Here is a 57,671-nt window from a genome sequence, read left to right as displayed (position 1 = left end):
ACCACCCAACGACCTTTTGGATTTCGGGTGCCTATCGCCCGTCAATATGCCGCAGCCATTGAATTGAGCCGACAAATAGCTAACCGCTATCCCAAAGCCACTCTCACCGGCTACTCTTTAGGTGGCGGCTTGGCATCGGCTGGGTCTGTAGTAGCTAACCTGAAGGCTTATACCTTTAACGCCGCAGGGCTGCATCCCGATACGGTAGCGCCTTACGGCATCACCAAAGCCGACCTTGCTAGAAAAGCTGGCCGAATTGACACGATTCACTCCAGTGGCGACCAACTCCAGCCTTTTCAGGATTTAAAACACGCGCCTGATAATCCATTTCGCCACGTGTACGGCGGCGACGATTTGCCGTCGATTATTGGAAAACGGCATATAGCGGGCACGGGGCCACACAATCCAGCGGGCATCGAGGAAGGCTTGGAACAGCAAAAAGCGGCCGACACTGCCACCATTCACTCGTTCCTGGCTGGCAAAAAGCGCTGACGTAGGCTGACTGGTTCCCGCAGACTTAGGCCTGATCTGGTCAGTAGTACTGTTTGTGCTACCAATTGAATATTCAACCCCTACGGGTAGCCTAATGAAACAATTATCTCCCGAGCTATATTTTCGTGGCAATGAGTTAACGGCTGCCCATGCGATTGCTACCGGCAACTCTCTGGAGTTGGCAAAGGTCCTGAACGTTGCGCAAGTCAACGTGAATGCAGCAGGGCAGGATGGCATGACACTATTGCTCTTTGCTCTGTTCAGCCAGCAACACGCGTGCCTGCATCTGCTGCTCGTGCGGAAAGCGGATCCAAATCAGACAACAGCCATAGGCGAGGACGAGTACATGCAACCCGTCGCTTTGGCTGCTGCCCACGATGACCTAACGGCCTTGCGCCTGCTGCTGGCCCACGGCGGCGACCCCAATAGCCGACACCGGGGTGAGCCAGCCTTATTCAGCGCCATCTACGCGGGCAACTGGACTGCTCTACATCTGTTAGTTGAGCACCAACGCATTAACTTAAACCTGGCCAAGCCAGACGGGGGCACGGCTATATTGCTGCTGGCTTACCTAAATCAGTTTGAGCAGGTAGCTTACTTGTTGGGTAAAGGCGCTAACTTCGACAAAGCTGATGAGTCAGGCGGCACGGTAGCCTTTACAGTCCAGAACACGAATCTCGACCCAGAGAGCGAAGCACATCAGTGGCAGCAGCGTGTAAAGCAGTTACTGGAGCTGCGCGGGGTGAAGTTTCCAGTGCCTAATCCCAGCGTGGAGTGGGAAAAGAAGCAAGAAGCCGAAGAGAAATTGCGGCGGCGATGGCTTCGCACCAGCGAAGGTCTCAGCTGGGATGACCGAATAAACCACGCCGTTGCCGACGAAGAAGAAAATAGCGACGGCGTGGAACTGATGCAATTGCGGCAGGCAGCGGAAGCAGCGTATGAAGAATGGGTCTTAAAAGTGTCATAACCATGGCGGCAGACCTGCCCAGCTCAACAAGCGTTTACCCGCCATGCCGGCCGTTACGGCACCCGCCGCCTACGGGCCGAATTGCGGGCGGAGGGCTACGCGGTGGGCCGCTATGCGCTACGCGGCTGGTTACGTGCCAGTGGGCAACGGGCGCTCAGTACCGGCCCGCAACGCCCGCGTACCACGCACCCCGACCCGGCGGCTGTCGTGGCCGCGAACCTGTTGCTCGGTCAGCCGGCTCCCACGCGCCCCAACCAAGTGTGGGTCGGCGCCATCACCTATTTGCCCCTGGTGGGCGGGCACCTAGCCGCGCAAATGCCGACCGAACTCGTGCTCCACGCGCTGGAACAAGCCCTGGCGCTGCGCCAGCCCGCGCCGGGGCTGATTGTCCACGCCGACTTAAGTGCCGCCGGGGCGGCACCACCGGCAGCCAGTACACCAGCCAGGCCTGCCGCCAACGCATCAGCCAAGCCGGGGCACTGGCCAGCTACGCCCGGCCGGGCAATCCCTATGACAATGCGCAAGCCGAGGCCGGCTGGAGCACCCTGAAAACGGAGTTGCTACCCTACGGGGGCACATTTGCTAGTTTAGAAGAAGCTCGCCTGGTGGTGGCCCACTACCTCGACACCTACTTCAATCTGGACCGTCGCCACTCCGCGCTGGTTTACCGCTCACCCCACCAATTCGAAGCAGACCTGCTGAATCACCTATCTTAGCTTAGTGTCCGTTCTCGCTAGACCACCCCAGTAATGAAAATGCTCGACCTGCGCCTGGCCTTGCGTCAGCAGGCGGTACCAAGCGTGGGGGTGTGGATGCAGCTGTATCATCACCTGGACCAATCACTGACCCGGCTTGATACGTTGACTGAGCTAGCCCGATGGGAGGAGTCGGCCACTACGACAGGGGCACTGGGTTATGAGCAGTCCTTGAACGAAGAGGCGGACTTTATTATGCAAAATATTGAAATTCAGATTGATGCTGTCCTAGCCGATCTGAGCAAGTAATTGTCTGCTTGCCTGCGTGGAGAGTAACGGATTGGCGCCGAGCACCTCAACTCAGCCAGCCCTGGCTGACGGCAATTTTCACCAGCGCGGCCGTGTTTTTGGCTCCGGTCTTCTCCATGATATTCTGGCGGTGGGTTTCCACGGTGCGCGGGCTGGTGAAGAGCTTCTCGGCAATCTGGGCGGTGGTGAGCCCCTCAGCCACCAGCCGCAGCACCTCCTGCTCCCGCGTCGAGAGGCTCCCCGCAGGGGGCGCGGCCGGCGGCGGGCCTCCGGCCAGCACTTTTTCCAGCATACTCAGGCCCAGCTCCGAGCACAGGAAGCGCCGGCCGGCGGCCACGGCCCGCACCGCCACCAGGATTTCGTCGTGGCCGGCGTTTTTCAGCACGTAGCCAGAGGCCCCAGCTTCCAGTACCTGCCCGATGGACCGCTCGTGGTCCACCATGGAGAGCACCAGCACCCGCACCTGCGGGAACTCGGCGCGCAGGCGCTGGGTGGTGGCCAGCCCGCCGAGGCCGGGCATGTGCAGGTCGAGCAGCACTACGTCGCAAGGCGTGGTGGGCAGCTGAGCGAGCAATTGCTCGCCGTCTTCGGTTTCGCCCACCACCTGCAGACAGGGTTGTTGTTGGAAGAGGGCGCGCAAGCCGTGGCGCAACACGGCGTGGTCATCGACGAGAAACAGGCGTATCATGCAGTAGGTGAAACGGGCAAAGGAATGCGGATGCGGACGTAGGCGCCGGTGGGGGCGTTGCCCGTTTCCAGCTGGCCCCCGAGCAGGGCCACCCGGTCGCGGATGCTGCGCAGGCCAAGGCCTGGGCGTTCGGCTGCGGCGGGTACAAACCCCGGGCCGTTGTCCTCGGCCCGCAGCAGCACCCAGCCAGGCATGGTTTCCAGCTCCAGGCTGGCGTGGGTCGCCCCATGGGCGTGCTTGACGATGTTTTGGGCCAACTCCTGGGTCATGCGGTAGAGGGCCAGCGCCAGGGCAGGCGAGAGCGGGGCCGCGTCTTCGTCGAGTTGCACCTCGCAGTGAAAGCGCAGCTGGGGCGTGCTCATCTTGCTGCCAATGTCCTTGAAGGCGGCCGGCAGGCCGAACTCTTCCAGCACCATGGGCACCAACTCGTGCGAGAGGGCGCGAGTCTGGTGGATGGCCTCGCCCAGCAGGTGGTCGGCTTCGTGGCGGGCGTCCACCAGGGCCGGGTCGGTGCCCAGCAGCGGGGCATGTAGGCGGTCGAGGCGCAGCTTGGTGGCGTAGAGAATCTGGCCAATGCCGTTGTGCAGGCCCTCGGCGATGCGCTTGCGCTCGACTTCCTGGGCGGCCTGCACGGCCTCGAACAGGGCCTGCTGCTGGCGCAGGCGCAGGCGCAGATTTTCCTGCTCCAGGCGCTGCAGCTCGCTGATGTCCAGGTCCACGCCCAGCACCCGCACGGGCTGACCCACCTCGTCGTGCAGCACCACGGCCTTGATGCGGATAGTTTTCACCTCCTCGCCGATGCGCAGGCGCAGGGTTTCCTCGACATCGGCAGTGCCGGCCGTGAGCTGGCGCACCAGCTGCTCGGCCCGGGGCCGATCCTCGTCCACCACGTAGTCGAGGTAGATGCCGAGCGTAACCGGCTGGTCCAAGGGCAGGGCGAACAGGTGGTACATGCCATCCGACCAGCGCATGTGGCCCGTGGCCAGGTCGTAGTCCCAGGAGCCCAGGCCGGCCACGGCTTCGGCCTGCTCCAGCAGGCGCAGGTTTTTCAGGCGCTCGGCCTCAGCCTGCTGGCGGGCGGCTTCGGCCTGCTTCCGCGCGGTGATGACCTCGGACGTGAGCACGAGCAGCTCGTCCTGACGTACGGCGATGAGGCGAAACCATTCCTCCATGCCCTCGCCCACGTAGTGCTGCTCGAAGTCGGCCGGGCGGCCGGTGGTGGCGACGTCGCGCAGGCGGGCCAGGATGCCGGTGGGCACCGACTGCGGGAAGCGGGCCGAGTAGCGCTGCCCGGCGAAGTCGTCGCGGCCCATAACGCGCTTAGTGAAGTCGTTGAAAATAAGCAGCTCGAAGTCCTCCACCGCGCCCGCCGCATCGCGCAGATTCCGCATGACGACGAGGGAGTTGGGCGAGGCGTCGAAGACGGTTTGCAATAGCTCGCGGCTCTCGCGCAGCTCCTGGGTGCGGGCGGCCACGCGGGCTTCCAGCTTGGCGTTGAACCGGGCCAGTTGGGCCTGGCTGGCCCGCAGGCTTTCCTCGGCCTGCTTACGGGCGGTGATATCGACGGTGCTGCCCACCACCCGCACGAGCTGGCCGGCTTCGTCGCGCATGGCCAGGGCCCGGTCCAGAACGTAGGCGTAGGTACCGTCGTGGCGCCGCACCCGGTATTCCACCCCCGCCGACGCCCCGCCCGCCGCGAAGGCCTCGCTCATGGTTTGGCTGGCGTCGGCGCGGTCGGCCGGGTGGAGCAGGTTCAGCCAGGCAGTGCTGGTTTCGGGCACGTCGCCGGGGGCGTAGCCCAGCACTTTCTCGAAGCCCGTGCTGCGCCAGACGGTGCCGGAGGCTACGTGCCAGTCGTACACAAACCCGTTGCTGGCGGCTTCGGCCAGCTCAAACCGCTCGTTGGCCTGGCGCAGGGCCTGGGCGGCCTGCCGGCTGGCTGTCACGTTGCGGGCCACGCCCACGGCCCGTACCGGCCGCTGCTCCGGTCCGCCGCGCAGCAGCACCCCCGACACCCGGAACCAGCGCAGCTCGGCCGGGCCGCCGCCGTCGGCTGGCACCAGCGTGCGCATCTCGTAGTCGAACCGGTCGGTGCCGTCGGCTTCGGCCTGGGCAAAGGCAGCCTGCACCTGGGCCCGGTCGTCGGGGTGAATGTAGCGCAGGTTTTCCTCGAACGTGGCGGCCAGCTCCTGCCCGCTGATGGCGGCGGCGTTAGCCGAGAAGTGGGGCACGCCGGTTTGCAGGTCGATTTCCCAGGCGTACATGTCGGCCGCCTCGGTGGCCAGGCGCAGGCGCTCCTCGTTTTCGCGCAGGGCCTGCTCGGCCCGCTGGCGCTCGGTGATGTCGTAGCTCACGGCCAGTACCGCCTGTATCTCGCCGGCCGGGCCGGGCAGCGGCACCCCGCGCGTGAAGAAGGCGCGCCCGTTCTGCTCGTGCTCGTGCTCGAAGACGCGGCCGGCCAGGGCTTGCCTGAACAGCTTCCGTTGGGTGGGCCACAGCTCCTGGGGGGCAATTTCCCGGACGGTGCGGCCCAGAAAATCGGCCGGTGCGTAGCCGGTTTGGCGCAGGGCCTCGCCCTCGGCCAGCTCATAGCGCAACTCGCGGTTCACGATGAACACGGCCGCGCCGGGCAGGTTCTCAATCAGGGTCCGCTGGCGCTGCTCGCTCGCGCGTAGGGTGTCTTCGACGCGGGCGCGCTCGATGCGCGGGAAAACGCGGCTCGAAACTTCTTGCAACAGCTGGATTTCCTGCGGCTGCCACCCGTGTGCCCGCTCGGTGGTCACGGCGATGTGGCCGACGTAGCGCCCCCGGCGGAAAAACGGCACCGTGACGAAACTGCCGATTTTCAACCGGGCATAACTTTTCGCCTCGGCCCGGCTGTCTTGCGCCGTATCGGGCAGCACGAACACTTCGCCGGCGCGCATCGTGCGCAGGAAGTCTTCGCTCAAGTACTCTTCGAGCTTGAACGTTTGCATCAGGCTCGGCACATTGCCACTGGCCCAGCCGTGGTGCACGGTGACTTCGTTGTTGGCTTCGTCAACGTCCACAAAATAGCAGCCGGAAAGGTCTAGAAAGTCGCCCAGGCGCTTGCCGACCGTTTGCATCAGCTCGTCCGGCGCGGACAGGATGGCTAAATCCTTACCGATTTCGTCCAGCAACGCGGTGTTCAATTCGCGCTGTTTGCGCTCGGTGATGTCGGCGTACACGGAGGCCACCAGCGGGCTGCCCGCGCCGCCCACCGGCAACAAGTACGCGTTGAACCACTTTCCCAGCTGCTGCACCGGGTATTCGATGCGCAGCGGCTCGCCGGTGCGGTAGAGGTCTTCCAGCATTTGGTGCCACGCCGGCTCCAGGTCGGGCACCAGCTCGCTCATGCGCCGGCCCACGGCGTGTTCAATGCCCGTCAGCTGCGTGAAAGCCGGGTTATGTTCCCGATGCCAGTAATCCACCACCTTGCCGTGCTCGTCGAAGATGAGTTCAATCAGGCTGAACCCTTCGTCAATGGAGGTAAAGAGCGCACGGTATTTTTCTTCCGACGCGTGCAGGGCGGCTTCGGCGCGGGCCCGCTCCACGGCGGCCCAGGTGCGCTCGGTCGCTTCTTCGAGCAGGGTCACTTCGCCCGGGGTCCAGTGCCGCGCCGCCGCCGAAACGGCCACGATGGCCCATTGCGGCCCGGCGTGGGCGCGGCGGAGCGTGGCCACCACCAGGGCCCGGAAGCCCAGGGCGTCCAGGTTTTGGCGGTCGGTGCCGGTGAGGCCGTCGGTGTGGGCCAGGTCGTGAACGACCAGCGTGCCGCCGTGGACGGTGCGCAGGGCGTCCGGAAAATCGGACAGGCGCACGGCGGCGGGCAGGGGCGCCACCCGGTCGTTGCCCACCTGGTAGGGGAAGGTGGCGCGGTCGTCGGCCAAGTGATAGAGGCCGACGTAGCAGCGGTCGAGGCCCAACTGCTCGCTCAGCAGCTGGAGCGCGCGCACGGCCACTGCGTCGGCGTCGGGTTCCGCCCGCAGCGCGTCGGAGAGGTGCAGCAGAAACGCCTGCTGCTGCTGGCGCTCCTGCTCAGCCAGCTCGGCGTAGTACAGCTCGGTCACGTTGGTGGCCTGGTGGATGATGGCGCTGACCTGGCCGGCGGCGTCGAACAGCGGCGCGTTGACGGCTAGCCACCAGCGCGGCTCCAGCTCCCCGTCGGGCCGCACCAGGTCGTAGCGGAGGCGGGGCATGACCTCCGTTTGCTTCGTGGCCAGCACCCGGGCCACGGAGTGGGCCACCGCCCCCGACCCAACCCGCCCGGGGTGGGTTGGGTCGACGGTAAACACGTCCAGCATCCGCTGGCCGATGAGGTCGGCGGGCGTGCTATAGGTGGTGGCGAAGTAGGCCTCGTTGGCGGCGAGGATGGTGAAATCCGGCGCATCGGGCGCCACTACCATAAACGGCACCGGCGAGGCGGCGAACAGGGCGGCGTAGCGGGCTTCGCTGGCGCGCAGCGCTTCTTCGGCCCGTACCCTTTCCAGCTGAATCCAGATGCGCGTGGTCAGTTCCTGCGCCAATTTAATTTCATCGGCGCGCCATTCGCGTGGCTCCGAGTCGGTGATGGCAAGCATGAATTTGAACGCCCCGTCGCGGGCCAGCGGCATGGAGATGTACGACCGGACCTTGAGGGCTGCCAGGCCGGCCGCCTTCACGCGCGGGTCGGCCTGCGTATCAGTTACCACGGTTACTTCGCCCCGGCTGTGTTGCGCTCTGCGCTCTTCCGTCCAAATGTCTTCGAGTTTGTGTACGCCGGTCGCCGACGCCACCCCTTCGGCATTCCAGGCTGTTACCACGACGGTTTCGGCGTCTTCCGACATCTCGGCGAAATTGCACGCGACCACCCCGAACTTTTTTCCAATCTTCCCGCCCAGCAGCGCAATTGTTTCATCAATGCGCCGCATTTGAAGCAAGTCATCGCTCACTTCTGCCAGGAATGTAAGGTTCTCCTCGTGGCGCTTGCGCTCGGTGATGTCGTTGAAAACTACCGCCACGTACTTGTTGCTGCCGCCCAGCAGCGTGATATAGGTATCAAACCAGCGGTCCACGTCCTGGGCGTGGTTGACGAGGCGCACGGACTCCCCGGTACGGGCCAGCTGCGTAAACACGTCCTTCCAATGCTGCTCCAGGTGGGGCAGCACTTCCTTGATGGACTTGCCCACCACGCCCGTCAGGCCGCTCTGCCGCTCGTAGGCCTGGTTGACCTCGCGGAAAATGATGTCTTCAATTTCGCCGTGGGCGTCGTACACCAGCTCTTCCAGGGCAAAGCCCTCGTCGATGGAGTCAAACAGGGTGCGGTATTTATTTTCCGACTCGCTCAGAGCGGCTTCGGTGCGGGCGCGCTCCATGGCCGCCCAGGTGCGCTCGGCCACGTTTTCCAGAAACTTCAGGTCGTCCTCGGTCCAGTTGCGCGGCTGGGTGGTGGCGGCGTACAGGCCCCAGAAGTAGTTGTGCTCGCCCCGGCGCAGGATGGTGGCCAGCATTCCCTGCACGCCCATCAGCTGGCCTATCGAATGCTTGTCGGTGTCCGACAGGCTAGGGTCCTGCAGCAGGTCGCGGATGATGAGCTGGCCGGTTTCGAGACGCTTCATGCCTTCGGGGAAGTCGGCAAACCGGTACTCCCCGCTGAGCGGCGGCAGCCCGGCGGCCCGGTATTCGGGGCCAATGCGGCCCAGCTCCTGCGCCCGCGACAGCTGCGCGATGTAGCAGCGGTCTACGTGCAGGTGCTCGGCCACCAGGCGCGTGGCGAGGGTGCCGATGGCTTCGGCGTCCGGTTCGGCCCGCAGCGCGTCGCTCAGCTTCAGCAAAAACGCCTGCTCCTCCTCGCGGCGCTTGCGCTCGGTGATGTCGTCGAAGACGATGGCAACTTGCTTGGTATTTTCCACCCGAGTGTGGAAGGCAGTGTACCACCCGTTCAGCGTTTCTATGTAATATTCTTCCCGTACGGGGACGCCTGTGCGTACCACATTACTGTATTTTTCAATCAGTTCCTTCCCGGTTTCACCTAATACTTCCCGTACCGTCCTCCCGATAATGGTTTGCAGGCGGGTATGCACATGGTAGGCGGGATTGGCTTCCAGATGCCTGAAATCCACCATAGCGCCTTGTTCATCCAGTACTGCCTCAACAATGCAGAACCCTTCGTCAATCGTGTCGAACAGGGTGCGGTATTTCGCTTCCGACTGGCGCAGGGCCTCCTCGGCCTGCTTGCGGGCGGTCAGGTCGACCACCAGCGAGTAGTAGCCGGCCACCGAGCCGTCGGGCCGCACGTCGGGCACAAACTCGGTTTGCACGTGCCGATGGCCAATTTTCTGAAACACTATTTCCGTCTCGAACGACTGCCGCTGGCCCGCCAGCGCCGCCTCGGCGCGGGGCCGCAGCTCGGCAAAGGCCACCTCGCCCACCACCTCGCGCAGCGGCCGGCCGCTCAGCTCCTCCGGCCTCTGGCCAAACCAGTCGTGATACCGCGCATTGTTAAAGCGATACCGCAGCCCGGCATCGACGTAGGCGATGAGGGCCGGCGTGGCGTCGGTAATGAGCCGCAGCCGCTGCTCGCTGGCGGCCAGGGCGGCTTCGGCGCGGGCGCGCTCGATGCGCGGGAAGACGCGGGCGGCCACGTCCTGGACCAGCGCTGTCTCGGCGGCCGTCCACGGCCGGGGCCGGCTGTCGGCCAGGGCGAAGTAGGCTTTCCACTGCCCGCCCACGCTGTAGGGCACGGCGATGTAGGCCGCAATGTGCTGGGCCGCGGCGCCGGCTTTCAGCGCCGCGCCCGTTTCGCTGTCCGAAGGAATGTCGGCCTGCACGTCGGCTACCACGGAGGGCGCCCCACCCCGCAGGCGGGCCACCGCATCCGGCGACAAGAAGCCCGCAATCGGATAGGTGCCCAGAATGGAGGGCACGTCGTGCGCATGCCAGAAGTGACGCAGGGTGACTTCGGCGCGCGCTTCGTCCACGTCCATGTAGTGCCAACAATTGAGGTCTAGGTGCTTCGTCAGATGCGCGCCGACGGCGGCCAGCATTTCTTCCTCGACGGCAAGCCGGTTCAGGTCTTCGGTGATGGTTACGAGCAGGGCCGCATCCGCCTCGCGGTGCTTGCGCGCGGTGATGTCGCTGAAGAGCACGCCCACCTGCCGGGCTTCGGCCGGCCCGACGCGGAAGGCGTGGGCGTCGTACCAGCGCCCGAGTTGGTCGACGTGATACTCCAGGCGCTCGGCCTGCCCGGTGAGGGCCACGCGGCCGTACACCTCAAACCAGCGCGGCTCCAGGTCGGGCACCAGCTCGCGCGCGGTTTTGCCCCGGGCCTCGGCCGGCAGGCCCGAGTGCTGCACGAATGCCGGGTTGAACTCCAGGTAGCGGAAGTCGACGGCGTGCTGCCCGGTGTCGTCGAAGAGCAGCTGCAGCCGGCAGAAGCCCTGGGTGGTGGCTTCCAGCAGGGCGTGGTAGTTGTCGGTAGCGCGTTGCGCCAACTCCTCCTGCAGCCGGATGATTTCGGCTTCGGCCTGCTTGCGCTCGGTCACGTCCACGGCCGTGGCCACCAAGCCGTCGTCCAGCTTCACGGCCAGCAGGTGAAACCACCGGTCGGCGCCCTGCAGGCGGAGCTGCACTTCGGTGTCGAGCGGCTGCCCGGTTTCTACCACCGCGCAGTAGAGTCGGAATACGTCGGTGTCCAGACTGCCCGGATACGCTTCCGAATACCGCTGGCCGCGGCGGTCGGCCGCCGCGTATTGGCGCGCCTGGCGGTTTTCCAGCTGAAACTCGAAGTCGACGATGCGGCCCGCGGCGTCGCGCACGGCCTGGTGGTAGGCAATGGGGTTGAGCGATACGTCGAACACCGTTTGCAGCAGGTGCTGGCTTTCTTGCAGCGCCTGCTCGGCCTGCTTGCGGGCGGTGATGTCGCGGGTGGTGGTGGCCACCCCGTCGTCCTGCTTCACCACCGACTGGTAAAACCAGCCGTCGAACTGCTCGTGCCGGTAGCGGCGCTCGGTTTGCTCGGGCACCCCCGTTTCCAGCACCCGCCGGAACGTGTCGAAGATGCCTTCCTCGACCACGCCGGGGTTGCGCTCACACAGGCGCTGGCCGATCACGTCGCCGTACACCTGCTCGGCGGCGGCGTTGTTGAGCACCCAGGCAAAGTCCACCACTGCGCCCCGCTCGTCGCGCACGGCCTTGAAGGCCTGCACCAGGTCCGGGGTGCTGTCGATGGTGCGGCGCAGCAGCTCGCGGCTCTGGTGCAGGGCCTGCTCGGCTTCTTTCTGGGCCGTCACGTCTTCCCAGAACAGGTAGCGGTGGGCGGCGGGGGCCGGGGCCAGGCGCAAGCTCACCCACTGCTGGGTGTTAGGCAGCCAGATTTCGTGGGCGGAGGCCGCGCCGGACTCCAGCAGCTGCCGCAGCGGGGCGCGCAGGCCGGGCGGCAGTGGGGCTTCGGTCAGCGGGCGGCCCAGCAGCGCCTGGGGCGCGGCGGCGCACCACTGGGCGGCTTGGTGGTTTACCTGCCGGATGACTTCTTGCGCGTCCAGCACCATTACACCCCAGGGCAGCGCGTCGAGCAGGGTGGCGCAGTCGAAGGGTAGCGCTGGCGGCGAAGAGCTGGCTGGTTCGGACCGTTCGGGGTGGGCGTTAGCGGAGGTTGGCATACACGGATATAGCGGCAGGTGAACGGCCCAAGGTATTGCTTGGATTCAAACCCGTTACGAACATTTTTCCGCGCAGGGTTCCGCTGGTTTCGGCTAGCTGAACGGTAGCGAGGGCCGGCCAGCAGGCCCGGCGCCAGACAGGCAGCACCAAGCGCAACCTCTGCGTACGATAATCGGTATCCTACCCTCAGGCACAATGTGCCTATCGGCCTACGGCAATTACGCACCCGCCGGCCAGTACCGACCTCAGCCCCAACCCTTATCTGCTGCATGACGGATTATCCCGTGCTGTTCCGCTCTTTGCTCGACCGAAGCAAAGCCGTTCACTTCGCCTACCACGTGCAGGAGCAGCGGGTGGTGTACGTGAGTCAGCAGCCCAGCGCCGCCCATCCGCAAGCCGCGGTGATGGCCGTGCAGGAGCAATTTTTGGCGGAGTGTGCCCGACTCACGGGCGTATCTTCTTCAGCTGGTGCCTGGGAGCTGTTAACAGTTGACCTGAAAACGGTCATACAGAGGCGGAGCCGAAGCATGATGGCCTTATGTAAGGCGCAAGTACTGATATGTTCACTCGACCTAGCTAGGTCGGTTTCCCGGGTGTAGAGTCCTAGGAGAAGCCAAGGCGCTGGGCTTTCCGAAGCTCACCATTTTCAACCCGCCCCCTGATTCGAAAAGACACCACCCGGAAAGCGGAACGCCTAGGCATTGGTTTGATCAGCTCGTTGAACTGCCTGGGGGGCTATTCCGTTCCGGCACCACTGCCCACGAAGGGGCTGGCCCAGGCCCTGCTTGCCGCGGCCAACAGGACCGACACGGGAGAACGTATAATCAAGGGCCACTCGGGGTGGCATTGCGCAGGGGGTAAGCGCAGTGCACTAGGCAGCAATAGGGGTACCGCGGAGGCCGGATGGTCTGCCCGTTTCGGCTAGCAGGGCCGGCGGGGCTTAGCTGAAGTGCTCCTGCAGCACGCGCTCAACCTGCTGCTGGGTGAGGGGCTTGCTCAAATAGGCGGCCACGGGCAGCCCGTGAATGCGCAGCTGGTCGCGCGGGCTGACGGAGGTAGTGAGCATGACCACGACCAGGGCGCACTGCTGGGCGGGCGGCAGCTGCTGGTAGGCTTCCAGAAACTGGATGCCGTTCATCACGGGCATGTTCACGTCTAGAAACACCAGCACTGGCGGGCGGGCGGGCTGCTGCCCGCATTGTGTCAGTAGCATATCCAGCGCCTCGCGGCCATTCAGCGCCACCAGCACCTGCTCCGTGACGGCCAGGCGCTCGAGCAGCTTGCGGTTCAGGAAATTGGTGGTCGGGTCATCATCGACCAGCAGAATACACGGTAGTCTGATCATACAAGGCAATACGGACCGGCTGCGTTGGGGCCGGCTTAGCGGGGAAAGTATACGGCAAACGTGGAGCCCTGGCCGAGCTGGCTCTGCACCTCGATGCGGCCCCCGGCATTCTCGACCATCTTCTTGATCATGTACAAGCCGATGCCAGTGCCTTCGACGTGGGTGTGCAGGCGCCGGAACATGGCAAACAGCTGGTCCTGTTTCTGCGTCAGGTCCAGGCCCAGGCCGTTGTCCTGCACTTCCAGCACCTGGTAGCCGTCCTGCGCGCGGCACGTAATGCGAACCTTGGGCGGGCGCTCGGGGTGGCGGTACTTGAGGGCATTGCTCAGGAGGTTATACACCACTGAACGCAGGTTTTTCTCCGAGAAGGTCAGGGTCAAATCAGCGGGCACGTCCACGGCAAGTATGGCCTGAGTTTCGTGCAGCAGGGGCGTGAGGTCGAGGCAGACTTCCTTGATGACAGCGGCTAGCGGCACCTGGCCGCTGGTAGCAGCGTGCTCTTTTTGCAGGCGCGAAATGTCGGTCAGGTGGCCGATGGTGCGCTTGAAACGGTCCACGGCATCCTGCATCAACGCCAGCATCTTGGGCACGTCGCCGACGCGGCCCTCGGCGGGCAGCTCCTGCTCCAGGGCCAGCAGCAAGCCCTCGATGTTGGCGATGGGGGCTTTCAGGTCGTGGGAGGCCGTGTAGATGAAGTTGTCCAGGTCCACGTTGGTGCGCGTGAGCTGCTCGTTGGACTGCTTGAGGTCGGTGATGTCGATGGCCGAGCCCACGTAGCCGTATAGTTCGCCGTTGGCCAGGTAGCTGGGGCCGCCCTGGGTCTGGAGCCAGCGGTACTGCCCGTCGTGGCGGCGCATGCGGTGCTCCATGCTGAAGAGGGTGCGCTCCTGAATAGCCTTCATGAGGAGTTGCTGGGTGGGCGCTACGTCCTCCGGCAGCAAGTAGGGCACCCAGTTGTGGGCTACAAACTCTTTCAACGTAATGCCCAAGAAGTCCAGGCAATACTTATTCACGTAGCGCACCGAGCCGTCTGGGTGGAGGTTCCACACGATATTGGGCGCGGTGTCGGCCACGGTGCGGAAGCGGGCCTCGCTTTCCTGTAGCTCCGCCGCGTACGCTTCGAGGCGCTGGCGGGCCTGGGCCAGGTCCGTGACGTCGGCGGCCGTGTTCAGGATGCCGTACACCCGGCCCTGGGTGTCGCGCAGCGGGGTGAAGCTGTAGTTGTAGTAGAACGTCTGCGGGGTGCCGTCCATGACCACTTCCAGCTCTTGGTTGCGCAGGTGCAGGGGCTGGCCGGTGGTCAGCACCTGGTCTAACTGCTCGAACACGGCCTGATTTTGCAGCTCGGGCAGCACGTCGGCGTAGCGCCGGCCAATGACGTCCGGGCCTTTGCCCATCGCCTCGAGCATGGCCTGATTAGCCAACTGAATGCGGAACTCCGGGCCTACATACACGCCGATGAGAAACGGGGCGGCTGCCACCAAGGCGCGCACCTGCTGCTCGCTTTCCTCCACTTGGCGGCGGGCCTGCACCTGCTCGGTCACTTCAAAGACGAACGCCAGCACCCCGTCGACGCGCTGGTGCTCGTCGCGGCGGGCCTGGTAGACGAAGGAGAAGTAGCGGTCCTCCAGGCCCCGGCCATCGGGCCGAGCCACCGGAATGTGCAAGCCGGGCTCCTGCCGGGTTTCGCCCGTGTCGTAGACGGCCCGCAGGATGGCGGCCACAGGGGTACCAGCCAACTCGGGTAGCGCTTCCAGGATGGGTTTGCCCACCAGGGCCCGGCCGGGCAAAAGCTGCTGGTAGCTGGGGTTGACGAATTCGTACACCAGGTCGGGGCCGGCCAGCACACAGATGCCGGCTGGTGCTTGCTCGAACAGGGCGTAGAGCTTACGCTGCTGGGCTTCGCGCTCCTGGCGGGCGTGCACCTGCTCGGTGACGTCGTAGGCAAACACCGAAACGCCCGCAATTCGGCCGTTTTCGCGATAGGCCTGGTAGGTGAAGTTGAAATACGTTTCCTGGCGGCGCCCATCGGCCTGGTTGATGTTGAGCTGTAACTCCCGCCCGTAGAAGGTTTCGCCGGTCTGGTACACTCGGTCGAGCAAGGCCACAAAGCCCTGGTTCAAGGTATCGGGCTGGATGTCGATAATGGTGCGGCCCTGCATCCGGCGGTCTGGAAACAGCCGCTGGTAGGCCTCGTTGTGGTACTCGACCCGGTGCTCGGGCCCGCGCAGCAACACGATAGCGGCCGGCGTTTGCTCGAACACCTGGTAAAACGTCTCGCCCTCGGCGGCTTGGCGCTGGGCGGCGGCCAGCAACTCGGCTTGCAGGGCCTCGGCCTGCTGGCGGGCGAGTACCTGCTCGGTTACTTCGGAGGCAAACACGAGCACGCCGTCCACGCGGCCGCGCTCGTCGTAGCGGGCCTGCTGCACCACGTCGAAGTAACGCGGTTCCAGCTCGCCCGCCTCGTTGAGCAAAGGCGTTAGCAGGCCGCGGGCCTCGAAGGTTTCACCGGTTTCGTACACGCGGCGCGTGGTGTGGTAGGCCGTCAGGTCGGCGGCTTCGGGCAGGGCCGCCAGCAGCGGTTGGCCGAGCAGTTCGCGGCCGGGGAAAAAGCGCTGGTAAGCCGAGTTGACCAGCTCGAAGGTCAGCTCCGGGCCGTCGTGGACGCAGATGGCCGCTGGGGCCTGCCTGAAAAACCGTTCGAGACGTCGGCGCTGGGCTTCGGCGTCGGCGCGGGCGGCTTGTTCGGCGGCCTGGCTTTGGCGCAGGGCCATTTCCGCCGCCGTTCGGTCCTGGTCAGCGGTGTCGGTGAAGCTCACCACCAGCCGCTCACCGCTGCGCCGGGCCGCTACGCGGAAGTAGTTGTCGAAGCCGTCGGCCTGGTAGTTGAAGTCGTAGCGCCCGGCCTCGCCCGTTTCAAACACGCGCCGGTAGAAGGCAAAGACGCCATTGGTGAAGATGTCGGGGAAAAACGTCCGAGCCGTGCCATCGGGCCGCTCGGGCAGACCCGTCATGCGTTGGGCGGCCGGGTTGAGGTAGTCCAAGGCGAAATCCTCCAGCTCGCCCGAGGGGCCGTAGAGCGGGCGCAGCAGGTTGATACCCGTGAGCGAGACGGCCAACAAGTCGCGCAGCAGCGTGTCAGCCTCAGCTGGAGAAACAGATACGGGGAGAGCAGGAATCATAGCAGCTGAGAGGAATCCGGAGTTGCCCAGCCGCAGCCGGTTAGCGAAGATGAGGGTTTACTGGCGGGAATAAAAGCTGGTTGCGGCACAACCCATGGCCGGTAGTAGTATCCGGCGTAGCCAGACCACAGACGCGGTGGGAGGCCAGGAGCCCCACGACGCACCGCTTGCCGGCTACCCGCTGCGCACGGGGTCGTCGTATGGTGGTGGTAGTAGTCGTTGGTGGCGGGAAACCGTTACGGAGGTAATTGCGTAGGAGGCGACTTGTTACGCAGCCGGCCGGGGGCTCTGCCCTCCTCCCCGCTTTACTGCTGGATTTTACCGCTGGATGCGCGCGACCGGCTGGCGACTGGCCTGGCCAGCGGGCGTACGGTGCGGGCCACCTGCTCATCCGCTTTTTTTGCGAAACCGGGTACGTGTGGGTAGGGGTCGGGTACCGCTGGGCGTGGCTCCGGCCCTGGGCGGCGGGTTTCGGTTTCAGGCCCGGCTGGCACGCATTCAGGCGGCGGTGCTGGCTGCCGAATCGGCGGGGTAGTAGAAAAAGAACCGGCTGTGGTACCTAGCTTTGCATTTGGATAACCAAGAGCAATCTACCAGCCCGGGTGGCAGTGTAAGCAGGAGTAATTTACGACCCATGACCGAGCATCCTCTTCTATTTCGTTCTATCCTGCACCGCAGCAAAGTCGTTAGCTTTTCTTATGACTTGGCGCAGGGGCGGGTGGTGTACGTCAGCCCGGCTTACGAGACGGTGTTTGCGCAGCCGGCGGCCCGCGTCAACGAGGATCTGCCGCCGCTCGGGCAGCGCCTGCACCCCGACGACTACGCCCTGCTACACCAGCAGGTGGGCCGGGCGCTGGCCGGCGAGCTGGTGCAGGACATGGAGCTGCGCCTGATAACGGCGCAGGGGCAGGTGCAGTGGCTGTCGGTGACGGCCTGCCGGGAGGAGCTGCCCGACGGCGGGCGCTACCTCAGCGGCTGGGTGCTGGACATTACGACGGACAAGGAAACGGCCATCAACGCGCAGAAATTCAACGCCAAGAAAAACGCCACGCTCGAAATCCTGTCCCACGACCTGGCCGCGCCCCTGGTGCTCATGCAGCAGCTCACGGAGCATTTGCGCCTGGAGGCGCCGGCGGGTGGGTCGGGGACGTTTGGGGAACTGCTGACGATGATGGAGCGCACTTGCACGGACGGGGTCAACCTGATTCGCGACTTCGTGGACCAGGAGTTTCTGGAGTCGGCCAATGTGGAGCTGAAGCGGGAGCGGGCCGACCTGGTGGCCTGGCTGGGCACCGTACTGCAGGAGTACCAGCAGTCGAAGTGGCACACCCACCTGGCGTTTCGGTTTGTGGCGCCCGAGCCGCCGCTGTACGTGAGCTTCGACATCAACAAGTTCCAGCAGGTCATCAACAACCTGCTCAGCAACGCCATCAAGTTCACGCCCGATGGCCACACCATTACCGTGCGGGTGGAGCGGCGCGACTCGCTGGCCCTGGTAACGGTGGCCGACACCGGCGTGGGCATTCCGGCGGCCCAGCAGGCGGAACTGTTTGAGCGGTTCACCAAGGCCCGGCGGCCGGGGCTGCGGGGCGAGAAAACCACCGGCCTGGGCATGTCCGTCATTCAGACCATCGTGCAGCTGCACCAGGGCCGCATCTGGTTTGAGAGTGAGGAAGGGGTAGGCACCACGTTTTTTATTGAGCTGCCCGCCTTGCCGGCGTAGCCCGGCCACCAAGCGGGCCGGCATGAGCACCATGCTGCGGCGGGGCTGTCAGGGCGCTAGGTTACCCGCTTGACGCGGCCGAAAGCGTAATCGGGCGGCGGGTTGTCGTGCTTCCACACGCCGTCGAGGCCGTTGCCGCGGGCCGTGCCGCCGGGCGCGGCGGCTTACTTCCTCGGGGGCATCCCAGGGCAGCCCGCTGTGGGCTTCGAGGGTAGCGCCGGTGAGGGCAACGGCCGTCAAGCGCAGGGTGAGGGTTTCGCCGGGCCAGCCGGCCGGGTCGGCGGGGTTAAAGTGCCCGCGCAGCCCGACGCAGAGGGCGGCTTGGAGGTGGAGGCGGTGCAGCATCGTGCCATCGGAGCGGCGCTGCTCCAGGTAGCTGCTGGCCCGCTGGTAGGGGTCGAGCATGTAGGCACTCAGGCAGGCGTCCTCATCGGACGCATCGAGGGTGAGCGTGACGACCTGCGGGGTGACGGTGGTACTGGGCCGGCCGGCGTGGTCGATGGTGCGCTGAAAGCCGTAGTGACCTTGCAGTACCTTATACTGACGGCCTTTGAAGGCCCAGGCAACGGGTTCGGGGAGTGGCTGGCATGAGACGAGTACCACATGAAACACAGCAGTGTTAGAAGGCAACCAGACGAAGCGGGCAGGAGCAGATTGCGGAACTAGGGAGCTGTGGCGGAGTTGGGCGTTTTCGGCAGTTAGCTTAGGCCGCCTGCTCATTGGGTTTTGAAGCAGTGATAAGCCGTCGTTGAGTTGAGACTAACACGCACGCTGCCCTCGTGATAACTACTGAAAAGCGCCTATTCTTTCATAAATAAGCGCATTACGGAGGCGCTTACGGACATCCGCGCCTTGGAGCCCACGTAGAGCCGGGTATGCAAGCTTCCGACTTTCCCACCCTGGCCCAGCGCCGACGCGCCGTGGCCATGGCCGTAGCTTTGACCACCAATACTCCCTTGGCGCCGCAACGCTATGAGCGGTACTTGCTGGCCCTGTACCAGCGCGGCACTCTCACGATAGATGAGGTAGTAGACTTGCTCAACCTGAGTGTTTACCAGGTGCTCTACCACAGTCGGGCTACTACCCCGCCGAGTGAAGCGGAGCTGCACGCCTTATTGGAGTGGTCCCGCTCGTTTAATGCCGTTCACCAGATTACGGGGCTGCTGCTCTACAGCGAGGGGCGCTACGTGCAGGTGCTGGAAGGCCCGGAGGCGGATGTGCGGGCCTTGTACCAACGCATTCAGCACGATACCCGCCATGAGCAGGTGGTGACGGTCAGCGCCGGGCCGGGGCCGCAACGCCGCTTTGCCGATTGGCGCATGGGGTTCGGGCACCTCGCTACGTCGGCGGTTGATCGGGTGCTGGACACGGTGCAGGCCGAGCAGCCAGTGGAGGGCCTGCTGATCGAAGACCCTCATCTACGGGCGCTGGCAGAGGCTTTCGGAAGGCATTCGCTCGCCGCCGAGGTGGGCCAGTCTAAGTAGCACGCAAGGCGGACCCTACCAGGAACGGGGTCAGCTACCACCTACTCTCCTGATTGTACATACTGACGAGCGCGCCGCAGTCTCAGTAGAGCACGGGTACTTCACGGCTCTGGCGTAATGCCTTTTTTTCGGGGGTAGGCGAGCTTTCAGCAGTCGCCCCGCAGCCGCATAATGCTTGGTTCAGGTGCCGTAGCAGGGGATGCCGGCCGGCCGGGCTAGAAGCCGATTCGGTGGGTGTTTCCTTCCCCAATCTAAGCTTAGGCTACCTGCAATTCGGCCTCGTAGTAGCAGTCCCAATAGCCGTTGTCGAGCCGGTAGACATTGACGCGGTGGATGAGGCCGGTGCGCGGGTGGCGCTCTTTGACCTGGCCGCGCTAGACGATGGGCATAGCCGGGGCATCGGGAGCGGACTGTACAGGCTGGTCCAGAGCGTAGGCGAAGGGTGAGGGAGTCAGGCTGGGCGGCACGTCGCCGGGCGCCTCCGCTTTCTCAGCTGTCGGCTGTACATTGGACTTAATCTGGCCGGTGCATGGCTCCTCGTGCCAGGCCAGCAGTTCGCCGCAGGTAGGGCACAATGGGGCCCGGGCATCGCCGGGGTAGTCGAGGGTGGTAGTGTAGTCGGCGTCCTCCAGTGATGCGGAATTCAGGACGGGGGTTTGCGGGGCTTTTTTGCGGGTAGCCATTTGGTAATTGGGGACACGTTATCCTGCCACGTTTCGCCGGGCGGGTGCTGCTCGTCCACGCAGTAGCAGGTGTAGCCAGCGGCAGCCCAGGGCGCGGTGAAGCGGCCGGAGTGGTCGAACAGGGAGACGACGGTCCGGCTCATGCAGCGTGGGCTTGCAGGGTGGTACGGTGAAAGCGTCGAGGGCGGAGCGGCGAAAACCCAAGTCCCGCTCGTTGAGTCGCATGCCAGGCAGACTTCCCTTCCGTCGGGCGCGCAGCAGGGCATCAACGGACAGGCCGATGTAGGCCGCGGCCTGGGCTGTGGTCATCACCTGATCGGGCGGGGGTTGCGGGGTCCGGCGGGCAGCTTCAGCCTGCTCCAGCTTGTCAAGGCGCGCGGTGAGACTCTGGCACTCGGCCGCGCTGAGAATCACGGCGGCTTGCATCAGGCGTCAGCAAGAAATTGGCGGGCCCGGTCTTCGAGCTGGCGACGGCGGTTTAACTCTTGCTCGGCCACTTCGATGAAGGTTTCGGCCACATCGTGGCGCAGTACTTCGCCGTTTATCGTCTTGTACACCAGCGACATGCTGGCTTTGATACCACGCTCGTGGAGGCGGGACAGAGTGGCCTGCACCACGGAGCTACGTTGGCCCAACTTTTCCAGTAATTGCCGGAGCGGTGTAATTTCTTTCTCTTTTTCTTTCATGACTGTTGTAAGTTTGCTGTATATTAGTGTAGCAGAAGCGCAACCACTTACACCAAACATACAAACATATTTCTGCAATTCTTACTGAAATATGTGATACAACATGAAAGAAGCTGAGGAACAGCCCCAAAAAATGCCGGCAGTAGTTTCCAGATTACAGGAAATGATTGCGCACTACGGGCTGAACGCCAACAGCATGACCAAGCAGCTTGGGTACGCCGCTGCCAGCAAGCTCTACGGCATTCTGCAAGGCTCGGCCCCGTCGTTTGGCACGCTCACGGATATTCTGGAGCGCTGGTCGGAGGTGTCGGCTGATTGGCTGGTGCTGGGCAAAGGCCCGATGCTGCGGGGCGGGGCGACGGACGCAGCTCCCCTGCCGTTACAGCAGCAAGTCCGGGGCGACAAGGTGGTAGTGGTGACGGTAGACGACAAAGGCAAGGAAAACACGGTGTTCGTACCAATTCCAGCTCAGGCAGGCTACTCGTTGCAACATAACGAAGCCGTGTACTTCCGGCATCTCGACAACTACCGGCTACCAGGTTTCGAGCGAGGCGAGTTCCGGGCGTTTGAGGTGGCCGGCGACTCGATGGAACCGACCATCAATCACCGCGACGTGGTGGTATGTAGCCGGGTGGATGAGCTTCGGTTCGTGGAACCGGGCGAGGTGTACGTGATAGTCACGCCGGAGTCGGTGATGCTCAAGCGCATCAAGGCGCGGGTGCGGAGTATGGACACGGAGGTAACGCTATTCTCAGACAATCCGCACCGGCAGCCCTACGCGATGGAAACGCGGGACATGGTGGAGTTGTGGCGGGTACGGGGCTACGTATCGAGCTACATTCCGAGCGCGCCCGACGTGACGGTAGAACGGCTCTGGGAGGTGATTGAGGCGCTGAGCTTCGACAAAGGCGAGGTACGGCGGCACCTGATGGAAAATGGCCCCACTTCTGCCTCCACTCCCAAAAATTAGCCTTTTAATCTCTTGAAATAAAGAATATTATCACGACTGGATTTATCCCGGCTCTGGGTACTTGGAAGCGTAAATAGCGCCCGCAACAACTAGCCTCAAAAGCTGCAAATCTGTTCACAGATGCAGTTTTTGAGGCTAGTTGTTGCGTTTAGGCCGGTCGCGGTTTACTGATGAGTTTACCCCGACTTACCGCTGCTTTTACGCCACCTCCTACGCCACCTCTTTTTTCAAGCGATATGAAAGTTGTGTTTGAGTTGCGGCAAGACAAACAGGACAAGGCGGGCACGGTGCCGGTCTATGTGTCGGGCTATTTCGACGGGCTGCGGCTGCGCTGCTCCACCAAGGAGCGCTGCGAGCCACGGCAGTGGAACAACAAGGAGCAAGAGTTCCGACGTTCATTCCCCGGCTTCCAGTCAGCCAATGAAGGACTGCGGGCCTTGGTAAGACGTTTAGAGGACCGATACCGGGAATTGCGAGCGGCGAACATTGCTCCTACCGTGGCATTGATGCGAGAAGTAATCAACCCGGCCGCGGCAGCGGTCGAAGAAGAGCCGACGCTGTTGGCGCGCTTCGCTGACTTCCAGCACGTACTACACGGGCGCGGGTACGCCTTCCACACATTACGCCACTACAAGACGGCGGGCAATCATTTAGCGGCGAGCGGAAGCTACCCTTAGGACTGGAGTTGAAGCGGTTGGAGGTGCGCTATACCGATCAAGCCAAGACGTACCTAACCGGGGCGGACCTAGCGGCCTTAGTGGCGGCCAAGCTGCCGAAGCATCTGGAGCCAGCGCGGGACGTGTTTCTCTTCTGCTGCTATACAGGCTTGCGGTATTCAGACGTCGCGGCTCTGCACGCGGGCAATGTGCACGGGCTCGGCGCCAACGGTGACGGCGACCGGGTGCTGCGGCTGGTGCAAACGAAAACCCGGGCGACGGTGAGCATCTACCTGAGTCAGCTGGCGGCCGAAATCTTGGACCGCTACGCCACGCCCGAGCGGCAGCATGAAGGCGCACGGCTGTTGCCGGTGCTGGCCAATCAACCGTTGAACCGCTACGTGAAGAAAGCGGCCCAGCTGGCGGGACTGACGCGCTCGGTGGAAGTGGTGAGCACCGTAGGCGGCCAGGTGACAAAAACAGCGGTGCCACTCTGAGAACTAGTGACAATGCACACTGCCCGGCACACTTTCGCCGTGCAAAGCTTGCTGCGCGGGATGCCCGTGACAGTGCTGCAGCGGGTGATGGGCCACGCCAAGATTCAAAACACCATGCGCTACGCCCAGGTGGTAGAAGAACTGCAGCACCAAGCCATGCGGGCCGCGTGGGGCGAACCGGTGGCAACGGCGCCTAACACCACAGTTGATTTGGCAGTGTGTAGAGTGATTGCGGCTTGAGGTCTAACGTCCTTCGCTAGCTACCGCAAAAAGGCACTACACAGACCCCGCTCTTTTTTCTTCTCGGCTACTTTGCTTAGTGCTCCTGTCAATGCACCCCACAATGCACCACTTTATAGCTGAACAATGATTGGATAAAACGGACTCACACACGCCTATTTCTATCTGCCATAAGAGGCACTGAAAAATGGCCTGTCTGGAATCGATTTCTGTATGTTGACGGCAAGCCAGTGAGCTGGGCCATGTCTGCGCCATGTGTAACTTTCATTTCCCATGTGGGCCAGCTCCAGCCGGTCGAGGCGGCTGTTGAGCAACTGTTTGAGGGTGTATGCTAGCCCGCACTTCACACTCCACGGCGGCCGATGACGAGAGGCCGGCACCCACGGGAATGGTGCCGCCAAAGACGCAATCGAACCTTGCTACGGCGCTGCTACCACGCCCTTCAGGTAGTTGGCCCACAAGGTGGCGCCGGGCTTCACTCGGGTCAGGGGCGCGCTGCATTCTTCACCTTTGTCGAACGCCACGAGGCGGGCGGCGGAGCCGTGGTTGAGGCCCAGGGCAAAGTAGATTTCCTTGTCGATGGCGGCGGGCATCATCTAGCCGTGGTTGTAGTCGGTGTGCTCGCCGATGAGGTTGATGCGCCCGAGCGCCCGCACCAGCAGCTGTGGGGCGTAGCCAAAGCGGCGTTGGAAGTCGGCGGCAATGGGGAGGCAACGAGCATGGCAATCAACGCGAGAGGTGATAAGAACAGGGCAATGAACTACCAATACACCGTGTACAAGGTGGTCAGCAAGACCAGAATCACTATCGCCCCCAGGGCGAAGCGCGGGCTGGTGCGGAACATGCCCGCGTCGACGGCCAAGCCGTTGGGTTGCACGCCGCGGCCGGTTTCGACGAGGCTGATGAGCACCATGCCCGCCGCGCAGAACAGGAACACGAAGCCCATGCGGTCGAGGAAAGGAATTTCGTACACGCCCTGAGCATTGGGCACGGCAAAACCCAGCGGGGCCAGGAAGGAAAGGTCGGCCACGGTGGGTAGGAACTTGAGCAGCACCGAGAGCAGAAAACCGCCGATAGTGGCAAACAGAGCCGCTGAAGACGTAGTTTTTGGCCAGAAAAAGCCTAGGATGAACATGGCGAAGATGCCCGGCGACACGAAGCCCGTGTACTCCTGGATGTACTGGAAGCCGCCCTTCTTGTCGATGCCTAGGTGCGGGGCGATGAGCACGCCCAGGATCATGGCCACCACCACGGCCACTTTGCCAATGAAAACGAGTTTTTTTTCCGAAGCCGCTGGGTCAAACACCTTTTGGTACACGTCGAGCGTGAAAATAGTGGCAATGGAGTTGGCCTTACCCGCCAGGGAGGCCACCACGGCTGCCGTGAGGGCCGCAAAACGAGAGGCCTTTCAGCCCCACCGGCAGAATGCTCAGCAGCACCGGGTAGGCGCGGTCGGGGTTCACCTCACCGCCTTGCATCATTTCGCCACTGAACACGTCGGCTTTGAACAGCACGTAGGCCGCGATGCCCGGCAGCACCACAATCACGGGCATGAGCAGCTTGAGAAACGCGGCAAACAGCAGGCCGGCGCGGGCCGTGGGCAGGCTCGCTCCCAGCGCCCGCTGCGTGATGTACTGGTTGCAGCCCCAATAGTTGAGGTTCACGATCCACATGCCGCCCAGCAGCACCGTCAGGCCCGGCAAATCGAGGTAGTTGGGGTTGTCGCGCCGGAAGATCATGTGAAAATGGTCGCCGGCCTGAGTTGTGAGCTGCGCAAAGCCGCTGAGCACGCCGGTCTGGCCGTAGTGCTCGGCCACTAGGTTCAGAGCCAGGTAGGTGGTAGCCAAACCGCCTAGAATGAGCACAAACACTTGAATGACATCGGTGTAGCCGATGACTTTCATACCGCCCAAGGTGATGACGATGGCAAAGGCGGCCAGCGCGTACAGGCAGAACTCCAGGTTCAGGCCCGAAACGCTGCTGATGGCAATGGCGCCCAGGTACAGGATGGAGGTTAGGTTGACGACCACGTAGAGCGCCAGCCAGAACACGGCCATGATCATGGCCACGGTGCCGTTGTAGCGCTGGCTCAGAAACTGCGGCATGGTGAAAATGCGGTTCTTCAGGTACACCGGAATGAAGAACACGGCCACCACCAGCAGCGTGGCGGCGGCCATCCACTCGTAGGTGGCAATGGCCAGGCCCATCTTAAAGCCCGAGCCCGACATGCCCACAAACTGCTCGGCCGAGATGTTGGAGGCGATGAGCGAGGCCCCGATGGCCCACCACGTCAGCGAGCCTTCGGCCAGAAAGTAGTCCTTGGAGTCGCCTTCTACGGTGCCGTCGTGCCCGGTTTTGCGCCGGTACACCCACAGGCCGTAACCGGCCACGATGAGAAAATAAACGAAAAAGACGACGTAATCGAGGTTGGAGAGTTGGTGCATAGAGGCAATGAGCAATGAGCAACGGGCAATGAGTAATCAACAATGAGCAATTCCCGGCCTTATGGTCCGATATTGCTCATTGCCTACTGATTTAGATAAAGCGGTTAATCAGATTTTCGAGGTATTCCTGACGGCCGCTGATTACAGCCGGTTCGCCATGCGCGGCGGCGTAGTCGCGCAGTTGCTCTAGGGTGAGCTGCCCCTGCTCGAAGGCCTGCCCCAGGCCGCCGTCGAAGGAGGCGTAGCGCTGCCGGCGCACCTGCCGGTAATCGGACTTCTGCAGCACGTTGTCGGCCACTACCAGGGCGCGAGCAAACAGGTCCATGCCACCGATGTGGGCGTGAAAGAGGTCCTGCACGTCGGTGGAGTTGCGGCGGATTTTGGCGTCGAAGTTGATGCCACCGCCCCGCAACCCGCCAGCTTCCAAGATGACGAGCATGGCTTCGGTCAGCTCGTAGAGGTTGTTGGGAAACTGGTCGGTGTCCCAGCCGTTCTGGTAGTCGCCGCGGTTGGCGTCGATGGAGCCCAGCAGGCCGGCGTCGGCGGCCACCTGGAGCTCATGCTGGAAGGTATGGCCGGCTAGCGTGGCGTGGTTCACTTCGAGGTTCAGCTTGAAATCGGCCAGCAGATCGTACTGGCGCAGGAAGCCGATGACAGTGGCCGCGTCGTAGTCGTACTGGTGCTTGGTGGGCTCCATGGGCTTGGGCTCGATGAAGAAGGTGCCCTTAAAGCCCTGGCGGCGGGCGTAGTCGCGGGCCGTGTGCAGGAAGCGAGCCAGGTGCTCCTGCTCGCGCTGCATGTCGGTGTTGAGCAAGCTCATGTAGCCTTCGCGCCCGCCCCAGAACACGTAGTTTTCGCCGCCCAGCGCGATGGTGGCGTCGAGGGCCGCTTTTACCTGGGCGGCGCCGTGGGCCAGCACGTGGAAATCGGGGTTGGTGGCCGCGCCGTTCATGTAGCGGCGGTGCGAGAAGAGGTTGGCCGTGCCCCAGAGCAGCTTGATACCGGTTTCCTGCTGCTTTTGGCCGGCGTACTCCGTCAGGGTTTGCAGGCGCCGCTCGTTGTCGGCCACGTCGTGGGTGTAGTCCACCACGTCCACGTCGTGGAAGCAGTAGTAAGGCAGCCCCAGCTTGGTCAGGAACTCAAAGGCGGCATCCATTTTAGCCTTGGCCCGCGCAATGGGGTCGGGCTCGGCGTCCCAGGGAAAAATATGCGTCGGCTCGCCGAAAGGGTCGGCGCCGGAGCCGTTGAAGGAGTGCCAGTAGGCCCCGGCGAAGCGCAGCCAGTCCTTCATCGGCTTGCCAGCCACCACGCGCGTGGCGTCGTACCAGCGGAAAGCCAGCGGGTTGTCGGTGTCGGGACCCTCAAATGGAATGTGCGGAATGGCGCTAAACAGTGTTTTCTGGCCGAGGATTGTAGACATAGGGAGAACGGGTGGAGTGGGCGAGGTAAGGAAAAAGCAGTTCGTCAGGCCGGGCTCGATTCGGGTTGGGCCGCGGGCTCGGTTTGCGCTAAGCGGGCGCGTAACTCGGCTTTCCACCGCTGATAGGCAGGTTCGTAGGCGGCGGTCAGCGCAGCCGCGGGCTCGATGAGCTGACCGCGCGGCCGGACCTGGAATGCCTCGTCGGCGGAAGCGTACACGCCCGCGCCGATGCCGGCGCCAAGCGCGGCGCCCACGCTGCCGTCGGTGTCGAGTAGCTCCACCGCTAGCCCGGTAGCATTGACAAAAGCTTGGGTGAACACCTCGCTCAGAAACATGTTGGCGCGGCCAGCCTTGACCAAGGTCAGCGGCAGGCCGTGGTCGCGCAGCACGTCCAGGCCGTAGCGGAAGGCGAAGGCCACGCCCTCCTGCGCCGCTCGTAGCAAGTGGGCCGGCGTGTGCCGGTTCAGGTCGAGGCCGAGGAAATGGGCGCCGATTTGCCGGTTGCCCAGCAGGCGCTCGGCGCCGTTGCCGAAGGGCAGGCACAGCAGCCCGTCGGCGCCGGGGGGCACGGCCGCGGCCCGCTGGTTGGCCTCGGGGTACGATAGGCCCGGCGCCACGGCGTTGCGGGTCCAGCGGTTCAGGCTGCCCGCGCCGTTGAGGCAGAGCAGCACGCCCAGCCGCGGCGCGTCGGCGGCGTGGTTGACGTGAGCAAAGGTATTGACGCGCCCGTCGGCATCGGCCAGTAGCTGATCGGTGACGGCGTAGATGACGCCGCTGGTGCCGGCCGTAGCCGCTACTTCGCCCGGCCGGAGCACGTTCAGGGCCAGGGCGTTGTTGGGCTGGTCGCCGGCTTTGTAGCTGACCGGAATGCCCGGCGGCAGGCCTAGCTCGGCGGCCACGGCGGGCAGCAGCCGGCCGTGGTCGGCAAACACGCCTTGTACCGGCGGAATCAAGGCCGGATCGAAGCCAAAATAGTTGAACACATCTTGCGACAGTTCGCCGCGGGCGAAATCCCAGAACACGCCCTCCGACAAGGCCGACACGCTGGTGGTGGCCGCGCCCGTGAGCTGCAGGCCCACAAAGTCGCCGGGCAGCAGCACCTGGTGAATGCGCTGGTACGTCTTCGCCTCGTGCTCTTTCACCCAGGCCAGCTTGGCGGCCGTGAAGTTGCCGGGCGAGTTGAGCAGGTGGCTCAGGCTGCGCTCCTCCCCTATCGCCCGGAAAGCCTGCTCGCCGTAGGGCACGGCGCGGCTGTCGCACCAGATGATGGCGTCGCGCAGTACCCGCTGCCGTTCATCCACCACCACCAGCCCGTGCATCTGGTAGGCAATGCCGATGGCCTGGATGGCGTGCGGGTCGTAGCGGCCGCTGGCGTGGGCCTGCCGGATGGCCAGGCAGGTGTCGTGCCACCACTGCTGCGGGTCTTGCTCGGCCCAGCCCGGCTGGCGCACCGTCACGGCCCGCTCGGTATCGGCCGGGCAAGTAACGGACACCAGCGCCTGCCGGGTTTGGGCGTCGACCACCGACACCTTGACGGCCGAAGTTCCTATGTCGATTCCGAGCAGCAGCATGAGAACGGGGGGTGGGAAGGAAGGGCAGCAGCTTAAAAGGTAATCGTTTTCCGGGTGCCGTCGGCGAAGCGGACTTGCACGCCCGGGCCGGCGGGCTTGAGCTGGCGCACGGGCAGCAGTTCGTCGTCGGTCCAGGGCTGCCCGGCTTTTTTCCAAAGCAAGAGCGTGGCGTACAGCGTGGAGCCCCCCGCCGGCAACGTGGCTTCGGCGTTGATAACGGCGCTTTCGGCACTGGCCGGGTGCAGCCCCTGGGTATCGACTACGCGCGCCGCTTGCCAGCCGCGGAGCGGCACCAAAGCCAATTGGTAACGCCCGTTGCTGAGCAGCTGCACCACGTGGCCGCGCACCCGGCGGGTGTGCCGCTCCAGGGGCTGGCCAGCTAGGGCAGGCAGGGCGTAGTGACCCAGGCGCAGGGCGGTGCCGGGCGGGCCGCTGATCTGGTCGAGGCGCAGCAAGCCGTTGGGCAGGGGCACATCGGCCAGGTGCAGGCGCACGGTGGTGTCGGTTTCCAGCACCGCGTCGCGGTAGTAGACGCCGTCGGCGAAGCGCCGGAAGTCGTAGAGGCGCAGCGCTTCCCACTGGCCGAGGCGGTTGCGGAACACGTAGTTCATGGCCACTTCGCCGTTGGGGCCGTCGGCCTGCCAGGGGAAGGCGCTATTGTAGGCCAGGCGGTTGTAGCTTTCGGTGCCCCGAAACGGCTCGGCCACGCCCACCACTTTGGCGTGGCACCAGGCCCGCACTTCGGCCGCGCCGCTGTTGGGGTAATCGGTAATCAGGATGCCGCTGCCGGGCTGAAACTTGTTGAGCACGGTGTTGGGCGCCAGCTCGGCGGCCCAGGGCCCCTCGTTTTCGGTGGCCGTCCAGAACGGGCTGTCGGCGGGCACGAGCAGTCCTAGAAAGGCCTTGCCGGCCCAGTAGGCACTGCCCCGGCAGCTGTAGGCCTGCACGGCCGGCTCGAACGGCCCGTAGAAGCCCAGCGTGGGCACCCGGTCCTGCAGAAACTCCGGGTGCTGCAGAAACTGCAGCAGCACGCCCGACGAAATCCGCCGCAGCCAGCCGTAGTTGGTGTTGGGCGCGGGCGCGAGGCCCAACAGCGGCAGCGGTACCACGGCCCCGAACCGGTAGCTGATACTGCGCCCCCACATAATCATCTCGCCCTGGCGGCTGAACAGGTACGGGTAGTGGTCCTTGGCTTCGTGCAGGTTAGCCGTGAACTGCCGGGCCAGCGCGGGGTAGTGGTGGTTGCCGTAGAACTGCGCCCACAGCGGGCCGTAGAGCTGAAACGCCCAGGCGCTGTAGTAATCGTAGGCCGGGTTGTCGTTGTACCAGCCCTGGCCGCGGTAGAGGGCCAGCAGCTTGTGCAGGAAATCTTTTAGCAGCGGCTCGTTCACGGCGTAGCCGCGGCTCTGGCAGAAGCTTAGCACGAAGACGTTGAAAAACTGCCAGTTCGACGGCACCGTGGGTCCGTCGCCGTAGCTGAGCATGGTGGCGGCCAGAGCGTTTTTTTGCGCGCGGGGCAGCGGGTCCCACAGCACTTCCGGGGCCGCAAACAAGCACACCGCCAGGCCGCCAAACTCAACCAGCGGCTGGCTGCGGGGCTCGTGCGGGGCCCGGGGCCGCAGGTAGGTGGGACTGGCCGGGTCGACGAGGCGGCCGAGATGGTGGCGGTAGTAGTCGGCTACACGGATGCCGTTGATTTCGAGCTTGGGGTTTTGCTTAAGCAGCGGCACGGCGATGAAGAGCGTGCGGCACAGATCCTCGAACTTCTCGGCCGGCTCTTGCGCGGCGGTGCGCGGGTAGCTTTTGCCCGGCTGCTTGGGAAACACCAGCGGGTCGTCGAGGCGGTGTACGTAGCTGAAAGCGCCTTGCAGCAGGTACAAGGCGGCATTGTACCAGTGGCGGCGGGTCATGCCGGTCAGCGGGCTTAACCGGAAGTCGGGCTGTTGTACTTGAAAAACGGTCGGCCCTGCCCCGATCAGGTTGGAAGCCGGCCCGGCCGCAGCAAGCGCCTGCGCCGGCAGTTGCCGGCTGCCGAGCAGCAGTACCAGCAGCAAACCGGCCGTGGCGGCTAGTCGCGGCCCACTCATCAATCCAAACCCCACGCCGCAGCCAGGGCAAAAGAATGCACGGACTGAGAAAAATCGCAGAACGGGCATGGCAAGGACTCGGGTTGCGGGTATTGACATCGAGGAAGCGGGCGTTGCGTCGGGGCCGGGTTGCGGTGGCGGCTCAGTGGGCCACCACGGAACGGGCGGCGGGTGGGCTGAGCTGCACCGGCGTCATGCGCGGGGCGAACAGGTGCATCAGCCCCCAGGCCAGCAGGTAAGCCGAGCCGCAGAGCAGAAAGATAATGTTGTAGCCGCCCTGCACGTTGCCGGCCGCTTTGTAGCTATCAAGCAGCCAGCCCACCAGCAGCGGAAACAGAATGCCGCCCACCGAGCCGGCCATGCCGCCCAGCCCCACCACCGACGACACGGCGCGCTTGGGAAACATGTCGGAAGCGGTGGTGAAGATATTGGCACTCCAGGCTTGGTGCGCGGCGGCGGCCAGCGAAATCAGGGCCACGGCCGGCCAGATGCTCGTCGCGTAGCGGGCCAGCACGATGGGCACCACCAGCACGGCAAACAGCAGCATGGCCATTTTCCGGGCCTGGTACACGCTCCAGCCGCGCTTGATCAGGTACGACGACAAGTAGCCGCCGCCGATGCTGCCAATGGTGGTCATGGAGTACACGATGACCAGCGGCAGGCTCGGCTTTTTCAGGTCGAGCTGGAAGGTGGCGGAAAAATACGAGGGCAGCCAGAACAGGAAAAACCACCAGATGGGGTCAGTCAGTAGCTTGCCGAAGACGAAGGCCCAGGTTTGGCGCACGCGCAGCAGTTGGCCCCAGGTTACGGGCGGGCCCTCCTGGTCGCCGTCGGTGGGCTCGGGTTCGTTATCGGAATGGATGTAGGCGTACTCGTCGGCGCTGAGCTTGGGCTGGCGCGCCGGCACTTCGTAGAAAAACCACCAAGCCGCCAGCCACCCGAAACCAATGGCCCCGGTGATGACGAAAGCCTCCTGCCAGCCGTAGGCGCCCAGAATCCAGGGCACCATGACGGGCGCCACCACGGCCCCGATGTTGGCGCCGGAGTTGAAAAGACCGGTGGCCAGGGCCCGTTCCCGCTTCGGAAACCACTCGGCCACCGTCTTGATGGCGGCCGGGAAGTTGCCCGCCTCTCCCAGTCCCAGCGCGGCCCGCGCCAGCGCGAAGCCCGCTGTGCTCGTGGCCAGGGCGTGGGCCACCGCCGCCCCGCTCCAGGCAATGATAGAGAGGATAAAGCCCCGCTTGGTGCCGATGCGGTCAATCAGCCGGCCGAACAAGAGCAAGCCCACCGCGTAAGCCGCCGAAAAAGCCATGACGATGTGGCCGTAGTCGGTTTCGGTCCAGCGGAACTCGGTTTCGAGCGCCGGCTTGAGCAGGCCGATAACCTGCCGGTCGAGGTAGTTGATGCTGGTGGCAAAGAACAGCAGTGCCACCACGGTCCAGCGGTAGCGGCCAACGGGACTTTTCATGGGCTTGAAGGGTTGAGGTGTGGTACCCCCGCCAGCAGGGCGGCTACCTGGGCGGCCAGCGCGGCCGCGTCGGCGGCGGCGAAGAGCTGGGAGCCGATGCCCACGCAGCTCGCGCCGGCCCGAAACCAGGCCGCCAGGGCTTCGGGCTCGGGGGCAATACCGCCCGTCACCATGAGCTTTACGGCCGGCAGCGGGCCGCGCAAAGCCTGCACGTAATCGGGCCCCACGGCGCTGGCGGGAAAGATTTTCACCACGTCGGCCCCGAGCTGGGTGGCCTGGTACACTTCGTTGGGCGTGAGGGCGCCGGGCAGCCAGGCCAGGTCGTGGCGCCGGCACACGGCGGCTACCTCGGCGCCGATGACGGGCTGCACGATAAAGTCGGCACCGGCGGCGATGAACTGCTCGGCTTCGGCGGCGGTGTAAATGGTACCGGCGCCCAGCAGCAGATCGGGAAACTCCGCTTCCACCAGACGCTGCAGCTCGGCGAAGACGGTCGGGGCCTGCGGGCCGCGGTTGGTAAACTCAAACACCCGGATGCCGCCGGCGTAGCAGGCCCGCAGCACGCGGGTGGCGTAAGCAGCTTCGGCGTGATAAAACACCGGTACGAGCGGGGTGCGCAGCAGCTGCGCTACGGCCTCCAAGCGAGTAAATCGAGCCATAACCAGAAAAAGTTAGCGGAGCAGCCGCCCGGAAGTGTTGCCCTGCACAATGTGGTCCACCTCGGCGGCGGTGGCCAGGTTCACGTCGCCGGGAATGGTGTGTTTGAGCGCCGAAGCCGCCGTGGCAAACGCCAAGGCCCCGGCCGCGCTGCGGCCGTGCACCACCCCGTAAATGAAGCCCGCCAGGAAGGCGTCGCCGCCGCCAATGCGGTCCACCACGGGCGTGATGTCGTAGTAATCGGTTTCCTGGTAGTGGCCGCTGGCTTCCGCGAGCAGACCCTTGATGCGCTCGTACGAGGCGCTTCGGGTTTGGCGCTCGGTGGCCAGCACCTGCCTGATCCGCGGGAAGCGCCGCATGAGCTTTTCCGCCATGGAAGCGAAGCGGTTGCCGGCGCCTTCGTCGGGCGCGATGCCGAACAAATCCGCGGCGTCGCCCTCGGAGCAGACCACTACGTCGCAGCCTTCCACCAGGCCGGGCATCACGTCCTGGGCGCGCTGCCCGTACTGCCAGAGGTTGCGGCGGTAGTTCACGTCGGCCGACACGGTGAGGCCCAGGCGGCGCGCGGCGGCAATAGCTTCGCGGGCAGCCTGAGCCGCCGGCGCCGAAACCGCGGCCGTAATGCCGGTCCAGTGCAGCCACTGCGCCCCTTCTAGAATGTTGTCCCAGTCGAAGGCCGCCGGGTCGAGCCGGGCAAAGGCGGAGTCGAACCGGTCGTAGACGATGGCGCTGGCCCGCAGCGCGGCGCCGACTTCCAGAAAATACACGCCCAGGCGCGCGTTCGGGGTGAAGACGGCGTGGCGCAGGTCCACACCCAGGGCGCGGAACTGCTGGGCGGCGGCGTGGCCCAGCTGATTATCGGGAAGGCAGGTAACGTGCGCGGCGGGCACGCCCAGCACGGCCAGCGAAGCCGCCACGTTGGCTTCGCCGCCGCCATAGGTGGCATCCAACGAGCGGGCTTGCGTCAGGCGCTGGTGCGGCGGGGGGCTGAGCCGCAGCATGATTTCGCCGAAGGTTACTACGTGCTTCATGGGGTCAGTTCGGCTACCGCGGCTGCGGTGGCCGGCAGAAGAGTTAAGCCAGCTCGTGAATGCTCACGGGGTCCATGTCGGTGTACTCGCGGTTTTCGCCGGCCATGCCCCAGATGAAGGCGTAGGCGCTGGTGCCGCAGCCCGAGTGGATAGACCAGGGCGGCGAAAGCACCGCCTGCTCATTGCTCACCCACAGCGGGCGGGTGTGCTGCGGCTCGCCCATGAGGTGCAGCACCCGCTGGTCGGCGGGCAGGTTGAAATACAGGTAGGCCTCGGCCCGGCGGTCGTGGGTGTGGGTGGGCATGGTGTTCCACACCGAGCCGGCGTGCAGCTGCGTCAGGCCCATGACCAGCTGGCAGCTCTCGATGCCTTCGTCGTAGATGTACTTGTAGATGGTGCGCCGGTTGGCGGTTTCCAGCGCGCCCATTTCCACCGGCGTGGCCTCGGCCCGGGTGCGGCGCGTGGTGGGCAGCACCCGGTGGGCCGGGGCCGAGAGCAGGTAGAACTTGGCTGGCCGGGCCGAGTCGTGGCTGCGGAAGTGCACGTCGCGGGATTCTTTGCCTACGTACAGGCAATCCTGCGGACCCAGCTCGTGGGCGGTGCCGTCCACTGTTACCTGGCCGGCGCCGCCCACGTTGAGCACGCCCAGCTCCCGCCGCTCCAGGCAGTACTCGGCCCGCAGCTCGTCGGGGCAGGTCAGCGCCAGCGGCTCGGCCTCGGGCATGGCCCCGCCCACAATCAGGCGGTCGTAGTGGGAATACACCAGCTCCACGCGGCCGGGCACAAACAGGGTTTCAATGAGGAAGCTTTCCCGCAGCTCGGCGGTGCTGGAGGCAGCCACTTCGCGCGGGCTGCCGGCGTATCGTTGTTGCATATTCAATGAGCAATTACGAATGAGCAATGAGCAATTGGTAGTGAGTCGTATTGCTCATTCGTAATTGCTCATTGTAAATTGAAATCAACGTCCCATCCAGCCGCCATCGACGGTGAGGATGGTGCCGTGCACGTAGTCGGCAGCGGCGGAGGCGAGGAAGACCGTGGGGCCTTTGAAGTCGGCGGGGTGGCCCCAGCGGCCGGCCGGGATGCGGGCCAGAATGCTGGTGGCGCGGTCCGGATCGTTGCGCAGGGCTTCGGTATTGTCGGTGGCGATGTAGCCCGGCGCAATGGCGTTGACGTTCACCCCGCGGCCGGCCCACTCGTTGGCCAGGGCCTTGACCAGCGAGCCGATGGCGCCCTTGCTGGCCGCGTAGCCCGGTACCGTAACGCCGCCCTGAAACGAGAGCAGCGAGGCCGTGAAGATGATTTTGCCGGAGCCCTGCTGCAACATGCGGCCCCCAATGGCGCGGGCCAGACGGAAGGGCGCGTCGAGGTTGATGCGCAGCACCTCGTCCCAGTATTCATCGGAATGCTCGGCGGCGGGCTGGCGCCGGATGGTGCCGGCGTTGTTGATCAGGATGTCGAGGCGCGGAAAATCCTGCTGCACCCGCGCCAGAAACGCGTCAACTTGCTCGCGCTGGCCGAAATCGGCCTGGTAGGCGTGAAACTCCCGGCCCAGGGCCCGCACCTGCTGCTCGGTCTCGCTGCCACTCAGTGCCAACGAGGCCGACACGCCGATGATGTCGGCGCCGGCTTCGGCCAAGCCCAGGGCCATAGCTTGGCCGATACCCTTGTTGCAGCCGGTCACCAAGGCGCGCTTGCCAGCCAAGCTAAACAGCGAGGAACTGCTCATTTCCAATTTGAAGTGGTGGGTGATTTGAGCATCCCAGCCGGTGGCGCGGAGCCAGTTGGCGGTGCTTCTTCGTCAAGGTTAGAACCTTTCGCGGATTAAAAAAAACATACTGCCGGTTTTATTGCCGCAAGCGTTGCCGCAAACGCTTGCGGAGTTCGGTCAGCAAAAAAATAGCTATTCGGAGCTATGCGCTCGGCATTTCTGAGAGAATGGCAATGCGAGTTGCTGGCTTGTCAGGACAGCCGGCTTTCCAAGGCTATCCATAGCCTTGCCATAGTTCAATTACATAGCTCTTCGGCTTGCCCCGCAAAACCGCCTGGCAAACGAAACTCCACTCGTTGGGGCCCGCCCGCTGCGTCAGACGAGTAGTTTTCGCAAGGACGATTTCCGGACCACCAGCTGCGTGTCGAGCACTTTGGTTTCCGGTGGGGTTTGCTCGTCACCCGCATTCAGCTGCTTGAGCAGCAGCCGCACGGTTTCCACGCCCATTTCCTGAATGGGCTGGCTTACGCTGGTCAGCGGTGGCGTCTGCAAGGCGGCAAAGGGCTCGTTGTTGAAGCTGGCAATGGCTACGTCCTCGGGAATGCGCACGCCTTTTTGCTTGAGGGCATACATGGCCGGAAACGCAATCCGGTCGCTGACGGCCAGCAAGCCGTCGGGGGGCAGCGGCAGGCTCATGAGCATGAGGGTTTGGGCAATGGCGTTTTCCTGCGTGTAGTCGCAGTGAAAGATGTATTCCTCGTTTGCGCTCATGCCGTGCTTGGCCAGGGCGGCGCGGTAGCCGGCCAGGCGCTGGTTGCTGATGAGCAGACTGGGCGGGCCCGCCAGAAAACCGATCCGCTGGCAGCCGTTCTCAATCAAATGCTCCGCGGCCGTAAAAGCCGCTTCGTGATTGTCCACGACTACTTTTGAAGCCTGAATCCCCTCGGCGTAGCGGTCGAAGAGCACCAGCGGAAAGCCCTTGCGGGTGAGGCGCTCGATGTGCTCGTAGTTGTTGGTGTCGCGCGAGAGCGAGATGAGAAAGCCCTCCACCTGGCTGCGCAGCAGGTTCTGGATGTGGATAATCTCGCGCAGGTGCGACTCGTTGCTTTGGCAGACGAGCACGCTGTAGCCGGCCTGCATGGCCGCTTCCTCGATGCTGTTGAGCATGGAGGAAAAGAAATGGTAGCTGAGGTTGGGCATGATCACGCCGATGGTCCGGGTGCGCGAGTGGGCCAAGTTCTTGGCCAGTTGGTTGGGCTGGTAGTCGAGCTCGGTGGCCAGCCGCTGCACGGCCGCGCGCGTGTCGGGGTGCACCTCGGGCATACCCCGCAGTGCGCGCGAGGCCGTTGAGAGCGAGATGTTCAAGGCCTGCGCGATGACCTTGAGCGTGACCGGCGTGTTTCTCATGGTAGTTGGTAGTAAGCGAAATGTACGTTGGCAAGAACAGTCGAGGCTCGCGGCCGGGGACCGGGATTTAAGGAACGGACCCGGCGGCAACGTTGCCGGCCTGTTACATAAATAAGCAATTATAAATTATCAGGACACAACAAAGCGTTTAATTTCTTTGCCGCAAGCGTTTGCGGCAACGCTTGCGGCAATTATTTTCTGTGTGAACGAAAATTTTTCATCTAAAAACTTGCCTAAAGGCACGATTCACACGACATTTTGAGACCTGGTAACGAAAACGTAAAGCTGATACAGCCTTCTTTTCCTGCCTCTGCTGCCATAACAGGCCCTCTTGATCTTAGCTCTTTTTTGTACTTTGCAAATAAAAGCTACCAAGGTCCACTCTGTAATTGCGGCTATTCCCCTGCTCTTCCTTCTGCCTTGGCTTTCAGCCCAGGAATCCCCACCCATTCCATTTTCACCTACATGCTCAAAAAAGCGGGCTTCCTGTTGCAGCTGTTGCTGCTGGCCTCTGCGGCGCTGGCCCAGACCCCCCTCAACGTAAGCAAAGAGTTTGTCTTTGCCGCCCAGCAGTACGAGCGCATGCTCCAGGCGCATCCGGACACCAAGCGGATACCGCACTCCAGCAACCCCGACGGCTCGCTGCGCGACATGCCTTCTTCGTGGTGGTGCAGCGGCTTTTTCGGCGGCTCGCTGTGGTATTTGTACGAGCGCACTAAAGACCCGAAATGGAAAACCGCGGCAGAACGCTGGACCACGGCCGTAGCCAAAGAGCAAACCAACACCAGCACCCACGATCTGGGCTTCATGCTGTACTGCCCCTTCGGCAATGGCTACCGGCTCACCAAAAACCCGGACTATAAGGCGGTACTACTGACTGGAGCCAATTCCCTGGCCACGCGCTTCAACCCCGAGTACGGGGTGATTAAGAGCTGGGACGAGCACAAAGGCTACAAATACCCGGTCATCATCGACAATATGATGAACCTGGAGCTCCTGTTCTGGGCAGCCAAAGAATCGGGCGACAAGCGACTTTATAACATCTGCGTGGCGCACGCCGACAGCACGCTCAAAAACCACTTCCGGCCCAATGCCAGCTCCTACCATGTGGTGTGCTACGACAAGGGCGGCAAGGTGCTTAAGCGCAAAACCCACCAGGGGCACGCCGACGAGTCGGCCTGGGCGCGGGGGCAGGCCTGGGGGCTGTACGGCTACACGGTGATGTACCGCGAAACCAAAGACCCCAAATACTTGACGCAAGCCCGGCGCATTGCGGACTTCTACCTGAGCCATCCCAATCTGCCCGCCGACAAAATTCCTTATTGGGACTTCAACGCGCCCGGCATTCCAAAGGAAGAGCGCGACGCCTCGGCCGGTGCCATTACGGCTTCGGCGCTGCTGGAGCTGTGCACTTACTCTGGGGCGGCCGGCAAGCCTTACTACCGCGCCGCCGTGCAGATGCTGCAAAGCCTGGCCAGTCCGGCTTACAGAGCTAAGCTAGGCGAGAACAACAACTTCCTGCTCAAGCACAGCGTGGGCGCCAAGTCCCTGGGCTCGGAGATTGACGTGCCGCTGGTCTACGCCGATTACTACTACCTCGAAGCCCTGTTGCGCTACGAGGCCCTGCGCAAACTACCGGCTTTCCAACTCTAGCCCTCCGCTGCCGCTTCATCAAGGCTTGCCGGGCCTTGGCTCACGAAGCCTCACTGCTCTGCTTGCTTCGCCGTCTATTACCTCCTCCTTAATTCCCACACGCCCATGACACATTCTTTACTCCCGCCGCGGTGGCTGGTGCTGCCTGCTTTGCTCTGCGGCCTTTCGCTGGCCGTGCACGCTGCCCCCCACGCCGGCGCTCCTCCCCTCCTGCGCCCTAAGGCACAGCCCGACGTAAAAGTAAGCGGGCGCATTACCGACGAAAAAGGCGAGGGTATGCCGGGCGTGAACGTAATAGTAAAGGGCACCACTAACGGCACCCAAACGGCACCCGATGGCAGCTTCACCCTCACCGTGCCCGACAATGCAACGCTGGTAGTGTCGTTTGTGGGCTACCTGACGCAGGAACTGGCAGTCAACGGGCAAAGCGCGGTGAACGTGGTTCTCAAGCCCGACAGCCAGGTGATGAACGAGGTGGTCGTGATTGCCTACGGCGAGCAGTCGGCCAAGACGTTGTCGGCAGCAGTCAGCCAGATTGACGGGGCCACCATCGGCCGGCAGCCCGTGGGCACGCCCGGCGAAAGCCTGGCCGCATTGGCTCCCGGCGTACAGGTGCAGAGTGAGCGGGGCGGTACGCCGGGCGCGCCGCCCACCATCACCATTCGGGGGGGCTCGTCGCTGGGCACTTCCAGCGACCCGCTGTTCGTGGTGGATGGCTACCCCTTGCAGGACCCGGCCCAGTTCAACCTGATAAACCCGACCGACATCGAATCGATTTCGGTGCTCAAGGATGCGGCCTCGACGGCCATCTACGGCTCGCGGGCCGCCAACGGCGTGGTGATTGTGACCACCAAGCGCGGCAAGGCCGGCGTGACGCGCTTCGACATCTCGGCCTACACCGGCGTGCAGCAGCTTTCCAAGAAGCTGGACGTGTTGGGCCGCGACGAGTACCTCGACAACTTGAGCTACCAGCAGCGGGCCCGCGCCTACACCGGCCCGACCACGCCCCCGAACACGCCGTTTCCGCTGCTCGATATCTTCAGCACCGACCCCGGCAGCTTGCCCGACACCGACTGGCAGGACGCTATCTACCGCTCGGCCGTCATCAGCAACTACCAGATTTCAGCCACCGGCGGCACCGACAAGGCCCGCTTTGCCGTATCGGGTGGCTACTTCAAGCAGGACGGCATTCTGCGCGGCTCGGACTACAACCGCTACAACGTGCGTTTCAACCTCGATGCCAACCTCAGCCCGAAGCTGAAAATCGGGATTTCGCTGGCCCCGACCTACGCCGAGCAGAACCGGCAGGCGGCGGCCGGGCAGTTTAATGGTTCGAACGCGAGCGAAAACGGCGGCACCCGCGGCGTGCCCAACGCCGCCCAGCTGGCCCTGATTCAGTCGCCCACCATTCCGGTGCGCCTGCCCAACGGCGACTACGGCCAGCCCTTCAACAGCCAGCTGAACGCCAATGGCAGTACCTTCTTCAATGCCAACGTGTTCAATCCGCTGGCCGTGGTGGAGTTGAACCAAAACCGCACCACCAGCTACCGGGTGTTTGGCAACTCCTACTTAGAGTGGGCGCCCCTCGAAGGCCTGGTGCTGCGCACTTCGGGCGGCGCCACGCTCAACATCGACAACCAGACGGCCTACATTCCGGCCACGCTGGCTACGGAAGCCGCCCCGCGGGCCAACCTCTCGACGCCGGTCATTCCCTCCATTTTCTCGCGGGAGTCGCAGCGCCAGCAGGTCGATTATCTGTGGGAAAACACCGGCACCTACTCCAAGCAACTAGGCGAGCACAGCTTCAACCTGCTAGGCTTGTTTTCGCTGCAAAAATTCCGGGCCAACGCCACGGCCACGGCCGGCCGGGCGGGCACGTTCAGCACCGACCTGCTCGACAACCCCCTGGCCTCGCCCGACCGCACCGGCGAGCTGGACTACGACCAAAACGCCTTCCTCTCGTTCGGTGGGCGCCTGACCTACGACTTCCGCAAGAAGTACCTGCTCTCGGCCGCCTTCCGCACCGATGCCTCTTCGCGCTTCGGGCCCAACAACAAGTACGCGAACTTCCCCTCGGCCTCGGTGGGCTGGCGCCTGAGCGAGGAAAGCTTCTGGGAAAGCTTCCGGCCCGTAGTGAACGAGTTCAAGCTGCGCGCCAGCTACGGTTTTACCGGCAACGCCAACATCGGCTCGTTCAACTACCTCAACAGCGTGGTGAACCGCAACTACAGCTTCGGCGGCGTGCGTACGTTCGGCTACAGCCAGAACGGCTTCCCCAACGCCGACCTGACCTGGGAGAAAAACAAGCAGTTTGACGCCGGCGCCGATTTTGGCTTCTTCGACGACAAATACACGCTGAGCCTGGATTTCTACGACCGCGAAACCACGGGCATGCTGCTCAACCGCGAGCTGCCCGGCATCATTGGGTACGCCACGCGCTACCGCACCAACATCGGCGGACTGCGCAACCGCGGCCTGGAGCTGGCCGCCGGCGTCAACCTGAAATTCGGGGAGGTGCAGTGGGCCATCAACGGCAACATCTCGGGCAACCGCTCGAAGGTGCTGAGTCTGGGCGGCGTCGATGCTTTGGTGGCCGAGCCCGGCGTCTTCGGCTGGAACAACGTGTACCAGGTGCGCGTGGGCGAGCCGCTGGGCAATATGTACGGCTTCGAGGTGCTGGGCGTGTTCAACGACGCCGAGGAGCTGGCCCGCTATAAGAGCGAGGGTACCCGCACCTACGCCGGCGACTTGGTGGGCAACTGGATTATCAAGGACCAGAACGGCGACGGCAACATCAACGAGCTGGACCGCACCAAGGTAGGCAAGGGCGTGCCCGACTTCATCTACGGCCTCTCGCAGACAGTGCAGTTCCGCGGCTTCGACCTAGGCCTGATTGTGCAGGGCGTGCAGGGCGTCAACGTCATCCAGGGCAATGCCCGGCAGTTCTGGAACAACAACCTCAACAACACGACCCACGACTTCTACCAGAACATGTGGGACCCGGCCGACCCCGACAAGGAGACGCGCTACCCCCGCGCCGGCGCCGGCGGCATCACGCCCAGCAACAACCTCACCGACCGCCTGCTCTTCAACGGCTCGTTTCTGCGCGTGCGCAACCTGACCCTGGGCTACACCCTGCCCAAAAGCGTGCTATCGACCATCAAGATGCAAACCGTGCGCGTGTACGTGACCGGCCAGAACCTGCTCACCATCACCGACTACCCTGGCTACAACCCCGAAACCAACACCGACCCCGGCTCGCTGACCCGGCCCGGCCTCGACCAGGGCACTTACCCTGCCTCGCGCACTTATACCGCCGGCCTTGCTATCGGCTTCTAACCCTCTGCCTCTCCCTCCCATGAAACGCTACCCTATTTTAGTTCGCACCCTGCTGGCGGCCGGCTTGCTGCTCGGCGCGGCCAGCTGCGATGATTTTGTGGAGCTGACCCCTCAGGACGTGATTCCGGTGCCCGGCTTCTACCAAACCGAGGCCGACCTGCACGGCGCCCTCACCGGCACTTACGGCAACCTGCGCGGCATCTACAACACCTACTACGCCTTCACCGAGCTGCCCTCCGACAACGCCCGCACGTTCGGCGAGAGCGAAGCGGCCTGGGGCCAGTTTGATAAGCTGAGCTGGATGGTGAACAACACCAACATCTCCAACGGCTGGACGGACTCCTACCGCACCATCGCCAGCGCCAACATCATCCTGGCCCGCATCGAGGCCGTGCCCTTCGCCAGCGCCGATACCAAGGCCCAGTACATCGCCGAGGCCAAGTTTCTGCGGGCGCTGATGTACTTCAACCTGGTGCGCTTCTTCGGGGGCGTGCCGCTGGTGCTCGAAGAGCTGACGACCGAGCAGCAGGCCTACACCTATACCCGCACCCCGGAGGCCGACATTTACGCCCAGATCGAGCAGGATTTGCTGGAAGCCGAGAACGTGCTGCCCGTTTCGTACACCGGCCCCAACGTGGGCCGGGCCACGAAGGGCGCGGCGCGAGCTTTGCTGGGCAAGGCTTATCTGCAGCAGAAGCTCTGGAACAAGGCAGAAACCAAACTGGCGCAGGTCGTGACGGGCGCCCCCTACCAGCTGCTGCCCGAAGTGAGCAACGTGTTCGGGCTAGGCAAGGACAACAACGCGGAGATAGTGTTTGCCGTGCAGTACATCAGCACTGGCACCGGCGAGGGTAACTCCTTTGTGCACAACTTCGCCCCCCAGACTTCCGGCACCAGCATTGTGAGCGTCAATGGCGGCAGCACCTGTGTGGGCACCAAGGACCTCAACGACGCCTTTGAAGCCAACGACGCGCGCAAGGCCGTCTTCCTGGGCGCGTTCCAGAACGGCACCAACGTCAACAACACCTATTACTGGGCCCGCAAGTTTATTTACAACATCACCCAGCTCAACGAGGGCGACAACGACTGGCCCGTCATCCGCTACGCCGACGTGCTGCTCATGTACGCCGAGGCCCTGAACAATAATGGCAAAACCGCCCAGGCCCTGGGGCTAGTGAACCAGATCCGAACGCGGGCCAGGCTGCCGGTCCTGGCCACGACTTTAAGCGCCGCCGCTACGCAGCTGGCCATCGAGCAGGAGCGCCGCGTCGAGCTGTGCTTCGAGGGACACCGCTGGCACGACCTGATTCGCTGGGGCAAGGATGTGAGCACGATGCAAGCCTTCAAGACCAGGTACATCGCCATCGATGCCGCCAACAATGCCATCCAGGCCGAGCCCGAGCGGCGGCTGTTCCCGGTTCCGCAGCGCGAGCGGCTGCTCAACCCCAACCTGACCCAGAACCCCGGCTACGAATAAACTGCCCGGCGCCCCGAGGCCGGCCGCAGCTGCTTTGGCCGGCTTCTGCCGTGGAGCGCGGGGTCATCCGCTCGTTTCCTGCCCCTGCCGTTGACGGCCCGTCGGCGCCGGCCAGTTGTATCTCCTCCCTCATGACGAACCTATTCTGCTGGTCTTGGCGCCGGATTTTAGCTGCTCTTCTGCTGATACTGACCGGAGAAGCCGGGCCGGGGGGCCGCGCCTGGGCCCAGTCGCCCGCGGCCGGTGCCGCCCGGCCAGCCGCTACCGGCCAGGCGGCACCCCAGGCCACCTGGGGCGACCAGGGCAACGGTACGTACCGCAACCCCATCCTGAACGCCGACTACTCCGACCCCGACGTAATTCGGGTGGGCGCGGATTTCTACATGGTGTGCTCCGACTTTCACTTCATGGGCATGCCAGTGCTCAAGTCGCCGGATTTGGTGAACTGGACCATCGTGGGGCAGGTGTACAACCGCATCGACGCGGACACGTCCTACAACGCCATGCGGCGCTACGGGCGCGGCTCCTGGGCCCCGGCCCTGCGCTACCACGCCGGCAAGTTCTGGGTGTACTTCTGCACTCCCGACGAGGGCGTGCTGATGAGCACCGCTACCAAGCCTGAAGGTCCCTGGGCCCCGCTGCGGGTGGTGAAGAGCGTGCGGCGCTGGGAAGACCCCTGCCCGTTCTGGGACGAGGACGGCCAGGCCTACCTGGGCCACAGCGTACTCGGCGCCGGCCCCATCATGCTGCACAAAATGAGCCCTGACGGTACCCGGCTGCTCGACGAGGGCACCACGGTGTACACCGGCCCAGTGGCCGAGGGCACCAAAATCTACAAGCGCCACAGCTTCTACTACCTCGTTATTCCGGAGGGCGGCGTGGCCACGGGCTGGCAAACGGTGCTGCGCAGCCGGAACATCTACGGCCCGTACGAGCGTAAAATCGTGCTGGAGCAGGGCAAAACTGCCGTCAACGGCCCGCACCAGGGCGGGCTAGTGGACCTGGACTCGGGCGAGTCGTGGTTTATCCACTTCCAGGATGCCGGGCCCATCGGGCGGGTGGCGCACCTGCAGCCCGTGCGTTGGCAGGACGACTGGCCGCTGATGGGCCAGGACCAGGATGGCAACGGCATCGGCGAACCGGTGGCGGGCGGGGTTAAGCCGAACGTGGGCAAAGCCAGCAAAGCGGCCAAAAGCTACCCGGTGGCCGCCCCGCAAACCTCGGACGAGTTTACGGCTTCCGCCCTGGGCCTGCAGTGGCAATGGAACCACAACCCGGTGGCCGCCAACTGGTCGCTGCGCCGCAAACCCGGGTTCCTGGCCATTCTGGCCCTGAAAGCCGGCAGCCTGCAGCAGGCGCGCAACACTGCTACGCAGAAGCTCATGGGCCGGCGCGGCGTCATCACCACCAAGCTGGACCTGGGCGAGCTGGCCGACGGACAGCGGGCGGGCTTGTGCCTGCTGGGCAAGAAAAACTACGAAATCGGCGTGGTGAAGACCGGGGGTGCGGTGGCCGTTTTTGCCAGCCACGATGGGCAAGCCACCGCCGGGCCGGCCGTAACGGCGCCGGCCGTGTGGCTGCGCATCGCCGCCGACCTCGACCAAGCCACCACCCTGCAGTACAGCCTCGACGGCCAGACCTTCCGGGTGCTGGGCGGGCCGTGCGTGTTCGAGCCGGTGAACTTTTGGAAGGGCGTGCGGCCGGGCCTGTTTTCCTACAACGAAAGAGCCGCGGCCGGCACGGCCCTCTTCGACTGGTTTCGCTACCAGTACGACGGCCCGCTGGGCGGCCTGGCCCAGGAGCAATAAACCCGAATTCTTTCCCTACCCCGCTACTCATGCTTGCTTTTAAGCTGCGCACGGCCGCTTCTGTTCTTGCCCTTACCCTAGCCGCAGCCGGGGCGCCTGCGCCGGCCGTCATCGACGTGCCCGCTGCCCTGAAGCTGGCCGGCCAGCAGCTACAGCTGGCCGACAAAGCGCGCCCCGACACCAAGCGGCAGCCCTTTACGGTGAAGCCCGATGGCACGCTCAAGGACCGGGAGCCGGCCTGGTGGACCAGCGGCTTCTTTCCCGGCAGCTTGTGGTATCTGTACGAGCACTCGAAAAACCCAACCTACCGCCGGCTGGCTGAAAAGTGGACCGCCGCGCTGGAGCAGGAGCAGTTCAACACCGAAACCCACGATTTGGGCTTCATGCTCTACTGCTCCTACGGCAACGGCTACCGGCTCACCAAAAACCCGGCGTACAAGGCCGTGCTCGTGCAGGGCGCCAAGTCGCTGGCTTCGCGCTTCGACCCGAAAGTGGGCCTGATCAAGAGTTGGGACGAGCACAAAGGCTACAAATACCCGGTCATCATCGACAACATGATGAACCTGGAAATGCTGTTCTGGGCCAGCCGCGCCACCGGCGACGCGCGCTACCGCACCATTGCCGTCACCCACGCCGACAACACCCTCAAGCACCACTTCCGGCCCGACTTCAGCTCCTACCATGTGGTCTGCTACAACCCTGATGGCACTGTGGCCCGCAAGAAAACCGCCCAGGGCTATTCGGATTCGTCGGCGTGGGCGCGGGGGCAGGCCTGGGGGCTGTACGGCTACACGGTGATGTACCGCGAAACCAAGGACGCCAAGTACCTGCAACAGGCCGAGCGCATTGCCGACTTCTACCTGAAGCACCCCAACCTGCCCGCCGACCAGATTCCCTACTGGGACTTCAACGCCCCGGACATTCCCAAGGCCCTGCGCGACGCTTCGGCGGGCGCCATTGCCGCCTCGGGCCTGCTGGAGCTGAGCCAGTACAGCAAAGCGGGCCAGCAACGGTACTTCCGGGCGGCGGAGAAAATGCTGCAAACCCTCTCGACACCGACCTACCGGGCGGCGGTGGGCCAGAACAACCACTTCGTGCTCCGGCACGGCGTGGGCCACATCCCCGAAAACACCGAAGTGGACGTGCCCCTGGTGTACGCCGACTACTACTACCTCGAAGGCCTGCTGCGCTACGACAAGCGCCGCGCCGGCAAGACTATCTAGCTTCGACGAGAATTTCGCCAAAATATTCCGGGCCCGGCTGGGCTTGCCAAAGCCTTGCCGCCGCTTGCGCCGGGTGCTCGTGGGAAGGTACCTGCCGCAGCGGCCAAGCAACTTCGACAAGCCCAGCCGAGCCTTTAAGCCTGACCCAGACAACGCATGATTTCGACTTTGTTTCCCTGCTGGCTGCTGCTGGGCTTGCTACCAAGCTCGCCCAAACCGGTGCTCACCGTGCAGGTGCTCACCGTGCAGGTGCTCAACCGCCTCGGCGAAGCCCGGCCCGCCACCACCGTGGAGCTGGACCTGCGCCGGCTACAGCTGACGGCCGCGCCCGAGCGCCTGCGAGTGCGCGACCAGACCAGCGGGCAGCTGCTCGTCACGCAGCTGCTCGATGAAGACGGCGACCAGACGCCCGACCAGCTGCTCTGTCAACTCAGCCTCGGAGCCAAGGAGCGGCGGCGCTTGCTGATCGAAACCACCTCGGCTGGCCCGGCGCCGGCCGCGGCGCCCGTCAAAGCCTTTTCGCGCCTGGTGCCCGAGCGCATCGACGATTACGCCTGGGAAAACGACGTGGTGGCCTTCCGCACCTACGGCCCCAAGGCGCAGCAGCTCACCGAGGCTGGCAGCAAAGACGGCACCCTGACCAGCGGCATGGACTGCTGGCTCAAGCGCGTCAGCTTCCCCGTTATCGACAAGTGGTACGCCGGCCACGTGCAGGAGCCGGGCTTTTACCACCAGGACCACGGCGAAGGCTACGACCCCTACCACGTGGGCGACAGCCGCGGCTGCGGCGGCTTGGGCGTGTGGCACGAGCGGGACTCCACGCTGGCCGTGAGCAAGAATTTTGTCGGCTACAAAACCCTGGCCACCGGGCCCATCCGCACCGTGTTCGAGCTGACTTACGCGCCCTGGGCCGCCACCGGCCAGCAACTCACCGAGCGCAAGCGCATCACCCTCGACGCGGGCCAGCAGCTGAGCCGCTACGACGTATTCGTGACGACGGCCCGTGGCCCCGCGCCCCCGCTTACGGTGGGCATTACCCTGCACGAGAAAAAAGGCAGCGTAGCCAGCCGCCCGGCCGAGGGCTGGGTACGGCACTGGGAGCCCATCGACGACTCAGAGCTGGGCACGGCCGTGCTGGTGGCGCCCGGGCAGTTGCAGAAAACCTGGACCTACCGCACCGCCCGCAAAGACCAAAGCCACGTTTTCGCCCAGCTCAGGCCCGCCGCGCACGTGACTTACTACGCTGGCTACGGCTGGACCAAAGCCGGCCGTTTCAAGTCGGTGGCCGAGTGGGAAGCCTTCCTGAGCGCCGAAGCCCGCCGGCTGGCCTCGCCCGTGGAAGTGTCGGTGGTGCGGTAACCGTTTGCCTCGCGCCTTCTCACCGCTTGCTTTCCCGACGACGCCCCGGCGACCAACCCGCTCGGCCGCTCAGATTTTTCCATGCCCGTTCCGATGAGTCTTTCGCTTTACCACTGGCCTGCTTCTGCCCCATGTGCCCGGCCGCGCCGCCAGTGGGCCTGCCCGCGGTGGACGTGGCTGGTCGCGTGCTGGCTGGTGCTGCTCGGCTTGCCGGCGCAAGGCGCCACCGACGCTGAGCTGATAGCGCAGCGCCTGCGCGATAAAATGCTGCGCGAGGCGCCGGCCCCCAACCTCGACACCTGGCTGGGCACGCAGCGCCCCGACGGCAGCTGGCCCGACATCGACTACGCCGACCACAGCCACGCCGACTGGAAACCCTTGCAGCACGTGCTGCGGATGCGGGCCGTGGCCGTGGCCGCCGCTGCGCCCAACCAAGCAGCCGCTGACCCAACCGCCCTGCGCGCCAGCTATGGCCGCGCCCTGGACTACTGGGTGCGCCACGACAAGGAAATCTACTCCGGCAACTGGTGGTACGGGCGGCTGGGCGAGCAGATTCAATTGGGCGAGGCCCTGCTGCTCATGCGCCCGGCTCTGAGCGCCGAGCAGGTACAGGCCGGCAGCGCCCTGCTCGAAGCCAACGGCGGCGGCTGCGGCCTGAGCGACGTGTGCACCGGCCAGAACTTGGTGTGGGCCTCCACGGCGGCCATTTACAAAGGTTGCCTGGAAAACAACTCAGCCTATTTGCGGCTGGGTTTTCAGGCCATTCAGAGCACGATCACCATCACCACCGCCGACGAGGGAATTCAGCCCGATTTGAGCTTTCGGCAGCACCGGGCCCAGCTTTACGCCGGCGGCTATGGCCTGGGCTTCGTACGCGACGTGTCGGGCTGGATCAGCGTGAGCCAGGGCACGGCTTACGCGTTTGCGGCGCCGGCCGTGGAGCTGTTTTCGCGCCTGGTACTCGACGCCGACCAGTGGATGGTGCGCGGCGAAGTGTTCGACTACAGCACCCAGGGCCGCGAAATCTCCCGGCACGGCGTGAGCAGCAAAGCCCTGCAGTTGGCCGCCGCCTGCGACCGAATGGCGGCCCTGCGCACGCCCCGGCAGCGTGAGTTCGAGGCCTTGGCCGCCCACATCCGCGGCGCCGGCCCGGCGCCGCGTCGTGGCAACCGCCACTTTTGGCGCGCCGACTACATGGCCCACCAGCAGGCTGCTTTTTCGAGCTCGGTGCGCCTGTGGTCGACGCGCACGGCCGGCCTGGAGAACTTCAACCGCGAAAACATCAAAGGCTTTTACCTGCCCCAGGGCACTAATTTTCTCTACCGGCGCGGCGACGAGTACCGCGACATCTTTCCTGTCTGGGATTGGAGCCGGCTGCCCGGCGTGACCTGCCCGTACGCGCCCGTGCCGCCGCCCTTGCCCGCACCCGGCGAGTACCGCTACGGCAGCACGGCCTTCGTGGGCGGCGTGTCCGACGGCCGCTGCGGCCTGGCGGCCTTCGACTGCCGGCAAGACAGCCTGACGGCGCGCAAAAGCTGGTTTCTCTTCGACGAAGGCATTTTTTGCCTGGGCGTGGGCATCACGGCCAGCAGCCGCCAGCCGGTGTACACGAATGTAAACCAATGCCTGCAAACGAGCCCGGTAAGGTTTGGCAGCGGCCGAGCGGCGCAGCTGCTGGCCCCGCCCACGGCTGCGCAGCCGACGGTTGACCACCAACTGCCGGCCACCGAAACCAACTGGGCTTACCACGACAACGTGGCCTACGTTTTTCCTGCGCAGCCCGGCCAGGTGACCCTGCGCAATGCTGCCCAAACCGGCTCGTGGAAAAGCATCAACGACCAGTACAGCGCCGAGCCCATCACCCGCAACGTGGTCAGCCTCTGGCTCGACCACGGCCGCCGGCCCCGCGACGCCTCCTACCAGTACGCCGTGCTGCCCGGCGTAACGGCGGCCCAAGCTGCGGCCTACGCAGCCCGGCCGCTAGTGCGGGTGCTGCGCAACACGCCCGCGCTGCAAGCCGTGCATCACCAAGCCCAAAACCTCACGGCCCTGGCGTTCTACGAAACCGGACAGCTGGCTTTGCCCGACGGGTTTAGCATTTCGGTCGACCAGCCCTGCCTGCTGCTGGTGCACCGCCAGGGCCGCCAGCTTACCCTCACGGCGGCCAACCCGCGCAACGAAGCTCTTGACGTGACGGTAGAGGTGTCGGCGCGCCTGCGCGGCCCGGGCGCCGAGCGGGTGCCTGGCGCCAAGCTCAGTCGGGTGCGCTTTGCCCTACCCGGCGGCCCCGAGGCGGGCCAAAGCCGGAGCCAGCAGTTTCGGCTGTAGAAGTTGCTTTATAGGTATAGGTAACAGGTCATAAGTAGTGAGACACTGGACAAACAGCAATTGGCTGATAGTAACCATCACTAACCACTGACCACTAGCTGCCCACACCACGACGAGGCGCGCCCGCAGTAGGTGCTTGGGTCCTCCGGGCAGCTCAACGTGCTGATGAGCTGCGCTTCGCGGCGCGGGATATTCGCCTGCAAGGCGCGCTGCGCCTACATGCAGTGTAGCCGACCAAGACTGCGGCGCGGCGGACGGCATTACCCAGCGTTGGCGCCCCACCTGTTAGGCAAAACAGGATAAGAACTGTAGAGTCACTTGGGGCGATTAACGGACCAAAAGCGCTGGCCGACCTTCAGCCAAAGTATTTGTGACATTTCAAGTCGTGGAAATTTCGCTGCAAGCGTTGCCGCAAGCGTTGCCGGTAATATTTTAGCCACATGCCTTTACTAAATGGTTATTTCATCTTTATATTGGTTATGGGAACATTGGGGAAGCATGCACTTGGGAGAAACATGAAATTGAACATTTCAAATTTCATCCCGAGTGTTTGCTTCGCCACCTCCGCCGGTTGGGTTCCCGCTTGTCGGCTGCACGCCAGAACGAGCCACCCTGGGCCACACCCGGACGCGGGATGGGCCGGAGCGCTTCCGCCGATTACTTGCCCGCTCTGCCGCAGGCCGTTTGCCGAATAGCAACGGCCGGCCGCGCTTCCCCTGCCCTACCCCATGTCTTATTCCCACCCTATTCTGCTCATCGGGCTGCTGGCAGCCAGCTTCGCGGCCCAGGCTCAAGCGCCGATGCCGGCCGAGTGGCAGGACGAAAAGCTGGTCAACCAGAACCAGTTGCCGCCCCGCGCTACGTTTCAGGTGTTCGACCAGCTTGGCGACGCCCAGCGCCTCGACCCCACGCGCCCGGTGGCCAACTCCGCCCGCTACCTCTCGCTGAACGGCCCCTGGAAGTTCCACTTTGCCGCCCGCCCCGCCGAGCGGCCCACCGACTTCTTTCAGCCGGGTTTCGATGATGCCAAGTGGGCCAGCCTGCCGGTGCCCGCCAACTGGGAGCTGCACGGCTTCGGCATCCCGATTTTCACCAATATCATCTATCCCTTCCCGAAAAACCCGCCCTTTATCGACGAGCGGGACAATCCGGTGGGCACCTACCGGCGCACGTTCACCGTGCCCAAAAGCTGGGCCGGGCAGCAGGTGCTGCTGCACTTCGGCTCCATCACGGGTTGCGCGTTCGTGTTCGTGAACGGCCAGCGCGTGGGCCTGAGCAAGGTAGCTAAGTCGCCAGCCGAGTTCGACGTGACCCGCTACCTCCAGCCAGGCCAGAACCAGCTGGCCGTGCAGGTGGTGCGCTGGCACGACGGTAGCTACCTCGAAGACCAGGACTTCTGGCGCATTTCGGGCATCGAGCGCGATGTGTACCTGGAGGCGCTGCCACCCGAAACCGTCTGGGACTTTTTCGTGCGCGCCGACCTGGACGCCGGCTACCAAACCGGCCTGCTCGGCGCCGACGTCACGGTACGCCGCTTTGCCCGCCCCGGCGCCCCGGCGCCCCGCGCTGCTGCCGTGCGCCTGCAGCTGCTCGACGCCGCGGGCAAAACCGTGCTCACCCAGCAACAGCCGCTGCCCGGCACCGGCGCCGAGCCAACGGTGCACTTCACCGGGGGGCGCGTGCCCACGGTGCGCCGCTGGACGGCCGAAACGCCCGCCCTCTACACCTGCCTGATTTCTTTGCTCGACGCCAACGGCCGGCTCTTGCCCGGCGGCACGACCAGCAGCCGCGTGGGCTTCCGCAAGGTGGAAATCAAGAATGCTCAGCTGCTGGTCAACGGCCGGCCTATTGAGGTGCACGGCGTGAACCGCCACGAGCATGACGAGCGGACCGGCCACGTGACCACCCGGGCGCTGATGCTGCGGGACCTGGAGCTGATGAAGCAGCACAACCTGAATGCCGTGCGCTCCTGCCACTACCCCAACGACCCGGCCTGGTACGCCCTCTGCGACCAGTACGGCCTCTACGTGGTGGACGAAGCTAACATCGAAAGCCACGGGATGGGCTCGACCTCGTGGAACGCCAAGGTGGACACCACCACTCACGTGGCCTACCTGCCGAGCTGGGAGCCGGCCCACCGCGACCGGCTCAGCCGCCTGGTGGAAACCGACAAAAACCACCCGTCCATCATTATCTGGAGCCTGGGCAACGAGTGCGGCAACGGGCCCATCTTCCACGAGCAGTACCGCGCCGTCAAGCAGCGCGACCCCAGCCGGCCGGTGCAGTTTGAGCAGGCCAACGAGGACTGGAACACCGACATCATCTGCCCGATGTACCCGAGCATGGCCAGCATGAAGGCCCACGCGGCCGACTCTAAGCTCAGCCGGCCCTTTATCATGTGCGAGTACGGCCACGCCATGGGCAACAGCACCGGCAACTTTCCGGAGTACTGGGACATCATCCGCAGCAGCCCGCGTCTGCAGGGCGGCTTCGTGTGGGACTGGGTAGACCAGGGCTTGAAGCAAACCGACGCCTACGGCCGCTCCTACTGGGCCTACGGCGGCGATTTGGGCGGCCACGACCGCCACAACGACGAGAACTCCGGCGATGGCCTGCTCGGCTCCGACCGCCTGCCGCACCCCGGCCTCTACGAAGTCAAGAAAGCCTACCAGGACATCCGTTTCGCCAGCGCCCGGCCCGCCTCGGGCCGCGTCAACGTCACCAACGGCTTCAGCTTTCTCGATTTGCGTGGCTACCGGTTTCGCTGGCAGCTGGCCCGCAACGGCGTGGTGAGCAAGGAAGGCGCGTTCAACGTGACGGCCGCGCCCGGCCAGCAGCGGGAAGTGAAGCTGCCGCTGCCCGCCCTGCGCCCCGAGCCCGGCACCGAATACACGCTGGCCGTGTTTGCGCAAACCAAAACCGCCACCGACCTCGTGCCGGCCGGCCACGAGGTAGCCCGCGAGCAGTTTCTGCTGACGCCGACCGGCTCGTATTTCGCGGCGGCCCCGGCTACCGCCGCTGCCGCCTCGGCTCCCGCCGTGCAGTCGACACGTACCGGCGACCAGCTCAGCTTTATGGCCGGCGAGGTGAGCGGCACGTTTGATCTGAAAGCGGGCGCGCTCACAAGCTACCAGCGGCGCGGGCAGCCGGCCGTACTCACCGGCTTTCCGGAGCCGTACTTCTGGCGGGCCCCCACCGATAACGACTTCGGCAACGACGCGCCGCAGCGACTCGGCATCTGGCGCGCGGCCCACGCCAACCGTAAGCTGCAGCGCGCCACCGTGGGCGAGGCCACGGCCGCCGGCTTGTCCGTCACGCTGGAGTACCTGCTTCCCGATGTGCAGGCGCCCTACACCGTGACCTACCTCGTGCAGCCCGACGGCGCCCTGCACGTCACGGCGGCCCTGAACCTGGAAGGCAAGCCAGTGCCCGAGCTGCCCCGCTTTGGCATGCGGCTAGCGCTGGCCGGGCCCTACAACCAGGTACGCTACTACGGCCGCGGCCCGTTTGAGAACTATCATGACCGCAACTCGGCCGCTTTCTTGGGCATCTACCGGGATTCGGTGGCGGGCATGTACACCAACTACATGCGCCCCCAGGAGCACGGCTACCGCACCGACGTGCGCTGGCTGACGCTGCAAAACCGGGCCGGCCAGGGCCTGCGCATCGAGGGCAGCGGGCAGCCGCTGAGTTTCAGCGCCCTGAGCACCCGCACCGAGGACCTGGACCCCGGCCTGAGCAAAAAGCGCCAGCACCCCCACGACATTCAGCGCCACCACGGCCAGGTGTTCGTGCACGTGGACCTGAAGCAGCGCGGCCTGGGCGGCGACAACAGCTGGGGTGCCCTGCCCCACGACGCGTTTCGCCTCACCGGGCCGCAGTACCGCTACAGCTACACCCTGCGCCTGCTCGACGAACCGAAACTCCCACTCAACCCCACAGTAGGCAGCCGCTAAGGCCGCTTCCATGCCAAAGTCGTTTTCTCCTGCTCTCCGCCCCGCCCAACCATTTCCCACTACATGACCTTGCTCTCTTTATTCAGTCGCCTGCTGGTTTTGCTGCTTTGCCCGCCGTTGGTGGTGCTGGCGCAGCCGACAGGGCCGACCGGCCCTATTACGCCGGCCACCGCCGTGCCCGGCCACCCGCGGCTGCTATTGCTCCAAGGAGAAGAGCCGCGCTTGCTTGAAACCATCGAGGCCGACCCGGACCTGCTGAAAGTCCACCAGGCGCTGCTGGCCGAGTGCGACAAGCTAGTGGACACGCCGGTGCTGGAGCGCAAGCAGGTGGGCAAGCGGCTACTGGACGTGTCGCGGGAGTGTTTGCGGCGCGAGTTCTACCTGGCTTACGCCTGGCGCCTGACGCGGCAGGAAAAGTACCGCCGCCGGGCCGAGCAGGAACTGCTGGCCGTGGCCGCGTTCAGCGACTGGAACCCTTCGCACTTCCTTGACGTGGCCGAAATGACCACCGGTGTGGGCCTGGGCTACGACTGGCTCTACCAGGACCTGCCGGTAAGCTCCCGCGTCATCATCCGCGAGGCCATTCTCAAAAAAGGCCTGGAACCCTCGCTCGAAGCTAAGAACAACGGCTGGCAGAAGAACACCAACAACTGGAACCAGGTCTGCAACGCGGGCATGACGTTCGGGGCGCTGGCCGTGTACGAAGACCAGCCCGCGCTGGCCCGGCAGCTCATCAACCGCGCCATCGAAACCGTACCGCTCGCCATGCGCGCCTACGGGCCCGACGGTGCCTACCCCGAGGGCTACGGCTACTGGAACTACGGCACCAGTTTCAACGTGCTGCTCCTCAATGGCCTGGACAAGGCTTTCGGGCAAGATTTCGGCTTGGCCCGGCAACCGGGCTTTTTGAAAACCGCCAGCTACTTCCAGCACATGGATGGGCCCTTCGGCCAAGCCTTCAACTACTCCGACTCGGGTGGTGGGGGCGGGGTGCAGTCGCTCATGTTTTGGTTTGCCGACAAGCTCCGGGACCCGTCGCTGCTGTTTGTGGAGCGTAAGCGCCTGCGCGCCGCTGAACCGGCTAAAATGGTCAAGAACCGCCTGCTGCCCACCATGCTGCTGGCCAGCGGCCGCCTGGGCGGGCAGGACCCGCCGCCCCCCACCAGCCGGCAGTGGGTAGGCGGCGGCGCTAATCCGGTGGCCCTGATGCGCACGTCCTGGACGGATCCAAACGCCATTTACCTTGGGCTCAAGTGCGGCTCGCCCGCAGTCAGCCACGGGCACATGGACGTGGGCTCGTTCGTGCTCGATGCCGACGGGGTGCGCTGGAGCACGGATTTCGGCGCCCAGGACTACGAGTCGTTGGAGTCGAAGGGCGTCAAGATTTGGGACGCGAGCCAAGACGGCCAGCGCTGGCAGGTATTCCGCTACACCAACCAGGCCCACAGTACGCTCACCGTCAACGACGGCTTGCAAGTCGCGGCGGGTTACGCGCCGCTCACTGGCCACTCCGCCGCGCCGGCTTTCCTAAGTGCCACCACCGACCTGCGCCAGCTTTACCCCCCGCTGGCGGCCGCCCAGCGCGGCGCGGCCATCGTGGACGGGCGCTACGTGGTGGTGCGCGACGAAATCCAGGCCGCCGACCAAGCCGCGACGGTGCGCTGGGCCATGCTCACCGGCGCCACGGTAAAGCTGCTCAACGCCACCACGGCCGAGCTGATCAAAGACGGCAAAACCCTGCGCCTGGAGGTGCCCGAGCCGGCCGGTATCCGGCTGCGCACCTGGTCTACCAACCCGCCGCGCGACTACGATGCGCCCAACCCCGGCACTACGCTGGTAGGCTTTGAAGTGGCAGTACCAGCCCGTGCTACGCGCGCGCTCACGGTGCTGCTGGTGCCCCAAAGCGCCGGCCGCAAGGTGTCGCGCAAAGTCAAGTCCCTGGGTCAGTGGCCGCAGCAGCCGTGGCCGCAAACGCTGCCCGCCCCCGGCCAGTAGACTCGCCGGCAGTACCGCTCACAATTGCCAAACTGAAGCTCGCTCTCCGTTACTTTTTCTCCCTTTGCAACACTGCTCATGCAGAAAACTTTATTCGCTTTCTCGTTAATTATGAGCTTGTTGGGTGGAACAGCCAACCACGCTGTGGCCCAGGATGCCGCACCCACGGAAAACATTGTGTGCCCCGCCGATGCGGGCATCATCGACGTGACGGCGGCGCCCTACAACGCCGACAACACTGGCGCCACCGACGCCACGGCCGCCATTCAGCAGGCCATCAACGCGGCGCGGGGTTACCTCAAGGGCAAGACGGTGTATTTGCCCAACGGCACCTACCGCCTCCGCAACCGGCTCGTGTTCACCGCCGACCAGTTTCTGCACCGTACGCTTACTTTCCAGGGGCAGAGCCGCACGGGCACCATTCTGAAGCTGGACGACAACCTGGCCGTGGCGGCCACCAACCTGCCGGTGCTCAAGTGCTTCGAGCCGGCCAGCGGTACGCAGAACTTCACCAACAGCTTGTTCTCGACCAACATTGCCAACCTGACTATTAACACCGGGGCTGGCAACCCCGGCGCGGTAGGCATCAACTACTTGGCCAGCAACCAGGGGTTCGTGCGCAACGTGCTCATCAAGAGCGGCGACCCGGCTCGCGCGGGCCGCGCCGGCCTGGAAATAGCGGCGCCGATTCCGGGCCCGGCTTTCGTCAAAAACGTCACCATCGAAGGCTTTAACGTGGGCATCCGTACCCGGCTGCTGCAGTACGGCCTCACGTTCGAGAATATTACGCTGCGCAATCAACTGCAAGCCGGCATCCTCAACGACGCGCAAACGCTCTGCATCCGCCACTTGCTCAGCGAAAACACGGCGCCGGCCCTGCGCCAGACCAGCGGCGGCGAAAGCAAAGGCATCATCACGTTGATTGACAGCGAGCTGCGCGGCGGCGCGGCGGCGAACTACGGCATTGACCTGGCCGACGGCTTCCTCTTCGCCCGCAACATCACCACTACCGGCTACGCAGCGGCGCTGCGCGCTTTCGGTACGCCCGTGGCCGGCAGCAGCATCCGCGAGTACGTGTCCGGGGCCACGGCTTCGCTGCAGACGCCTGCACAGCCGGCTTCGCTGAACCTGCCCATCAACGAGACGCCGGAGGTGCCGCTCGATCCGCTCACGAGCTGGAAGAGCGTGGCCGATTTCGGGGCCGTGCCTGGCGACGGCGTGGACGACACGCAGGCCATTCAGAACGCGCTCAACTCGGGCTTTTCGACCATCTACTTTCCCAACTCCAAGAACATCGCTTACACCACCACCGCGGCCATTACCAACGAGGACCGCGGCGCCCGCTACGAGGTGTCGGCTACGCTCACAGTAGGACCGGCCGTGACGCGGCTCGTGGGCCTGTCGGTAGCCATCACGCCCACCGGTCCGCTGAGTTCGAGCCCGGCCAACCTGCCCGTGTTCA

General features: G+C 64.4%; 42 protein-coding genes and 2 pseudogenes (1 of these 44 running past the window's edge). 24 read left to right on the top strand and 20 right to left on the bottom strand.

The window, feature by feature from the left end:
• The 5 genes and pseudogenes from ACYSMN_RS22995 to ACYSMN_RS22975 form a co-directional block, all read left to right on the top strand.
• A protein-coding gene (locus ACYSMN_RS22995) for a Tle-like phospholipase domain-containing protein (RefSeq protein ID WP_488926269.1) crosses the window boundary here: on the top strand, window positions 1-492 show its 3' portion. The gene continues 1,038 nt to the left of window position 1, outside the view; 492 of the gene's 1,530 nt are visible here — the last part of the coding sequence; its start codon lies beyond the left edge, outside the window; the stop codon is at window positions 490-492.
• Window positions 493-586: 94 nt separating this feature from the next.
• The gene (locus ACYSMN_RS22990) at window positions 587-1,459 is read left to right on the top strand and encodes an ankyrin repeat domain-containing protein (RefSeq protein WP_488926268.1); all 873 of its coding nucleotides are present in this window, start codon (window positions 587-589) and stop codon (window positions 1,457-1,459) included.
• A 36-nt stretch (window positions 1,460-1,495) separates the two neighbouring features.
• Window positions 1,496-1,591 (top strand): annotated as a pseudogene (locus ACYSMN_RS22985) (IS3 family transposase); the annotation flags it as partial.
• A gap of 128 nt (window positions 1,592-1,719) precedes the next feature.
• Complete coding sequence (locus ACYSMN_RS22980; RefSeq protein ID WP_488926267.1) at window positions 1,720-2,175, top strand: integrase core domain-containing protein; 456 nt, start codon at window positions 1,720-1,722, stop codon at window positions 2,173-2,175.
• Between the two features lie 33 nt (window positions 2,176-2,208).
• Window positions 2,209-2,463: a hypothetical protein gene (locus ACYSMN_RS22975; RefSeq protein ID WP_488926266.1), complete on the top strand. Its 255-nt coding sequence runs from the start codon at window positions 2,209-2,211 to the stop codon at window positions 2,461-2,463.
• 46 nt (window positions 2,464-2,509) lie between these two features.
• Here the strand turns inward: ACYSMN_RS22975 and ACYSMN_RS22970 are convergent, their stop codons facing one another.
• Together ACYSMN_RS22970 and ACYSMN_RS22965 are read right to left on the bottom strand one after the other, a co-directional pair.
• On the bottom strand, window positions 2,510-3,151 hold the full coding sequence (locus ACYSMN_RS22970; protein WP_488926265.1) for a response regulator: 642 nt from the start codon (window positions 3,149-3,151) through the stop codon (window positions 2,510-2,512).
• Window positions 3,148-11,808 (bottom strand): PAS domain S-box protein, encoded by an 8,661-nt coding sequence (locus tag ACYSMN_RS22965; RefSeq protein ID WP_488926264.1) that lies wholly within the window; start codon window positions 11,806-11,808, stop codon window positions 3,148-3,150. Before ACYSMN_RS22965 ends, ACYSMN_RS22970 begins: the two co-directional genes overlap by 4 nt.
• Before the next feature lie 270 nt (window positions 11,809-12,078).
• Between ACYSMN_RS22965 and ACYSMN_RS22960 the strand changes: the two genes are divergently transcribed.
• Window positions 12,079-12,408 (top strand): hypothetical protein, encoded by a 330-nt coding sequence (locus ACYSMN_RS22960; RefSeq protein ID WP_488926263.1) that lies wholly within the window; start codon window positions 12,079-12,081, stop codon window positions 12,406-12,408.
• 341 nt (window positions 12,409-12,749) lie between these two features.
• Here ACYSMN_RS22960 and ACYSMN_RS22955 read toward each other — a convergent pair whose 3' ends face one another.
• Together ACYSMN_RS22955 and ACYSMN_RS22950 are read right to left on the bottom strand one after the other, a co-directional pair.
• Window positions 12,750-13,154, bottom strand: coding sequence for a response regulator (locus tag ACYSMN_RS22955; RefSeq protein WP_488926262.1), 405 nt, complete (start codon window positions 13,152-13,154; stop codon window positions 12,750-12,752).
• A gap of 35 nt (window positions 13,155-13,189) precedes the next feature.
• Window positions 13,190-16,336, bottom strand: coding sequence for a PAS domain-containing sensor histidine kinase (locus tag ACYSMN_RS22950; RefSeq protein ID WP_488926261.1), 3,147 nt, complete (start codon window positions 16,334-16,336; stop codon window positions 13,190-13,192).
• A gap of 94 nt (window positions 16,337-16,430) precedes the next feature.
• Here ACYSMN_RS22950 and ACYSMN_RS22945 point away from each other — a divergent pair, with 94 nt between their 5' ends.
• The 3 genes from ACYSMN_RS22945 to ACYSMN_RS22935 all read left to right on the top strand — a co-directional run bounded on the left by ACYSMN_RS22945 (window position 16,431) and on the right by ACYSMN_RS22935 (window position 18,059).
• Window positions 16,431-16,592, top strand: coding sequence for a hypothetical protein (locus tag ACYSMN_RS22945; RefSeq protein WP_488926260.1), 162 nt, complete (start codon window positions 16,431-16,433; stop codon window positions 16,590-16,592).
• Between the two features lie 144 nt (window positions 16,593-16,736).
• Window positions 16,737-16,871: a hypothetical protein gene (locus ACYSMN_RS22940; protein ID WP_488926259.1), complete on the top strand. Its 135-nt coding sequence runs from the start codon at window positions 16,737-16,739 to the stop codon at window positions 16,869-16,871.
• A 99-nt stretch (window positions 16,872-16,970) separates the two neighbouring features.
• Window positions 16,971-18,059: a PAS domain-containing sensor histidine kinase gene (locus ACYSMN_RS22935; protein WP_488926258.1), complete on the top strand. Its 1,089-nt coding sequence runs from the start codon at window positions 16,971-16,973 to the stop codon at window positions 18,057-18,059.
• 48 nt (window positions 18,060-18,107) lie between these two features.
• Here ACYSMN_RS22935 and tssD read toward each other — a convergent pair whose 3' ends face one another.
• Window positions 18,108-18,662: a type VI secretion system tube protein TssD gene (tssD, locus tag ACYSMN_RS22930; RefSeq protein ID WP_488926257.1), complete on the bottom strand. Its 555-nt coding sequence runs from the start codon at window positions 18,660-18,662 to the stop codon at window positions 18,108-18,110.
• 272 nt (window positions 18,663-18,934) lie between these two features.
• On the opposite strand from tssD, the gene ACYSMN_RS22925 reads away from it, so the two are divergent.
• Window positions 18,935-19,543, top strand: coding sequence for a BLUF domain-containing protein (locus ACYSMN_RS22925; protein ID WP_488926256.1), 609 nt, complete (start codon window positions 18,935-18,937; stop codon window positions 19,541-19,543).
• 374 nt (window positions 19,544-19,917) lie between these two features.
• On the opposite strand, the gene ACYSMN_RS22920 is transcribed toward ACYSMN_RS22925, so the two are convergent.
• The 3 genes from ACYSMN_RS22920 to ACYSMN_RS22910 are packed head-to-tail and all read right to left on the bottom strand — an operon-like array spanning window position 19,918 to window position 20,912.
• Window positions 19,918-20,226 carry a hypothetical protein gene (locus ACYSMN_RS22920; protein WP_488926255.1) on the bottom strand — a complete coding sequence of 103 codons (309 nt, stop codon included), beginning with the start codon at window positions 20,224-20,226 and terminating at the stop codon, window positions 19,918-19,920.
• Between the two features lie 18 nt (window positions 20,227-20,244).
• Window positions 20,245-20,652, bottom strand: a complete 408-nt coding sequence (locus ACYSMN_RS22915; protein ID WP_488926254.1) for a helix-turn-helix domain-containing protein — start codon at window positions 20,650-20,652, stop codon at window positions 20,245-20,247.
• Window positions 20,652-20,912, bottom strand: a complete 261-nt coding sequence (locus ACYSMN_RS22910; RefSeq protein WP_488926253.1) for a hypothetical protein — start codon at window positions 20,910-20,912, stop codon at window positions 20,652-20,654. Before ACYSMN_RS22910 ends, ACYSMN_RS22915 begins: the two co-directional genes overlap by 1 nt.
• Before the next feature lie 163 nt (window positions 20,913-21,075).
• On the opposite strand from ACYSMN_RS22910, the gene ACYSMN_RS22905 reads away from it, so the two are divergent.
• From ACYSMN_RS22905 to ACYSMN_RS22890, 4 genes are all read left to right on the top strand, one after another.
• Complete coding sequence (locus tag ACYSMN_RS22905; RefSeq protein ID WP_488926252.1) at window positions 21,076-21,882, top strand: S24 family peptidase; 807 nt, start codon at window positions 21,076-21,078, stop codon at window positions 21,880-21,882.
• A 236-nt stretch (window positions 21,883-22,118) separates the two neighbouring features.
• Window positions 22,119-22,559, top strand: coding sequence for an Arm DNA-binding domain-containing protein (locus tag ACYSMN_RS22900; RefSeq protein WP_488926251.1), 441 nt, complete (start codon window positions 22,119-22,121; stop codon window positions 22,557-22,559).
• Window positions 22,560-22,567: 8 nt separating this feature from the next.
• Window positions 22,568-23,035 carry a site-specific integrase gene (locus ACYSMN_RS22895; RefSeq protein WP_488926250.1) on the top strand — a complete coding sequence of 156 codons (468 nt, stop codon included), beginning with the start codon at window positions 22,568-22,570 and terminating at the stop codon, window positions 23,033-23,035.
• Between the two features lie 12 nt (window positions 23,036-23,047).
• Window positions 23,048-23,275: a tyrosine-type recombinase/integrase gene (locus ACYSMN_RS22890; protein WP_488926249.1), complete on the top strand. Its 228-nt coding sequence runs from the start codon at window positions 23,048-23,050 to the stop codon at window positions 23,273-23,275.
• Between the two features lie 419 nt (window positions 23,276-23,694).
• Here ACYSMN_RS22890 and ACYSMN_RS22885 read toward each other — a convergent pair whose 3' ends face one another.
• The 12 genes and pseudogenes from ACYSMN_RS22885 to ACYSMN_RS22830 form a co-directional block, all read right to left on the bottom strand.
• Window positions 23,695-23,871, bottom strand: coding sequence for a hypothetical protein (locus tag ACYSMN_RS22885; RefSeq protein ID WP_488926248.1), 177 nt, complete (start codon window positions 23,869-23,871; stop codon window positions 23,695-23,697).
• Entirely contained in the window at window positions 23,872-24,042 is a 171-nt protein-coding gene (locus tag ACYSMN_RS22880; protein WP_488926247.1) for a galactokinase family protein, read from the bottom strand.
• Window positions 24,036-25,719: pseudogene (locus tag ACYSMN_RS22875) on the bottom strand (sodium:solute symporter family transporter). The gene ACYSMN_RS22880 and the pseudogene ACYSMN_RS22875 overlap by 7 nt, the downstream one beginning before the upstream one ends.
• Window positions 25,720-25,810: 91 nt before the next feature.
• On the bottom strand, window positions 25,811-27,139 hold the full coding sequence (gene xylA / locus ACYSMN_RS22870; RefSeq protein WP_488926246.1) for a xylose isomerase: 1,329 nt from the start codon (window positions 27,137-27,139) through the stop codon (window positions 25,811-25,813).
• Between the two features lie 44 nt (window positions 27,140-27,183).
• On the bottom strand, window positions 27,184-28,710 hold the full coding sequence (locus tag ACYSMN_RS22865; protein WP_488926245.1) for a xylulokinase: 1,527 nt from the start codon (window positions 28,708-28,710) through the stop codon (window positions 27,184-27,186).
• Window positions 28,711-28,742: 32 nt separating this feature from the next.
• Window positions 28,743-30,866 (bottom strand): DUF2264 domain-containing protein, encoded by a 2,124-nt coding sequence (locus tag ACYSMN_RS22860; RefSeq protein ID WP_488926244.1) that lies wholly within the window; start codon window positions 30,864-30,866, stop codon window positions 28,743-28,745.
• A 73-nt stretch (window positions 30,867-30,939) separates the two neighbouring features.
• Window positions 30,940-32,265 (bottom strand): MFS transporter, encoded by a 1,326-nt coding sequence (locus ACYSMN_RS22855; protein ID WP_488926243.1) that lies wholly within the window; start codon window positions 32,263-32,265, stop codon window positions 30,940-30,942.
• Entirely contained in the window at window positions 32,262-32,924 is a 663-nt protein-coding gene (locus ACYSMN_RS22850; protein ID WP_488926242.1) for a beta/alpha barrel domain-containing protein, read from the bottom strand. The genes ACYSMN_RS22855 and ACYSMN_RS22850 overlap by 4 nt, the downstream gene beginning before the upstream one ends.
• Before the next feature lie 12 nt (window positions 32,925-32,936).
• A complete protein-coding gene (locus tag ACYSMN_RS22845) occupies window positions 32,937-33,953 on the bottom strand; it encodes a PfkB family carbohydrate kinase (protein ID WP_488926241.1) in 1,017 nt (338 codons plus the stop codon).
• Window positions 33,954-33,996: 43 nt separating this feature from the next.
• Window positions 33,997-34,827, bottom strand: a complete 831-nt coding sequence (gene kduI, locus ACYSMN_RS22840; protein ID WP_488926240.1) for a 5-dehydro-4-deoxy-D-glucuronate isomerase — start codon at window positions 34,825-34,827, stop codon at window positions 33,997-33,999.
• Window positions 34,828-34,911: 84 nt separating this feature from the next.
• Window positions 34,912-35,682: a 2-dehydro-3-deoxy-D-gluconate 5-dehydrogenase KduD gene (gene kduD, locus ACYSMN_RS22835; RefSeq protein WP_488926239.1), complete on the bottom strand. Its 771-nt coding sequence runs from the start codon at window positions 35,680-35,682 to the stop codon at window positions 34,912-34,914.
• 357 nt (window positions 35,683-36,039) lie between these two features.
• On the bottom strand, window positions 36,040-37,071 hold the full coding sequence (locus ACYSMN_RS22830; RefSeq protein ID WP_488926238.1) for a LacI family DNA-binding transcriptional regulator: 1,032 nt from the start codon (window positions 37,069-37,071) through the stop codon (window positions 36,040-36,042).
• Between the two features lie 465 nt (window positions 37,072-37,536).
• On the opposite strand from ACYSMN_RS22830, the gene ACYSMN_RS22825 reads away from it, so the two are divergent.
• The 10 genes from ACYSMN_RS22825 to ACYSMN_RS22780 form a co-directional block, all read left to right on the top strand.
• A complete protein-coding gene (locus ACYSMN_RS22825; RefSeq protein WP_488926237.1) occupies window positions 37,537-38,724 on the top strand; it encodes a glycoside hydrolase family 88 protein in 1,188 nt (395 codons plus the stop codon).
• Between the two features lie 105 nt (window positions 38,725-38,829).
• Window positions 38,830-42,063: a SusC/RagA family TonB-linked outer membrane protein gene (locus tag ACYSMN_RS22820; RefSeq protein ID WP_488926236.1), complete on the top strand. Its 3,234-nt coding sequence runs from the start codon at window positions 38,830-38,832 to the stop codon at window positions 42,061-42,063.
• 19 nt (window positions 42,064-42,082) lie between these two features.
• On the top strand, window positions 42,083-43,540 hold the full coding sequence (locus tag ACYSMN_RS22815) for a RagB/SusD family nutrient uptake outer membrane protein (RefSeq protein WP_488926235.1): 1,458 nt from the start codon (window positions 42,083-42,085) through the stop codon (window positions 43,538-43,540).
• A gap of 131 nt (window positions 43,541-43,671) precedes the next feature.
• Complete coding sequence (locus tag ACYSMN_RS22810) at window positions 43,672-45,348, top strand: glycoside hydrolase family 43 protein (RefSeq protein ID WP_488926234.1); 1,677 nt, start codon at window positions 43,672-43,674, stop codon at window positions 45,346-45,348.
• A gap of 29 nt (window positions 45,349-45,377) precedes the next feature.
• Window positions 45,378-46,571, top strand: a complete 1,194-nt coding sequence (locus tag ACYSMN_RS22805; RefSeq protein ID WP_488926233.1) for a glycoside hydrolase family 88 protein — start codon at window positions 45,378-45,380, stop codon at window positions 46,569-46,571.
• A gap of 156 nt (window positions 46,572-46,727) precedes the next feature.
• Window positions 46,728-47,930, top strand: a complete 1,203-nt coding sequence (locus ACYSMN_RS22800) for a BT3233 family polysaccharide utilization protein (RefSeq protein WP_488926232.1) — start codon at window positions 46,728-46,730, stop codon at window positions 47,928-47,930.
• A gap of 93 nt (window positions 47,931-48,023) precedes the next feature.
• Window positions 48,024-50,258 carry a polysaccharide lyase family 8 super-sandwich domain-containing protein gene (locus ACYSMN_RS22795; RefSeq protein WP_488926231.1) on the top strand — a complete coding sequence of 745 codons (2,235 nt, stop codon included), beginning with the start codon at window positions 48,024-48,026 and terminating at the stop codon, window positions 50,256-50,258.
• A 728-nt stretch (window positions 50,259-50,986) separates the two neighbouring features.
• Window positions 50,987-54,214 carry a glycoside hydrolase family 2 TIM barrel-domain containing protein gene (locus ACYSMN_RS22790; RefSeq protein WP_488926230.1) on the top strand — a complete coding sequence of 1,076 codons (3,228 nt, stop codon included), beginning with the start codon at window positions 50,987-50,989 and terminating at the stop codon, window positions 54,212-54,214.
• Between the two features lie 63 nt (window positions 54,215-54,277).
• Complete coding sequence (locus tag ACYSMN_RS22785; protein ID WP_488926229.1) at window positions 54,278-56,209, top strand: heparinase II/III domain-containing protein; 1,932 nt, start codon at window positions 54,278-54,280, stop codon at window positions 56,207-56,209.
• A 78-nt stretch (window positions 56,210-56,287) separates the two neighbouring features.
• Window positions 56,288-57,671: glycosyl hydrolase family 28-related protein (locus ACYSMN_RS22780; RefSeq protein WP_488926228.1), on the top strand; the 1,384-nt coding region annotated here is incomplete at its 3' end.

The sequence above is a fragment of the Hymenobacter sp. M1-2 genome, from assembly GCF_057808495.1.
This window is presented reverse-complemented; position numbering and strand designations above follow the sequence as displayed.

Coding starts and splice junctions, on each gene's coding strand:
- ACYSMN_RS22990 (WP_488926268.1), top strand. CDS start 587: ATGAAACAATTATCTCCCGAGCTATATTTTCGTGGCAATGAGTTAACG.
- ACYSMN_RS22975 (WP_488926266.1), top strand. CDS start 2,209: ATGAAAATGCTCGACCTGCGCCTGGCCTTGCGTCAGCAGGCGGTACCA.
- ACYSMN_RS22970 (WP_488926265.1), bottom strand. CDS start 3,151: ATGATACGCCTGTTTCTCGTCGATGACCACGCCGTGTTGCGCCACGGC.
- ACYSMN_RS22965 (WP_488926264.1), bottom strand. CDS start 11,808: ATGCCAACCTCCGCTAACGCCCACCCCGAACGGTCCGAACCAGCCAGC.
- ACYSMN_RS22960 (WP_488926263.1), top strand. CDS start 12,079: ATGACGGATTATCCCGTGCTGTTCCGCTCTTTGCTCGACCGAAGCAAA.
- ACYSMN_RS22955 (WP_488926262.1), bottom strand. CDS start 13,154: ATGATCAGACTACCGTGTATTCTGCTGGTCGATGATGACCCGACCACC.
- ACYSMN_RS22950 (WP_488926261.1), bottom strand. CDS start 16,336: ATGATTCCTGCTCTCCCCGTATCTGTTTCTCCAGCTGAGGCTGACACG.
- ACYSMN_RS22945 (WP_488926260.1), top strand. CDS start 16,431: ATGGCCGGTAGTAGTATCCGGCGTAGCCAGACCACAGACGCGGTGGGA.
- ACYSMN_RS22935 (WP_488926258.1), top strand. CDS start 16,971: ATGACCGAGCATCCTCTTCTATTTCGTTCTATCCTGCACCGCAGCAAA.
- ACYSMN_RS22925 (WP_488926256.1), top strand. CDS start 18,935: ATGCAAGCTTCCGACTTTCCCACCCTGGCCCAGCGCCGACGCGCCGTG.
- ACYSMN_RS22920 (WP_488926255.1), bottom strand. CDS start 20,226: ATGGCTACCCGCAAAAAAGCCCCGCAAACCCCCGTCCTGAATTCCGCA.
- ACYSMN_RS22915 (WP_488926254.1), bottom strand. CDS start 20,652: ATGCAAGCCGCCGTGATTCTCAGCGCGGCCGAGTGCCAGAGTCTCACC.
- ACYSMN_RS22910 (WP_488926253.1), bottom strand. CDS start 20,912: ATGAAAGAAAAAGAGAAAGAAATTACACCGCTCCGGCAATTACTGGAA.
- ACYSMN_RS22905 (WP_488926252.1), top strand. CDS start 21,076: ATGATTGCGCACTACGGGCTGAACGCCAACAGCATGACCAAGCAGCTT.
- ACYSMN_RS22900 (WP_488926251.1), top strand. CDS start 22,119: ATGAAAGTTGTGTTTGAGTTGCGGCAAGACAAACAGGACAAGGCGGGC.
- ACYSMN_RS22890 (WP_488926249.1), top strand. CDS start 23,048: ATGCACACTGCCCGGCACACTTTCGCCGTGCAAAGCTTGCTGCGCGGG.
- ACYSMN_RS22885 (WP_488926248.1), bottom strand. CDS start 23,871: ATGATGCCCGCCGCCATCGACAAGGAAATCTACTTTGCCCTGGGCCTC.
- xylA (WP_488926246.1), bottom strand. CDS start 27,139: ATGTCTACAATCCTCGGCCAGAAAACACTGTTTAGCGCCATTCCGCAC.
- ACYSMN_RS22865 (WP_488926245.1), bottom strand. CDS start 28,710: ATGCTGCTGCTCGGAATCGACATAGGAACTTCGGCCGTCAAGGTGTCG.
- ACYSMN_RS22860 (WP_488926244.1), bottom strand. CDS start 30,866: ATGCCCGTTCTGCGATTTTTCTCAGTCCGTGCATTCTTTTGCCCTGGC.
- ACYSMN_RS22855 (WP_488926243.1), bottom strand. CDS start 32,265: ATGAAAAGTCCCGTTGGCCGCTACCGCTGGACCGTGGTGGCACTGCTG.
- ACYSMN_RS22850 (WP_488926242.1), bottom strand. CDS start 32,924: ATGGCTCGATTTACTCGCTTGGAGGCCGTAGCGCAGCTGCTGCGCACC.
- ACYSMN_RS22845 (WP_488926241.1), bottom strand. CDS start 33,953: ATGAAGCACGTAGTAACCTTCGGCGAAATCATGCTGCGGCTCAGCCCC.
- kduI (WP_488926240.1), bottom strand. CDS start 34,827: ATGCAACAACGATACGCCGGCAGCCCGCGCGAAGTGGCTGCCTCCAGC.
- kduD (WP_488926239.1), bottom strand. CDS start 35,682: ATGAGCAGTTCCTCGCTGTTTAGCTTGGCTGGCAAGCGCGCCTTGGTG.
- ACYSMN_RS22830 (WP_488926238.1), bottom strand. CDS start 37,071: ATGAGAAACACGCCGGTCACGCTCAAGGTCATCGCGCAGGCCTTGAAC.
- ACYSMN_RS22825 (WP_488926237.1), top strand. CDS start 37,537: ATGCTCAAAAAAGCGGGCTTCCTGTTGCAGCTGTTGCTGCTGGCCTCT.
- ACYSMN_RS22820 (WP_488926236.1), top strand. CDS start 38,830: ATGACACATTCTTTACTCCCGCCGCGGTGGCTGGTGCTGCCTGCTTTG.
- ACYSMN_RS22815 (WP_488926235.1), top strand. CDS start 42,083: ATGAAACGCTACCCTATTTTAGTTCGCACCCTGCTGGCGGCCGGCTTG.
- ACYSMN_RS22810 (WP_488926234.1), top strand. CDS start 43,672: ATGACGAACCTATTCTGCTGGTCTTGGCGCCGGATTTTAGCTGCTCTT.
- ACYSMN_RS22805 (WP_488926233.1), top strand. CDS start 45,378: ATGCTTGCTTTTAAGCTGCGCACGGCCGCTTCTGTTCTTGCCCTTACC.
- ACYSMN_RS22800 (WP_488926232.1), top strand. CDS start 46,728: ATGATTTCGACTTTGTTTCCCTGCTGGCTGCTGCTGGGCTTGCTACCA.
- ACYSMN_RS22795 (WP_488926231.1), top strand. CDS start 48,024: ATGAGTCTTTCGCTTTACCACTGGCCTGCTTCTGCCCCATGTGCCCGG.
- ACYSMN_RS22790 (WP_488926230.1), top strand. CDS start 50,987: ATGTCTTATTCCCACCCTATTCTGCTCATCGGGCTGCTGGCAGCCAGC.
- ACYSMN_RS22785 (WP_488926229.1), top strand. CDS start 54,278: ATGACCTTGCTCTCTTTATTCAGTCGCCTGCTGGTTTTGCTGCTTTGC.